The 44,275-nt window shown below is 33.7% G+C and carries 38 protein-coding genes; 19 read left to right on the top strand and 19 right to left on the bottom strand.

Annotated features, from left to right (window positions below; translation table 11 throughout):
- Window positions 1-1,592 (bottom strand): bifunctional protein-serine/threonine kinase/phosphatase (locus tag HOG88_RS02605; protein WP_295002836.1); only part of this gene is annotated, 1,592 nt, incomplete at its 3' end.
- Between the two features lie 205 nt (window positions 1,593-1,797).
- Between HOG88_RS02605 and HOG88_RS02600 the strand changes: the two genes are divergently transcribed.
- A complete protein-coding gene (locus tag HOG88_RS02600; RefSeq protein ID WP_295002834.1) occupies window positions 1,798-4,182 on the top strand; it encodes an Ig-like domain-containing protein in 2,385 nt (794 codons plus the stop codon).
- A 65-nt stretch (window positions 4,183-4,247) separates the two neighbouring features.
- Here HOG88_RS02600 and HOG88_RS02595 read toward each other — a convergent pair whose 3' ends face one another.
- The 3 genes from HOG88_RS02595 to HOG88_RS02585 are packed head-to-tail and all read right to left on the bottom strand — an operon-like array spanning window position 4,248 to window position 6,996.
- Window positions 4,248-5,069: a phosphatidylserine decarboxylase gene (locus HOG88_RS02595; RefSeq protein ID WP_295002832.1), complete on the bottom strand. Its 822-nt coding sequence runs from the start codon at window positions 5,067-5,069 to the stop codon at window positions 4,248-4,250.
- Window positions 5,070-5,088: 19 nt separating this feature from the next.
- On the bottom strand, window positions 5,089-6,162 hold the full coding sequence (gene truD / locus HOG88_RS02590; protein WP_295002830.1) for a tRNA pseudouridine(13) synthase TruD: 1,074 nt from the start codon (window positions 6,160-6,162) through the stop codon (window positions 5,089-5,091).
- 15 nt (window positions 6,163-6,177) lie between these two features.
- Window positions 6,178-6,996, bottom strand: a complete 819-nt coding sequence (locus tag HOG88_RS02585; RefSeq protein WP_295002828.1) for a thiamine-phosphate kinase — start codon at window positions 6,994-6,996, stop codon at window positions 6,178-6,180.
- Window positions 6,997-7,076: 80 nt separating this feature from the next.
- Between HOG88_RS02585 and HOG88_RS02580 the strand changes: the two genes are divergently transcribed.
- From HOG88_RS02580 to HOG88_RS02495, 18 genes are all read left to right on the top strand, one after another.
- The gene (locus HOG88_RS02580; protein ID WP_295002825.1) at window positions 7,077-8,297 is read left to right on the top strand and encodes a diguanylate cyclase; all 1,221 of its coding nucleotides are present in this window, start codon (window positions 7,077-7,079) and stop codon (window positions 8,295-8,297) included.
- Window positions 8,298-8,427: 130 nt separating this feature from the next.
- Window positions 8,428-10,140 (top strand): succinate dehydrogenase flavoprotein subunit, encoded by a 1,713-nt coding sequence (gene sdhA, locus HOG88_RS02575; protein ID WP_295002823.1) that lies wholly within the window; start codon window positions 8,428-8,430, stop codon window positions 10,138-10,140.
- A 9-nt stretch (window positions 10,141-10,149) separates the two neighbouring features.
- Window positions 10,150-11,130 carry a succinate dehydrogenase/fumarate reductase iron-sulfur subunit gene (locus HOG88_RS02570; RefSeq protein WP_295002821.1) on the top strand — a complete coding sequence of 327 codons (981 nt, stop codon included), beginning with the start codon at window positions 10,150-10,152 and terminating at the stop codon, window positions 11,128-11,130.
- A 9-nt stretch (window positions 11,131-11,139) separates the two neighbouring features.
- On the top strand, window positions 11,140-12,021 hold the full coding sequence (locus HOG88_RS02565) for a CoB--CoM heterodisulfide reductase iron-sulfur subunit B family protein (protein WP_295002819.1): 882 nt from the start codon (window positions 11,140-11,142) through the stop codon (window positions 12,019-12,021).
- Window positions 12,022-12,098: 77 nt separating this feature from the next.
- The gene (locus HOG88_RS02560) at window positions 12,099-12,875 is read left to right on the top strand and encodes an exodeoxyribonuclease III (RefSeq protein WP_295002817.1); all 777 of its coding nucleotides are present in this window, start codon (window positions 12,099-12,101) and stop codon (window positions 12,873-12,875) included.
- 292 nt (window positions 12,876-13,167) lie between these two features.
- A complete protein-coding gene (locus HOG88_RS02555; RefSeq protein WP_295002815.1) occupies window positions 13,168-13,497 on the top strand; it encodes an NADH-quinone oxidoreductase subunit A in 330 nt (109 codons plus the stop codon).
- Complete coding sequence (locus HOG88_RS02550) at window positions 13,488-14,006, top strand: NADH-quinone oxidoreductase subunit B (RefSeq protein WP_295002813.1); 519 nt, start codon at window positions 13,488-13,490, stop codon at window positions 14,004-14,006. Before HOG88_RS02555 ends, HOG88_RS02550 begins: the two co-directional genes overlap by 10 nt.
- The gene (locus HOG88_RS02545; protein ID WP_295002811.1) at window positions 13,996-15,621 is read left to right on the top strand and encodes an NADH-quinone oxidoreductase subunit D; all 1,626 of its coding nucleotides are present in this window, start codon (window positions 13,996-13,998) and stop codon (window positions 15,619-15,621) included. The genes HOG88_RS02550 and HOG88_RS02545 overlap by 11 nt, the downstream gene beginning before the upstream one ends.
- Window positions 15,618-16,055: an NAD(P)H-dependent oxidoreductase subunit E gene (locus HOG88_RS02540; protein ID WP_295002809.1), complete on the top strand. Its 438-nt coding sequence runs from the start codon at window positions 15,618-15,620 to the stop codon at window positions 16,053-16,055. Before HOG88_RS02545 ends, HOG88_RS02540 begins: the two co-directional genes overlap by 4 nt.
- Window positions 16,052-17,275, top strand: a complete 1,224-nt coding sequence (gene nuoF, locus HOG88_RS02535) for an NADH-quinone oxidoreductase subunit NuoF (RefSeq protein ID WP_295002807.1) — start codon at window positions 16,052-16,054, stop codon at window positions 17,273-17,275. Before HOG88_RS02540 ends, nuoF begins: the two co-directional genes overlap by 4 nt.
- Window positions 17,272-18,645 carry a 2Fe-2S iron-sulfur cluster-binding protein gene (locus HOG88_RS02530; protein ID WP_295002805.1) on the top strand — a complete coding sequence of 458 codons (1,374 nt, stop codon included), beginning with the start codon at window positions 17,272-17,274 and terminating at the stop codon, window positions 18,643-18,645. The genes nuoF and HOG88_RS02530 overlap by 4 nt, the downstream gene beginning before the upstream one ends.
- Window positions 18,642-19,934, top strand: coding sequence for a complex I subunit 1 family protein (locus HOG88_RS02525; RefSeq protein ID WP_295002803.1), 1,293 nt, complete (start codon window positions 18,642-18,644; stop codon window positions 19,932-19,934). The genes HOG88_RS02530 and HOG88_RS02525 overlap by 4 nt, the downstream gene beginning before the upstream one ends.
- A complete protein-coding gene (locus tag HOG88_RS02520) occupies window positions 19,934-20,485 on the top strand; it encodes an NADH-quinone oxidoreductase subunit I (RefSeq protein WP_295002801.1) in 552 nt (183 codons plus the stop codon). The genes HOG88_RS02525 and HOG88_RS02520 overlap by 1 nt, the downstream gene beginning before the upstream one ends.
- Window positions 20,457-20,993 (top strand): NADH-quinone oxidoreductase subunit J, encoded by a 537-nt coding sequence (locus HOG88_RS02515; RefSeq protein WP_295002799.1) that lies wholly within the window; start codon window positions 20,457-20,459, stop codon window positions 20,991-20,993. The genes HOG88_RS02520 and HOG88_RS02515 overlap by 29 nt, the downstream gene beginning before the upstream one ends.
- A complete protein-coding gene (gene nuoK / locus HOG88_RS02510) occupies window positions 20,990-21,301 on the top strand; it encodes an NADH-quinone oxidoreductase subunit NuoK (RefSeq protein WP_295002797.1) in 312 nt (103 codons plus the stop codon). The genes HOG88_RS02515 and nuoK overlap by 4 nt, the downstream gene beginning before the upstream one ends.
- Complete coding sequence (gene nuoL, locus HOG88_RS02505; RefSeq protein ID WP_295002795.1) at window positions 21,295-23,169, top strand: NADH-quinone oxidoreductase subunit L; 1,875 nt, start codon at window positions 21,295-21,297, stop codon at window positions 23,167-23,169. The genes nuoK and nuoL overlap by 7 nt, the downstream gene beginning before the upstream one ends.
- Window positions 23,169-24,623, top strand: a complete 1,455-nt coding sequence (locus tag HOG88_RS02500) for a NuoM family protein (RefSeq protein ID WP_295002793.1) — start codon at window positions 23,169-23,171, stop codon at window positions 24,621-24,623. The genes nuoL and HOG88_RS02500 overlap by 1 nt, the downstream gene beginning before the upstream one ends.
- Entirely contained in the window at window positions 24,620-26,104 is a 1,485-nt protein-coding gene (locus HOG88_RS02495; RefSeq protein ID WP_295002791.1) for an NADH-quinone oxidoreductase subunit N, read from the top strand. The genes HOG88_RS02500 and HOG88_RS02495 overlap by 4 nt, the downstream gene beginning before the upstream one ends.
- A gap of 81 nt (window positions 26,105-26,185) precedes the next feature.
- On the opposite strand, the gene mog is transcribed toward HOG88_RS02495, so the two are convergent.
- From mog to HOG88_RS02420, 15 genes are all read right to left on the bottom strand, one after another.
- Complete coding sequence (mog, locus tag HOG88_RS02490; protein WP_295002788.1) at window positions 26,186-26,719, bottom strand: molybdopterin adenylyltransferase; 534 nt, start codon at window positions 26,717-26,719, stop codon at window positions 26,186-26,188.
- A 9-nt stretch (window positions 26,720-26,728) separates the two neighbouring features.
- Window positions 26,729-27,250, bottom strand: coding sequence for a pimelyl-ACP methyl ester esterase BioV (gene bioV / locus HOG88_RS02485; protein WP_295002786.1), 522 nt, complete (start codon window positions 27,248-27,250; stop codon window positions 26,729-26,731).
- Complete coding sequence (locus HOG88_RS02480) at window positions 27,237-28,883, bottom strand: AAA family ATPase (protein WP_295002784.1); 1,647 nt, start codon at window positions 28,881-28,883, stop codon at window positions 27,237-27,239. Before HOG88_RS02480 ends, bioV begins: the two co-directional genes overlap by 14 nt.
- Window positions 28,870-30,123: a tRNA (N(6)-L-threonylcarbamoyladenosine(37)-C(2))-methylthiotransferase MtaB gene (gene mtaB / locus HOG88_RS02475; RefSeq protein ID WP_295002782.1), complete on the bottom strand. Its 1,254-nt coding sequence runs from the start codon at window positions 30,121-30,123 to the stop codon at window positions 28,870-28,872. Before mtaB ends, HOG88_RS02480 begins: the two co-directional genes overlap by 14 nt.
- Window positions 30,120-31,748: a mechanosensitive ion channel domain-containing protein gene (locus tag HOG88_RS02470; RefSeq protein ID WP_295002780.1), complete on the bottom strand. Its 1,629-nt coding sequence runs from the start codon at window positions 31,746-31,748 to the stop codon at window positions 30,120-30,122. The genes mtaB and HOG88_RS02470 overlap by 4 nt, the downstream gene beginning before the upstream one ends.
- A gap of 1 nt (window position 31,749) precedes the next feature.
- The gene (gene aroB / locus HOG88_RS02465; RefSeq protein WP_295002777.1) at window positions 31,750-32,799 is read right to left on the bottom strand and encodes a 3-dehydroquinate synthase; all 1,050 of its coding nucleotides are present in this window, start codon (window positions 32,797-32,799) and stop codon (window positions 31,750-31,752) included.
- A 61-nt stretch (window positions 32,800-32,860) separates the two neighbouring features.
- A complete protein-coding gene (locus HOG88_RS02460; protein ID WP_295002774.1) occupies window positions 32,861-34,267 on the bottom strand; it encodes a COG3400 family protein in 1,407 nt (468 codons plus the stop codon).
- A gap of 9 nt (window positions 34,268-34,276) precedes the next feature.
- A complete protein-coding gene (locus HOG88_RS02455) occupies window positions 34,277-34,840 on the bottom strand; it encodes a hypothetical protein (RefSeq protein WP_295002772.1) in 564 nt (187 codons plus the stop codon).
- Window positions 34,837-35,952 carry a tRNA (uridine(54)-C5)-methyltransferase TrmA gene (trmA, locus tag HOG88_RS02450; RefSeq protein WP_295002770.1) on the bottom strand — a complete coding sequence of 372 codons (1,116 nt, stop codon included), beginning with the start codon at window positions 35,950-35,952 and terminating at the stop codon, window positions 34,837-34,839. The genes HOG88_RS02455 and trmA overlap by 4 nt, the downstream gene beginning before the upstream one ends.
- The gene (gene fliP / locus HOG88_RS02445) at window positions 35,949-36,686 is read right to left on the bottom strand and encodes a flagellar type III secretion system pore protein FliP (RefSeq protein ID WP_295002768.1); all 738 of its coding nucleotides are present in this window, start codon (window positions 36,684-36,686) and stop codon (window positions 35,949-35,951) included. Before fliP ends, trmA begins: the two co-directional genes overlap by 4 nt.
- Entirely contained in the window at window positions 36,686-37,462 is a 777-nt protein-coding gene (locus HOG88_RS02440) for an OmpA family protein (protein WP_295002766.1), read from the bottom strand. Before HOG88_RS02440 ends, fliP begins: the two co-directional genes overlap by 1 nt.
- Before the next feature lie 14 nt (window positions 37,463-37,476).
- Window positions 37,477-38,241, bottom strand: coding sequence for a MotA/TolQ/ExbB proton channel family protein (locus HOG88_RS02435; RefSeq protein ID WP_295002764.1), 765 nt, complete (start codon window positions 38,239-38,241; stop codon window positions 37,477-37,479).
- Window positions 38,242-38,301: 60 nt separating this feature from the next.
- Window positions 38,302-40,158 carry an LTA synthase family protein gene (locus HOG88_RS02430; protein WP_295002762.1) on the bottom strand — a complete coding sequence of 619 codons (1,857 nt, stop codon included), beginning with the start codon at window positions 40,156-40,158 and terminating at the stop codon, window positions 38,302-38,304.
- A gap of 110 nt (window positions 40,159-40,268) precedes the next feature.
- A complete protein-coding gene (locus HOG88_RS02425; RefSeq protein ID WP_295002760.1) occupies window positions 40,269-42,257 on the bottom strand; it encodes an EAL domain-containing protein in 1,989 nt (662 codons plus the stop codon).
- A gap of 1 nt (window position 42,258) precedes the next feature.
- Entirely contained in the window at window positions 42,259-43,971 is a 1,713-nt protein-coding gene (locus HOG88_RS02420) for an ATP-binding protein (protein WP_295002758.1), read from the bottom strand.
- Window positions 43,972-44,275 lie beyond the last annotated feature (304 nt).

Below are 44,275 nucleotides of genomic sequence, written 5' to 3'. Positions count from 1 at the left end.
GCCACAAAACCAACCCTGTAAAATGTAAGTGGTTCTCTTTGTATGTAAGAACTATTTTTTGTGAAAAAAGGTTTCACTTTCTGTGGATATTTCAGTTCAAAGTTCATCTCGGAGTAGTGAGTATATCGTTGCTCTTTATCTATGCTAATTGAACGTAAAATAACACTATCTAGCCAATCCGGAATATTATTGTTATAAAGACTTGGTTTTTTTGGAGTTTTAAAAGTAGGCGTTTGGAATGGTTCTATCTCTCCATAAGGGTATTTACCAGTTAAACAAAGATAGAGAGTAACACCTATAGAAAATATTTCACTACTTTCACTTATAGCTTCCCCTTGAAATCTCTCAGGAGATAAAAAGCTTGGAGTGCCTGCTCTAGTATCATTTGAGAATATCTCTGTCATACTTCCAAAATCTATTATCTTAAACTCTAGATCCTGATAATCATTTTTAGAAATCATAAGATTTTGTGGTTTAATATCCCCATGAACTAAGTCAGATTTTAACAGAAACTGTGACATATTTAGTAAGGTATTTGCTAAAGATACACTATCATCTATACTAACTTGTTTATGAGACATATATTTGTTTAGGTCTTCGCCCTTTAAAAGTTGCATTACATAGTAACGAGTAGAGCGTATTTTTGGTATGACAGCTTTAGGAAAAAAGTCAGCTTTTAAGCGTTTCGCATTCCATGCCTCTTTAATAAATAAGTCTAAAATTTTCTCATCATCTATCGCTTCTAATGGTGCAAATTTAAGAACATAATCTTTTGTTTTTTTAGAGCAAAGCCATGTTCTATCATTTTGTATTAAAGCTTTTTTTAGTTTGTAACCATCTACTTCTTGACCGACTTTCAGGCTCTCTATAATCGGTAAATTTAGCTGTTTGAGAGTTTGAACTCCGCTTATCTCAAATACTTCTAATACAACAGCAGTTGTGTCATCTGGAAGGTTATGTTCCATAAGGGAGCTTGCTTTTTTAACTAAGGCATGAGCTCCTAAGTTTATGCCCTGCTCTAATCTATCTTCACTCATAAGATTATAAAGCCCATCACTACAAAGAAGAATCTTATCATTTTTTTGAACTATATTCTCAAAATAAAACAATTCAACACTACTATCTATTCCAATTGCTTGAGTTAAAACATTTTCATATCCACTCTCTTGCATTACATGCTCATTTGAAAGTTGTGTAAGTTCACTATCACGATGAAGGTAAACACGACTATCGCCAACATTTGCACCGTAAAGACGACCTCCCTCAATAACCACTATTGTAAGGGTTGTAACAAGTTCACTTCTTTCATAGTTTATTTGAGATTCTTGATAGAGAATAGAGTTAATAGATTTTATAAAAGTTTTTATGGATTTTTCAATACTCCAAGTCTTTGGACGTATTTTAAAGTTGTTTATTAAGTAGTTCGTGGTTCTTTTTGCAGCCTGGGCACCTTCATCAGCACTTCCCACTCCATCACAGACTACGGCTATAGTTAGATTCCCTATTGTTTTTACATCATAAAAATCATCACCTTTAAGCTCTTTTTTCTTTGCAAGAGTAAAACCTGAATGTTTAATATTTTCTGATTTCATAGTAGAATCCTGTATATTTACTTCATTGAGAATAATAAAATCTATTATTAATTTTTATTAATTATATCACTCAAAATATAGTTTGCAGTCTCATTTATGACTAAACTTTAATCATCTGATAAATAATATGGTCTGAGATTCATAATAAAAGGAGGTTTTTACAATAAACATTGTATAAGTATAAGAAATACATTAGGTGCCCTTAATGAAAAAAATATCAACTCTTCTCCTTTTACTAGTTGTTTTAGTCAATGCAAAGACTCATGAAGGCTCTGGTAAGACTAAACAAGCCGCTTTAATTGACCTCAGTGGTGTTATTAACTCCTCCGTTTCTTCTTCTCTGTCAACAACAATCGAAGAGACTCAAGACAAGTTAAGTGAAGAAGTCACTTCTCAGAGCAACATTACAACAAACCTTGATCTTGTTAATATCAGTTACCGTCTTAATCATAAAGCTTCAATGGGTAAATACTCTGCAATAATTGATGATAAAGACCAAATCAAACATGTAAAAACATCTCTTAAAGTAATCGCTAGTTATAAACTCGAGGTGCTCCCTAAAAATGATAAAGACCGTGTTAAAACTTTAGGTGAGTGGATTAGTAAAATAGATAAAACCATAAATCTTCTTAATGTCTATTCAGATGCTATATCAACTGTTAAAAAAAACGAAATACTCAAGAAAAGTAAAACATTTACAGATTTACGAACAGATACACTCTTAAAACTTAGCGATGCAATATGGAAAGGCTGTGGAGAGGATAAATCTAGTGCATATGAGATGCTAAATAATAAAATATTTGCAAAAAAAGAACAATCAAATGGATTTTTCAATATGCTTGGTTTGACAAAAGAAGATGTCAGAGAAGTTAACTCTGGAGATATTAAATATATTAAAGAGAATAATAAAGAATGTGCAGTTTTAGAAAAAGAAAAACTTTTAAAGATGGTGAATTATTTTTTTACAAGTGTAAAAAACTTTAACCATACGAAACTTCTTAATGATGATATACATAAGTATGATCAAGTGGATATATGGTTAAAAGACCTTGCACGGACAAAAGAACTAGCGAAGCTCTTTACAAAAGAATTTACACCAAAACATCATAAACTACTTCTAGATAAAAAAGAATCTTTAAAAAAATTCCAATCAACATTAAAACCTCAATATGTAGTTTTCAAAGTTGCAGGTCATGCACTAAAAGTTCTTATTGATGGCAAACAAAAATTCGAAGTTAATAAAGCTATTTATTTACCAGTGGGTCCTCACTCTTATGTAATTAGCAGCAAAGGGAAATGTGATATTACGGGAGAATTTACACTAGATAAAAAAGAGACTAAAGAGCTAGAAGAAAGTTTTGAAGGACTGGAATTTCCTAAAGTTACATTTACTTCAAATAAGTTCAAAGCCCAAGCTTCCATTAACGGTCAAAGTATAAAAATTAATATAAAATCTGAGATTGAAAAATGTGGTGTAGCTATTCCTTACATTATTACATTTGAAGATCAATCATTTCAAGGGAATATAGTTTTAGAAGCAGGGAAAGATATTTCGAAAAATTTCAACTTTTTAAGTCAAAAAGAGATTCATCTTTTCAACGACATGACTAAAAAACTTTTTAAAAGTAAAGCAGGAGAAAAGCTATCTGGTACACTATCTCAAAAAGATATTCTATTAACGAAACTAGAGTTTGAAATAGAAGACAAACCAGAGAGTGGCAATATTGACATCTCCACTAATGGAGGCTTCATCTATACACCAAAAGAAGCTTTTTACGGTAAAGAAAGTTTTTCATACTATATTGTCAACAATGGAAAGAAAAGTTCTTTAAAGCTTGCTCAAATAGATGTAGTTGGTTTAAATCATACACCAACTCTTCTTTCTGACTCATTTAATGTTGATCAAGGTGAAAGTTTAAGTGCAAGCCTAAAGGCAGAAGACAAAGATGGTGATACACTAACATATTCACTAGCTACTAAAACAACTAAGGGTGATATTAAAATTGATGTAGACGGAGATTTTGTTTATACACCTTTTGCATCATTTAATGGTATTGACAGTTTTTCTTATCAGGTACGTGATGTTAAGGGAGCCACCGCTACTAAAAGTGTGAAAATAAATGTCCTCTCAAGTAATAGTGCACCTGTAACAACCCCTCAAGAGTTTAATACAGTAGCTGGAGAAAAGAAACAATTCAAACTTGCAGCTTCTGACAAAGATGGTGATTCATTAAACTATAAGCTTGTTGTAGATGTAAAGCATGGTAGTTTAACCTTAGCAAAAAATGGAATTATCAATTATACTGCACTTGATTCTTATGCAGGAGAAGATAGCTTTTCATATATTGTTAGCGACGGGAAAAAACAAAGTAACACTCAAGTTGTAACTATTTCTGTAATGCTAGGAGCACCTATTGTAATAGCTGAAAGTAAAGAAGAAATAATGGAGCCCACTACTTCTGAAAATGTCGATTATGAAAAACTCAAGGCATTCCTTTTGAAAAATAAAAGTAACCCTGATATAATAAAAAAAGTACAAGCTAAATATCCAAAGACTTTTCAAAAATTTATTAATGAAATGACACATTAAGTAGCCCGTAAAGTCTACTTGATTTCTATTATATGAGGTCTTTGAGTCAGAACTACAGAGACTCTTTATTTTATCTTTGCTATGGTTTGAGAAAATTTGACATCATCACCAGCATGCACATCAAGATCTAACATCTCTTTTTGGGAGAGTATCACAATCGTAGAGCCCATTTCAAAACATCCAAAGTCATCACCTTTCTCTAAAAAGAGATTATCAAATTCATAAACTTGTTCCTCTGTTGCACTCGCGTTTGTTTGAATTTTTGGTTCAAAGGACACCTGCATTACACCAACATTTAAAGCACTTACCAACACCATATAAAATCTTTTTTTAGCTGGAGTTTGACACAACATAACTACTCTTTCATTTTCAATAAAAAGATTTATTCGTTTTTCTAGTGAAGGTACATTTACAGGATAAAACTTACCTGGAATATGAACTGCCTTTAAAACTTGTAAATCTGTAGGTATATGATAACGATGGTAATCTTTAGGAGAAAGATAAAAGTTTATGAAGGTTCCATTCGTAACTATACTTTTTTCTTCATTACTAAAGTTATTTCCCAGAAGTTCGCCCGCCTTATAAGACATACCTTTAATCTGAAGTGCATAATCTTCATCAAGAACTCCACACTCTGATATAAGTGAATCACAAGGAGAGATAAACATCTCTTTCTCTGGGGAAAACTCTCTTACAACTTGAAGTCTACGCGTAAACAGAGCATTCAAACTTTTATATGTATCTGCCTCATTAAAGTCACTCATGTCAAGTCCCATAAGATTTACATATGAGCTATTTACAATTTTTTGAAACCATTTTGGAAACTCTTTAGATGCAAATTTTCCAAAATTTTGTGATATTAACGATGTTATATGTCTTTTATTCATTTATATAAATTTTCCTTGATTATCTTATCTTCTTCTTTGCTATTTCTTCTATGAGTACAGTTGCATAAGAGCCTTTTGGCAATGTAAAGTTCATCTCATACTGTGCTTCAATTTGATTAAATCGACCTTCGACATCTGTAGGATAAATCCAGGCATATCGACGAGCACCATCTGCGTTTATCTCATCATCAAATTCTTTTTCTAACTCACCAGCAAGAGAGGTAGAAAGAGAAACTTTTGTACCACATAAAAGACCAGTTGCACTTATTTCGTGTTTATTAAATCTCTCTATGTCTTCTGCATCACCATTAAAGGTAAAAAGTTTACCATATGGATAGTGTTCCATAACATCACCGTCCATTAATTTAAAAGGATGTGTTTGTGCTTTCATCTTCTTTACTTCATTATTAGGCATATTTAAAAGGTTCTCTAACTCATTTGTATCAAAACTAGATACAAGTGAATTAATTTCTAAACGCCGACTTAACCATAGGTTAAAAAGATGACTTTGATAAGCATTTATTAGAAGTTTTTTTACTCTTGGATTGCGTTCTTTTGCTTCACCTTTTGCTAGTTTTTCTCCAAGTATATGATTATCTCCATCATTTCCAAAACGCTGATAACCGAAATAATTTGGCATTCCTGAAGTTGAGATATTTTTAAGAACTTGGTCTATCTTTTGAGCAGAAGTAGGATTTACTTTCTTAACTTTTATGTAAAACCTATTTCCTTTTAAATGTCCTATTTTTATTTTATTGTTATGGTAAGTTTTAGAGATGATTTTTATACCCTCAAAATCAAAACTCTCTAAAGCCTCTTCATATTTTTTATGTATAGAAATATACTGTTTTGTCATGGCATGCTTATCTTTAAGACCTGCATATCCAATCTCTTTATTTTTAATTCCTAAGTAGCGAGCTATCTGACCTACCAACTCATTTGTAGTCATGTTCTTTTTTCTTATAAAAAGAATGAGGTGTTCACCCTCTCCTGAAAATTCGTATAGGGGTAACTCTTCGACAACAAAGTCGCGAGGAGACTGTTTAAAATGAAAATCAATGCTTGCATGTGCAAGTGAATAAAATCTATCCATTATTATATATATTCCTTAAAAATGATGTGCTTTACATCTGTTTGTAAATTTTTTTCTTGTCGCATAGCCAAAAATAGTCAAAGGTGTACGAGACACTTTAGCTAGCCTATAAAGTGTTTTTCTATCGCGCTTATCAAATGCAACGAGCATTTCGTACTCTTCACCACTACAAGCTGTCTTTTTATCTATTTTTTTAGTAAAAGTAAAACCTATAGCATTTGCTTTAGCTAGCTTGTCTAAGTCACTAAAAAGACCATCTGATATGTCCATGCCAGCTTTTAAATATCTTGATGTGTTTTTTATAAAATTTCTTCGGAGCTTTATATCTATAAACTTTGATTGTTTATGAATTTCACCCAAATTAAATAATTTTTTTAATTCTTTAGCTGATTTACCGAGTTCTCCAGTATAGGCAAGAAGATAGCCTTTTCGCACACCTAAACGCAAAAGCGGTTTTTTAGTTTTAGAAATAATTGTCACCGTGATATCTAACTTAGTGTTTGATATCGTGTCACCACCAATAATCTCTACATCATATTCTTTAGCAACTTCTAAAAAACCTACTGCTAATTCTGTACTTTCTTGTTTGCTGATTGTAGATGGCATTGCCACACTTAGAAGTGCATACTTTGGCACGGCATTCATAGCTATAGCATCCGAGAGATTTACTAACATAGCTTTTCTTGCTATCTGCTTGTATGTAAGCCATTTCTTCTTAAAATGTACATTTTGGAAAAAAGCATCCTTTGAATAGACGTAACCATCTATGACAGCCCCATCGTCACCGATGTATTTGTTGTTAAAATGGGATATAAAATGGCTTTCTTTGTTCAATTAAACTTCTTTAAGCATATATTAATTTCTCTCAATATAGAATGACAAGTTATTATAACATTAATTAGGAAAACACTTATATGAAACACTCTATCAAAAAAATATTCTTAAACTTGAACACTTATCTGTTTTTTATACTATTTACATCATTTGTAACTTTAGCTCTTATTTTTGAACATCAATTAGAGTATGAAAAAATCAACAATTTAAAACAACAACAAAATATTATTTTAGAACTCACGAAACTTAAGCAGAGTGATATTAGTATTGCACTTATTCAGTTTAACGGTAAAAGTACTCAACTTCTACAGGAAATTGATAAACTAAGAACTCTATATAAATATAACTATACGGATAGATATATTTTCAATAATGAAGCAGCATATTTAGCAGATTTAAAAAAACTTTCTATACTAACAAAAGAGTTTAATGAAAATGCAAATATTCTTTACTCACAGAAGCTTAAAGAAGATAGTGAGGAACAAGACAAACTTGCTACACAAAATCTTAAAAAATCTTTTTATACTATTAGAACCCATATAGATTCAATACTACTAAAAAGCCTAACATCTAACCAGGACAAGTTTTCTATTCTTCTCAAAATTGCAACTGCTGTATTTATATTAATTTTCTTTCCTACACTTGTATTTAGAAGACACTTAAATCTTATATATAAAGATATTAATTACCTCTATCAAATAGAGAAAAATAAAATTAAACATGCTATGTTTACCATTGAGGGAGATGCACTATCACAAAGAATAAGCAGAAAGTCTACTCTCAGTGACAATCCAACAATGCTTGACCCTGTAACAAACATCAATAATTATAAAGGAATGATAAACTCATACTCCGAGAAAAAAGGTCTCAAAGATAGTAACTTCATATCTTTAACCATTTTAGAAATCGACAATTTTTCAAAATCTAAACGTACTTTTTCGCAAGAGTTCACACAAGTAATTCTCAAAAAAATTGCTTATACTATCTCACTATACGAACTTCCAGTGGATACTATCGCAAGAACAGATTACAATCAGTTTACAGTGATACTCTCAAGAACAACTAAAGAGTTAGCCTATAAAGATATAGAAATCATTAGGGAAAGTATTGCTGAACTTAAATTTAATTCTCCAGAAAAAGGCAATATACTTGTTACTGTAACTGGCGGATTTGTTATTAAACCAAATAACACAAATATCGAAGAGGCTACTAGAAAAGCGACAGAAATACTTGAATATGCAAAATCAACAGGAACAAATAAAATCTATCAGTTAAGAGACCTAGCACAAAAAGGTCTCTAAATACCTCAAGAAATGTCTCAAATAGTAACATACCTATAGGAAAGACATTCAAACTCATTTTTTAATCTGCACCAAGAATATTCACGATAGAATCAGTATTATTATTTAGTTTTATTATCAAGGAAATTTAATGAGTATTCCTATTTATACTTACGATGCTATTGTTGTTGGAGCTGGTCTTGCCGGATGTGCCGCAGCAAGAGAGTTACAAAGTGCAGGTAAAAAAGTTGCTGTTATCACAAAGCTACACCCTCTAAGAAGTCATTCTGGAGCTGCTCAAGGTGGTATTAATGCTGCATTTAGTGATGAGGACAGTGTAGAGCTTCATGAGTTTGATACTGTTAAGGGAAGTGACTATTTAGCTGACCAAGACGCTGTTGAGTACATGTGTAAAAATGCTCCTGGGACTATCCGCTGGATAGAAGGTATGGGAGCTGCGTTTAGTCGTACAGCTGATGGAAAAATAGCACAACGCCCTTTTGGTGGACAAAGCTCTCCTCGTGCTTGTTATGCTAAAGACAGAACTGGTTTAACACTTCTTCAAACGATTTATGAACAAGCTCACCGTGCTGGTGTTAAGTTTTACGATGAATGGTATGCAGCGGATATAATCTATAAAGATGGAAAAGTTTCAGGTGTTGTCGCTTTTAATATTCGTAACATGGAAACGGTTATCTTTAATGCTAAGAGTGTTATGTTTGCTTCGGGTGGATATGCTCGTGCTTATAAAATCAACTCAAATGCTCATGCAAACACAGGTGACGGTCTTAGTATCGTTGCTCGTCATGGTCTTCCTTTAGAAGATATGGAGTTTGTACAGTTTCACCCATCAGGTCTTTCAGGAAATGGTGTTCTTATTTCTGAAGCTGCACGTGGTGAAGGTGGTCAACTTTTTAACTCAGAGGGTGAGCGCTTTATGACAAAGTATGCTCCAAACGCGATGGAACTTGCATCTCGTGATGTTGTTGCTCGTGCTATTTTAAATGAGATTAGAGAAGGTCGTGGTTGTGGCCCAAGAAAAGATGCTGTTTATTTAGATGTAACACACTTAGGTAAAGATCTGATTATGGATAGACTTCCAGAGTTACGTGAACTTGCTATTACATTTCTTGGTCTTGACATGATTAAAGAGCCTATTTTGATTTCTGCAACTGCACACTACTCTATGGGTGGTATTCCAGTAAATATAGCTGGTAATGTGCGCAAAAACAATACTGAACTTGTAGAAGGCTTCTATGCAGCTGGTGAGTGTTCTTGTGTATCAGTTCATGGTGCAAACCGTTTAGGTGCTAACTCTGTACTTGAAGCACTTCTTTTTGGTCGTTATGTTGGTAAAAACATGGCAGCAGAATTAGATGGTATAGAACTACGTAAGGCAACTGAAGAAGATGCAAATTTAGCATTAACTGAACTAGACTTTTTACTTACAAACAATGGTGAAGAAACTGTTCCAACTTTAAGAGAAGAGCTTCAACAATCTATGACAGCAAATGCTGGTGCGTTTAGAACAAAAGAATCTTTAGAAATTTCTGTTAATAAAATAAAAGAACTTCGTCAAAGATTTAAAAATATTCGTATTAAAGACAAATCAAAAGTATTTAACACTGAGCTTCAAGAAGCTATGGAGTTTGGTCATATGATTGATTACTCTGCGTTTATCGTACAAAGTGCTGTTGCGAGAGAAGAGAGTCGTGGTGCTCACTTTAGAGAAGACTTTGACACACGTAATGATGAAAAATTTCTTAAGCATACAATGGCTTATATGGATGAAAATGGTGAAATTTCACTTGACTATATGGATGTCGTTCTTGGCAAACATGAGCTTAAAGCTAGAACATACTAAGGAGAATTTATGAGTACACATGCAATTACATCACAAAAAGTAAACTTCAAAGTATTTCGTTTTAATGCGGATGAAGATTATCTTCCATACTATGAAAACTATGAAATGGACGTAACTTCAGAAGAAGTTGTACTAGATATACTAAACAGAATTAAATGGGACAACGATGGTAGTTTTTCATACCGTCGTAGTTGTCGTCATGGTATTTGTGGAACTTGTGCTATTAAAGTAAATGGTCGTTCAACTCTTGCTTGTAAAGAGAGTATGACAAATATGATAGAGTATTTCGGAAACGAACTTACTCTTGAGCCGTTAAGTAAATCAAGAGCTGTTAAAGACCTTATTATAGACAAAGGTGATTTTTGGGCAAAGAATGATGCAATTCATCCTTACCTTGTTTCTCACATTGATGAGCACCCAGAAATGGAATGTGCTGTTACTCCAGAACAGGCCAATGCACTTAATGATGCAGACTTATGTATTCAGTGTGGTGCTTGTCACTATGCATGTCCAGTTGTAGAAGTTAATGAAGAGTTTTTTGGTCCTGCTGCGTTTGCTAAAGCATACCGTTTTGAAGCAGATGTTCGTGATGATGCACACACAACTAGGCTTATTGAACTTAATGCGGAAAATCAAGGTGTTTGGGATTGTGTTAAGTGCATGGAATGTGCTGAAGTATGTCCAAAAGACGTTGATCCAATTGCAAAAATCACTTCATTACATAACATGCTCTTTTCTGAAGGTGTTGCAAAATCAAATGTAGCAACTCGTCATGCTGTTGGGTTTAAACATTCTATTGCACGTAATGGTGTTCTTGATGAAGGTGGAATGGTTCTTTATTCCGAAGGACTTGGTGTTGTTAAACACTTACCACTCGCACTCAAAATGTTTAGAAAAGGTAAAATAGTCCCACCATGGGCTATTACAAAATCAGATAATCTTGATGAGATACAAAAACTTGTAAAATCTTCATCAACAGTAAAGTTCTAGGAGTTATAGATGGGAAAATTAAAATACGCACTTTTTACAGGATGTACTGCTAAACAAAGTACTCCTGAGCAAATGATTTCAACTATGGCAGTAGCTGATAAACTAGGAATTGAACTTGTAGAACTTACTGAGGCTTCATGCTGTGGTGCTTCTCACTTACAAGATTATGATGACTTTTTATCTCTTGTATTAAATGCAAGAAATATTGCTTATGCTGAAAAACATGACTTGACTATGGTGACTATTTGTAATACTTGTCAACTTAACACTGCTATGACTAAACATCGTTTAGACAATAATGCAGACCTTAAGACTCGTGTAAACGAGAAGCTTTTAGAAGTTGGACTTGAGTACAAGGGTACATCACTTGTAACACACTTTCTTTATGCAATCATTGATGACATTGGTCTTGATAAAATTGCTGAAATGGTAGTAACGCCACTCAGTCAGTTTAACATTGCACCTTTTTATGGTTGTCATAACATTCGCCCTTCTGAGCTTCAAAATGAAACTCATAAGACTCCAGAAAACCCTTATAATCCTCGTTCACTTGATGATTTAATTATCGCTTGTGGTGGTCAGACTGTAGATTATGAAGAAAAAAATAAATGTTGTGGTTTTCATGTTGAACTTCAGGCACCAAAAACATCAGCTATTCTTGCTGGTAAAGCGGTAGCCGGAGCAATGGATAACAATGCTGACTTCATAGTAACACCTTGTCCTCTCTGTCATCTAAAACTAGATACACAAACGGATCATCTTTCTACAGCGATTGGTCGTGAAGTTGCACTTCCTGTTCTACACATGCAACAAATGCTAGGACTTGCTCTTGGTTGTGATAGTGATAAACTTGGTCTACAGCACCATGTTGAAAAAGTAGACTTTATATAATTTAAAATCTCTAAAACTTTATGCCCTGCTTCGGGGTATAACCTCTACAAATAAAAAATCATCAAATTGGATATACAATGTCAGAATCAATCGAAATAATATCTTGGAATGTTAATGGAATCCGTGCTGTCGGTACAAAAGAAGCACTTAAATGGATAGATGAGAGACAAACTGACATTCTTTGCCTGCAAGAGATAAAAGCACTTGAAGAACAAATACCAGATGATTTATTTGATAAAGAGTACGCAGAGCGTAATGTAAACTCAGCAGAAAAAAAAGGCTATAGTGGAACAGCTACTTACAGTGTGCTAAAAGCTGACTTTACCTCTACTACTAGCCATGTAGATACTATGAATGAAGGTCGCATAGTTGAGACACACTATGATGATTTAGTCATCTTTAACATCTACTTTCCAAATGGTCAAAAGAATCAAGAAAGACTTGATTATAAGATGAAATTTTATGATGACTTATTAAAATATTGTGAGAAGCTTAGAAGTGAAGGTAAAAGTATAGTAATTTGTGGAGATGTTAACACTGCACATAAAGAGATTGATTTAAAAAATCCAAAAGCAAATTCTAAAACATCAGGTTTCTTGCCAAGTGAAAGAGCATGGATGGATAAACTTATAGACCATGGTTATGTCGATTCATTTAGATATGTCAATGGTGATGAAGTCGATAGATATAGTTGGTGGTCTTACCGTTCAAATGCGAGACTAAATAATGTTGGATGGAGAATTGATTACTTTTTCATTAGTGAAGATTTATGTGAAAGCCTTGAAGATGCTTTTATACTTGACTATATTACAGGCTCAGATCACTGTCCTGTAGGAATCAGACTCGCTATTTAATAATCCTATCTGATCTACTTATATCTCATAAAGCCTTCAACTAGGTACTTGTTTTAGAGCTTGATTAAGATATACTCTTTTTCATATAATTTCAAATATTATAATATTTATTTAAAGCAATTTTTTAACCTAAATCGTATCGGATCTACCTACTACAGATAAAGATATTACCATGTTTTATAAATTATTTTCAATTCAGTACAATAATTTATATTCAAATGCTATAATAGAAATAAATAAAATAAAATGAAGTGAGTCAATAGTGAATAGTTCCCTTTTTTTAGCCTCTTATATGATTGTAATTTTAGTAATACTACTGCCCCTTCTCTTTCATCTAAGTAAATTTTTTGGTGTTTCTAGTGATAATGTACGGAAAAATGAACCTATAGAGGGTGGTATTCGGTTAACTCACAAAGATGCTTTTCATGGTTTTAATGTAAAGTTTTTTCTTGTTGGAATCATCTTTCTCATCTTCGATGTAGAAGTTCTTTTTATGTTTCCTTGGGCACTAAACCTGAGAGAACTAGGTTTTTTTGCACTTATGGAAATGTTTACATTTTTAGGACTTCTTCTTGGTGGTCTAATCTATGTATATAAATCAGGAGTTTTAAAATGGATGTAAGTAATACTCATCTTTTAGATGAAGCTGTAGTCACTACAACAATCGATGCTGTCGTCGATTGGGGGAGAGAAGCTTCTTTATGGCCTTTTGTTTTTGGGACTGCTTGTTGTGCGATAGAATTTATGTCTACAGCAGCTTCGCGTTATGACATCTCGCGTTTTGGTGCTGAAGTACTACGTTTTTCGCCTCGTCATGCAGATCTGCTTATAGTAGCAGGAACGGTAAGTTACAAACAAGCTCCCATACTCAAACAGATTTACGACCAAATGCCGGAACCAAAATGGGTAATAGCCGTAGGTGCTTGTGCTTCAACCGGTGGTTTTTATGACAACTATACTACCCTTCAAGGTATAGATGAAATCATTCCTGTAGACATCTATGTCGCCGGTTGCCCTCCTCGTCCAGAAGCAATTTTAGACTCTGTGATGGACATCCAAAAACAACTCAAACACGAAGAAAAATTTGCTGTTCGAAACACTGACTTCAAAGGTAAACTTGATGATATCTAATATAATAACTCTCCAAGCATCACAACTTTTCGAGACTATTAAACATGATAAAGAAGAGCTTGGATTTACTTTTTTACTAGATATAACAGCTACAGATAACTTAGCAAAAACACACCCCTCTTCAAATCGTTTTGAACTTATATATATCCTCCGCCATCGTGAGTTTTTAGAGACACATATTTATAAAGTTTTTTTAGAAGAAGAAGAGATACAAAGCATCTCATCTCTTTATGAGTCAGCAGACTGGGCTGAACGTGAAGTTTACGACCAGTATGGTATAAATTTTTTAGGTCATTCTATGCTCAAACGCCTTTTAAATCATAATGAATTTGATGGGCATCCTTTACGTAAAGATTATGAAATTACACAAGGACAACTCTGTACAACTTCGCAAGACCTTATGGACGAAATGAGACCTCTGTTAAAGGAGAAAAAACTCGATATGAACAAGGATGATCTCATGGTTATAAATCTTGGTCCATCTCATCCTGCTTCACATGGAACCATCAGAACACTCGCTGCATTGGATGGAGAAAAAATAGTCGCAGCAGCCTGTGAAATAGGTTACCTGCATCGTGGATTTGAGAAGTCCTGTGAAAACCATAACTATAATCAAATCATTCCCTATACGGATAGGCTTAACTACTGTTCAGCACTCATGAATAACATCGCATTTGCAAAAACTGTTGAAGACATGCTTGATATTACACTTCCCGACAGAGGAATATTTATACGTGTTATGTTATCTGAACTCTCTCGTATCATAGACCATTTAGTCTGTCTCTCAGCTGGACTTTTAGATATGGGAGCACAAACAAACTACTGGTATCTTTTTAACCCACGAAATGATGCATATGACTTTCTCTCTAAACTTACAGGGGCAAGACTCACCAACTCTTTTATGCGTATAGGTGGTATGACCCATGATTTATATGATGGTTGGCAAAGTGACTTGGAGGATGTACTTACAAAAATAGACTTTGGAGTTACCGAGTCTCTTAAAATGATACAAACAAACAGAATTTATAATGACAGACTTACCGATATATCTCCGGTAAGTGCTGAGAGCGCTATGAGTTATGGTTTTACTGGACCAAATTTAAGAGCTAGCGGTGTCCCTTACGACTTGCGTTTCACAGAGCCGCACTACTTTTATGACACCTTTGACTTTAATATGGTAGTAGGAAGTGTTGGGGATACTTATGACAGAATGATGGTTCGTTTTGATGAGATAAATGAAAGTATGAAAATCATAAAACAAGCAATCTCACGTTTACCTGGTGGCGATGTCAATGTCTCTGATAAAAGTATTATAATGCCGAGTAAATCCTGTGTTTATGGAGGAATAGAAGGTATGATGAATCAATTCAAACTTGTGGTTGATGGTGTAAAAGTCCCAAAAGGCGAACACTATGGAGCTTTCGAGGCGGCAAATGGAGAACTTGGGTTTTACATAGTCAGTGATGGAAGTGGTACTCCTTACAAGGTCAAAGTAAGAGCTCCTAGTTTTTACCATATAGCAGCTTACCCGCAACTCATAGAAAATTATCAAGTAGCAGATGCCATTCTTACACTTGGAAGTCTCAATATTATAGCTGGAGAAATGGATAGATGAGTTTTACATTTAATCAAGACGATCTCAACAAAATAAAGGAACTCAAAACAAGATACCCAAGTCCAGATGCTCTATGTCTCCCTTGTTTATGGATGGCTCAAACTAAAGAAGGCTACATAAGTATAGATGCCATTGATGCCATAAGTGAGCAAATTGGTTTAGCTCCGATGCAGATTTATGGTGTGGTAACTTTTTACACTATGTTTCATTTGCAAAAGCCTGACAGACTTCAAGTAGATGTATGCAAAACACTCTCATGTAAACTTTGTGGAAGCGATGAAATACTCAAGCACTTAAAGTCAAAAGATGTTTATGTAAACCATGTTGAGTGCCTTGGTTCATGTGGAACTGCTCCAATGATGCAGATAAAAGATAAAAACTATGAAAACCTTACAAATGAAAAAGTGGATGCGATACTTGAGGAGTTACTATGAAAGAATGTAAAATAGTTTCTCGTAAGTTTTCAATAGAGGGAAGTCATACTCTTGAAGTGGCTAAACACCACAATGCATATAGAAGTCTAGAAAAACGGGGAGAGTTTACTCCAACACAGATGATAAAAATCATAAAAGATGCAAACCTTAGGGGAAAAGGTGGTGGAGGTGCAAGTGCTGGAGAAAAATGGGAACTTATGCCACAAGATGGAGACAAACCATCCTTTTTAGCTGTCAACTGCGATGAGAGTGAACCTGGAACTTTTAAAGATAGACAAATAATCACTTACGACCCCCATCTTCTTATTGAGGGGATTATTCTCACCTGTTATGCCATAAAATCTAAACATGCTTATATTTATATTCGTGGAGAGTATAAAGAGTACCAAGACATACTTCAAAATGCTATAGATGAAGCTTACGAGGATGGACTTTTAGAGAGTTGTGACATAACTATTCACCGTGGTGCTGGAGCTTACATCTGTGGTGAAAAATCAGCTTTATTAGAATCCATGGAGGGTAAACGCGGTCACCCTCGTCTCAAACCAAAACAAAAAGAACCTGAATGGTTTTTTGGGAACCCTACCCTTGTGAACAATGTAGAAACAATAGCTACCGTTCCATTTATAATACAAAATGGCTCAGATGCTTATAGAGAATATGGGACGCATTGCAGTCCTGGCACCCTACTCTTTGGAATGAGTGGACATGTAAATAAACCTGGTGTTTATGAGTCAGAGTTCGGTGTAAGTATGCTTGAATACATTGAACATTTTGGTGGTGGTGTAAAAAATGGTAAAAAACTAAAAGCTGTCATTCCAGGTGGCGTGTCATGTGGCGTTTTAACTGCACGAGAATGTAAGGACTTAACCCTAGACTACGAAGCTATGCGCACAGCTGGAAGTTCTCTTGGCACTGGTGGTATGATAATTATGGATGAAGATACTGACATGGTAGCAGTTCTTAAAAATATTTTAGAGTTTTATCATGAAGAGTCTTGTGGACAGTGTACCCCTTGTCGCGAGGGAACTGGTTGGAGTGACAAAATACTTCAAAAGATTGTAAATAAACGAGGAACAAAAAAGGACTTAGAGAAGCTTTTTGAACTTGCAGATGTTATGAATGGAAAAACTATCTGTGTTTTTGCACCTTCCGTTTCATCTGTTTTAATCTCTTTTATCACAAAATTTAGAGATGAATTTGAGAGGGCTGTATCATGAGTGAAATATGTGAAGTAATCGTTGATGGTGAAATTCATGAAGCCAAAGAAGGCTCACTTCTTATAGACCTTCTCATAGAAGAAGGTGTTAAAATTCCTTACTTTTGTTACCATGAGTCACTAGGTGCAGATGGAAATTGTCGTATGTGCATGGTTGGCATTAAAGGAGAAAAACGTCCTCAGATTGCTTGCGACACCCTCATAAAAAAAGATATGGAAGTTTTTTCAAACACAGATGTGATAAAAAAAGTTCGTACCGACATACTGGAACTAGAACTACTTAACCATCCTGTGGATTGCCCCATTTGCGATCAAGCTGGGGAATGTTCTCTCCAAGATTTTTATATGGACTATGGACTTCATGAGTCAAAAGTAGAAATTGAGGATAAGGTAAAGAACTCTAAACATGTAGACTTAGGTTCAAGTGTCGTTCTCGACCAAGAACGCTGCGTTTTATGTGCAAGATGTACTCGTTTTACCACCGAAATCACCCATACTAATGAGTTGGGAATTGTCGGTCGTGGTGATTCGGCTAAAGTTACAACCATGCCTGGACGTGAACTTTCAAATCCATATGCTATGAATGTAGTCGACCTTTGTCCTGTTGGAGCATTAACATCAAAAGACTTTAGATTTTCTCAACGTGTTTGGTTATTAGAGACCCATAATTCTATCTGTCATGGTTGTGCCAAAGGGTGCAACATTTACATAGATCATAATAAACTAAAATATAAAGATGATGTAATCTACAGATTCCGTCCACGAAAAAACCTAGAAGTAAACGGACATTTCATCTGTGATGAAGGACGTCTCAGTTATAAAGATGTTCAAGAAAATCGTCAAGAGTTTAGCACTTTTAACCATATAGAAGTAGAACAAGATATCGCTATTTCTAAGTTCAAAAATTTCCTAGAACAGCATCATAAAAATATACATATACTCATAGATGCAAACCTTTATACAGAGGAAATCGAAGCTATTTTAGAGTTCGCAAAAAGTATAAAAGCAGAAGTTTTTTCTCCTCTTGAGGTCTATACAGATGAAGGTTTTGCTGATGACATGCTTAAGTGTTCAAATAGAGCCTCAAACTATAAAACCATAGAAAATTTAAATATTAGTACTGAAAATCCAAATAACTCTGAACTAATAATCAATTTTAATCACCCCCAAAATTTTGAATCTCTGATGCAAATAGACTTTTGCACTCATAAAAGTGACACTAACTCTCTTGTCTTTGCTATCGCTGCGTTTACTGAAAACGAGGGAAGTTTAACAAATGTTGATGGCATCACTCAACAGACTCAAAAAGCAGTAAAAAAGAACAATCCTCAGCCTAGTATAATAGAGTGGCTCACTAGGATAGACCTATGAGTACAGCCTCTATAATAGTCGCTATTGCATCCTTTTCTTTAGGAACACTTTTAGCACTTTTAACCATTCCTGTTTTGGTTTGGTTGGAGCGTCGTATCGCTGGACTTATTCAAGATAGACTCGGTCCTAACCGAACAAATATTTTTGGTTTCAGACTTGGTGGACTTGTTCAATCTTTCGCAGATGTAGTAAAACTTTTACTCAAAGAAGAGTACTACCCATCTCACATAAAAAATGGAAGATGGCTTTTTATGTTCGCTCCCATCATTACTTTTGTGGCTGCACTTTTAGCATTTATGGCTATTCCCTTTGCTGATAGTATAGTTATAAATGGCGAGGTTTTACGAGTATCTCCTCTTCCTATAGACTTCGGTCTCTTTTGGTATATGGCTGTGAGTGCTATGGGTGTTTTAGGTGTTATCTTTGGAGGTTGGCTGTCTCATAACAAGTACTCTCTTTTAGGAGCGGCTCGTGCTGGGTCTATGGTTATAAGTTATGAGTTACCTCTTGGACTTAGCATACTTTCTTTGGTCATTACATACGACTCTATAGATTTTAATGCAATGGTCTCTTACCAGAGTGGGACTTTCTTTTCTTTTTTTCCCTCTTGGGGTATTTTGATGCAACCTCTTGCCTCAATCATTCTTATCATCACTCTTTTTGCTGAAACCAATCGCAACCCTTTTACCGTTGCAGAAGGAGAGAGTGAACTGGTTGCTGGATTTATGACTGAGTATACCGCTATGAAATTTGCCATGTATTTTATGGGTGAGTATATTGCTATGAATACGGCAAGTGCTGTCATCATAACTATGATTTTTGGAGGTTATAACCTTCCTTACCTATCAACAACTGAGCTTTTAGAAAGCTTCTCTATTTTTTCTTCAACACTTATGATTTCTATCCCTCTCATCGCGTTTATCTTTGTTAAGTGGATGAGAAAGAACAACAGAGTACGTTCAACTATAAAAAATGATGGAGGGAGAGCTTTTGAGACAAAGGTTTTAACTGCTGTTACTGTCATCATGGTTATACTCATTGAATCTATACTTTTTTACCTAACATATCTAAGTCATGATGCATTATTTCAGAATATTGCAGTTACTCTCTTTCAAATTATGATCTTTGTCATAAAACTTATGATGTTTAACATTTTCTTTATCATTATTCGCTGGACTCTGCCGCGGTTTCGTTACGACCAAATTCAGTATATTGGCTGGTACTATCTCATACCACTAGCCCTACTAAATCTTTTTATCACAGCTATTGTAGTTGTAGGAGTATCTTAATGAACATGAATACATGCGTGAGTGGCATAACTAGCCACTCTGTAAAAACAACCGCTAGACCAAGAAATTCTTTGATGGATAAACTCTATCTTCCCGCTATTACAGGTGGAGTAAAAGTAACCTTTAAACACTTTTTCACGAACCTCAAAGATATAAATGCCATGGATACAATGCAGTACCCACAAGAACAACCTACAGATATTTCATCTCGTTACCGAGGTCTGCATCGATTGACACATCGAGAAGATAACAGTATCGCTTGTGTTGCTTGTTTTATGTGTTCAACTGCCTGCCCTTCTAACTGTATATTTATTGAAGCAACAGAAAGACTTGATAACATAGATGAAAAAATGCCTCAAAGCTTTTTTATAGACACCTTAGAGTGTATCTTTTGTGGCTATTGTGTTGAGGCTTGTCCTTGTGATGCTATTCGTATGGATACTGGAATATTTTCACTAACAGGGAATAAACGCGAGGATTTTGTGATGGATAAAGACACCCTACTTAGTCACAAAGGTGCTTATGGCGAAGAGAGCAGTTGTGCAAAATAATATGCTAGAACTCATTATATTTTCTATATTAACCTTGTTTATGCTCAGTGGGGCCATAGTAATGATAACTAGTAAACAGACCCTTTTTTCTGCCTTTGGTTTTCTCATAACTATGGTAGGGCTTGCTGGAATGTTTGCTCTACTTGATAGTAGGTTTTTAGCTATTGCTCAGATTATGGTGAGTATTGGTGCGGTTGTAGTGCTTAGTTTACTTACTATTTTAACTATAAACGCGAGAGAAAGTAATCTTCCAGATGAACCAAATAAATACAAATGGATGGTCTTTTCAAGTTTGCTTATCGCACCCATTACATTTTTACTTTATAAATCACTGCTAACACTCAATAGTAACTTTTCAGATATGCCCACAAGTACTTCTAAAGTCGTAGGAGAACTTCTCTTTAGCCAGTGGGTCTTACCTTTTGAAATAGTCTCCATTTTACTTTTAACAGCGATGCTTGGTGCTATTATTATCGTTAAAGATCCCCGTAAAAAGGAAGAAGTATGAGTCCAGACCTTTTTTATCTTTTAGTCTCTCTTCTTTTTAGTATAGGTCTTGTTGGACTTCTGAGTAGAAAAAATCTTTTTGTCATCTATATGTCAATTGAGTTAATGTTAAGCTCCGTTAATCTTCTTTTAGCAACACTCTCAAAAGTTTTAGGTGATGCAAATGGTTCTGTAATGGCTCTTCTTATCATAGCCATTATTGCTGCAGAAGCAGCTCTTTTTCTTGCTATGATTATTCACCTTTATAAAGAAATCCGAACAATTGATGCTGATGAGTTCAATCAACTAAGTGAGGCGGAGCAATGCTAAATATCATAGTAATTTTACCTTTCTTATCAGCGTTTATAATGGCAGTTGTTTATCTTAGTAACACTAAACCCCAACGATATTTTTTTTATACCCTTATAGGAGTCGGTTCTCCTACGATTATCACTATTTTGTCTCTGTTGAGTGCTTATGAACTTCTAAACGGTGCACCTACTATCCATACCACTCTACTCACATGGATAAACATCGGTGAGTTTAACATCGACATCTCATTTATGGCAGATAAACTCTCTGTAGTCATGATAAGTTTTATAACATTTATAGCAACTTTTATACACATTTATGCAGCTGGATATATGAAAGATGATGAGGCTTATGGAAAGTTTTTTAGTTACTTTAACCTTTTTATAGGCAGTATGTTACTTCTTGTTTTAGCGGACAATCCCATTATGATGTTTATAGGATGGGAACTTGTAGGTCTCTCATCTTATCTTCTCATTGGTTTTTATCATACAGAATCGCAAAATATTACAGCTGCTAATAAGGCATTTATACTTAACCGTGTTGGAGATTTTGGTTTTATTATGGGGATTGCACTTTTATTTGTCTCTTTGGAAGGAACTGGTTTTACTTTTAGTTCCATTAAAGAGAACATTTCACTTATTCCTCTTGACACACTAAACCTCATCGGTATATTTCTCTTTGTAGGTGCCATGGGGAAATCTGCTCAGATTCCTCTTTATGTTTGGCTGCCAGATGCTATGGCTGGACCTACTCCTGTCTCAGCACTTATCCATGCAGCAACTATGGTGACAGCTGGCGTCTATATGGTTGCGAGATATAGTTTTATATATGAGGAACTTCCAGATGTTGGTCTATTTATAGCCTATATTGGTGCATTTTCAGCTCTTTTAGCTGCTATCATTGCCTCGTATCAAAGTGACATTAAAAAAATCCTCGCTTACTCTACTATGAGTCAGCTCGGCTACATGTTTATAGCCGTTGGCTTGGGAGCATACAGTAGTGGAATCTTTCATGTTTTTACTCATGCATTTTTTAAGGCACTTCTTTTTATGGGAGCGGGTGGCATCATTATTGCCCTACATCATGAACAAAATATTTTTAAAATGGGTGGATTAAAGAAGCAGCTAAAACTTGTATACATTACTATGTTCATCGCTACCTTAGCTATCAGTGGTATACCGCCATTTGCAGGTTTCTTCTCAAAAGATGCTATTCTCATGACTACATATGCATCTGAGCATTACCTCATCTGGATAATGGCAACTTTTACAGCTGGTTTGACCGCGTTTTATATGTTTCGACTTTTCTTTAGTGTTTTTCATGCTACACCAAAAGAACCACTTAGTGTTCATTCTCTAGACAAAAGTATAACCTACCCACTTATAGTCCTTGCATTTGGAAGTGCTACTGCTGGATTTTTAGGAGTAAATGCAGCCTATGGAGGTGATGCTCTTATAAACAACTTTTTAGCTCTTCCGGATAGACTCACTCATATCTCCCATTCTACTGAGTACCTATTAGGAGGGTTAAATGTCCTCTTAGCTCTTAGCGGAATGCTCTTAGCTTACAAGATGTTCGCCGCTACCGCTAATGAGCCTATTGAAAATACATTCTTCTCAAAGTTAATTATTAATAAATTTTATGTTGATGAATTCTATGTAATGTTAATAGTAAAACCTATACACTTAAGTAGTCATCTTATAGCCAATTTCATCGATCCAAAAATTATTGATGGATTTATAAGCATACAGATAAACACTTATACAAAAGTAGCTGTACTCTTCTCAAAACTTCAAAATGGACAAGTTCGTTACTATGCCCTCTACATTTTAACAGGACTTTCTCTTATGTCTTGCTATATGATTTATAAACTAGGAGTTATCTAATGAGTAACATCCTAACAAATATTATTTTTCTACCACTTTTTATTGCAGTTATATTAGGTGTCCTGAGAGCACCCCTTAAACTTCTAAAAGTTGGGGCTTTCTTCTCTTCCATCCTTGTTTTACTATTAGTCGTATTTGTAATAATAGACTTTGACCCTAAAGGAAATATGCAACTTATCACTTATCTCCCTTGGATTCAAAGTGCTGGAATTTTTTACTATATTGGGGTAGATGCCCTTTCTTTAGTTGTTCTTACTCTAATAGTGCTACTAATGCCTCCTTTATATCTCTACATGTATCATGAAAAAAGAAAAGGCTACTGGTACAACATGATGATTTTACAAACTGGAGTTACAGGGGCTGTTCTTTCACTTGACTTGATGCTCTTTTATCTCTTTTGGGAGACTATGTTACTTCCTATATTTATCATGATTGGTATGTATGGAAGTGGTATGCATCAGTACAACTCAATGAAAATAACACTGATGACCATTTTAGGCTCTATGAGTATGCTTTTCTCAATTTTATATATAGGTTATATCTACTTTGAAACCTATGGTATTTGGAGTTTTTCTCTTGATAAACTCTCTTTACTGAGTTTTAATCCACAGACATCACTATGGCTAACCGCAGGTTTCTTACTTGCCTTTGTTATTAAGATACCACTTGTTGGATTCCACACATGGATGGCACCAGCCTATGGTTCTGCACCAACACCAGCAGTTGTCATTATGTCTTCTATTATGGCAAAACTTGGTATTTATGGAATATGGCGTTTTGGTTTCACTCTTTTTGAAGAGACACTTCTTTTTTATACCCCTTTTATTATTACTATAGCTCTCATAGGTTTACTCTACTATGCCATTCGAGCAGTAAGTGAAAATAATCTTCGTCGAATGTTTGCATACTCCTCAGGTTCACATCTATCTCTTATTGCCCTTGGTCTCTTTGTAAATAATATCTATGCATGGGGTGGAAGTCTTTACTTTATAGCTACTCATGCTCTCGCCTCTGCAGGTATGTTTATTATGATAGGTTTAACATATCAACGTTTTAGAACCTTAGATATAAACTCTCTAGGTGGCATTGCCCAAAAGGCACCACTTTTTACTTTTTTCTTTGCTTTTTTTGCCTTGAGTATTGCTGGGATTCCAGGGACTGGCGGTTTTGTAGCAGAACTACTCATCATTATTGGTGCATTTAAAGAGAACTTCATCTTAGGATTTTTAACCTCCTTTACAATGTTAAGTGCTATGATATATATATTTTGGATGCTTCAGCGTGTTCTATTTGGTCAGCCGAATAATTCTACACCTTTTGCAGACTTAAATATAAAAGAAACACTAATGTTACTTCCCCTAGTCATTCTACTTATTCTTACTGGTGTAGTCCCTTCTTTGTTCACTCCCTACTTTGAGCCATATCTTACACAACTACTAGGAGTAGCCTCATGAATTCCCTAATTTATATTCTTCCTATGATTAGTGTTTTAGCTGGTGCATTTGTACTTATGCTTCTTGGTGCTAAAAGTATTACTAAAACTAAGACATTTAACCTTATTACAGTGGGTTTTCTCATTGTTGCATTTACTCTTGAGTACTCTACTCTATTTCTAGAGAGAGAAGGTTATCTTTATGAGAATATCTTTGCTCATGTTTTTATCATAGATAAATTTGCAACTATCTTTAATCTTATGTTTACATCAGGAGCAATTTTAACCCTTCTTATAAACAACGACTACTTTAAAAGCCGTCATTACTTTACGGGAGAATACTTTGCTCTCATACTCTTTAGCATTTTTGGGATGATGATGCTCGCTCATGCACATGAGCTCCTCACTGCGTTTATCGCACTTGAAACAGCATCACTGAGTGTTTATGCTCTTGTTGGATACCATCAAAATAAAAAAGTAAGTTCAGAAGCTATGTTGAAGTACATGATTTTAGGCTCACTTACGGGTGCATTTTTTATCTTAGGTACGGCTCTTATCTATGGAGCCACTGGTTCAACATCATTTGATATTATTGCACTTTATGTAGAGAATCACCAATTAAAGGACATGACCCTTCTTGTAGTTGGGGCGACTCTTCTCATGGTCACTATTCTTTTTAAAATTGGTGCTGTCCCTTTTCATGCTTGGGTTGTTGATGTTTACCACGGTGCGCCCTATCCTATAACTATGTTTATGGCTTCAACATTTAAAATAGCTATCTTTGCTATAGCGCTTCGTTTATATATTATAGATTTTAGTTCTATTAACTATTTTTGGACAGAGATGTTACAGGTTATTACAATTTTAACACTCATTGGTGGTTCACTCATTGCTATAAATCAAAAGGTCGTCAAACGAATGCTTGCCGGTTCTTCTATAGTTCATAGTGGATACCTGCTTATAGGTATATCTTCCATTGGTATAGGCTCGGACCTTGCTGCTCCTGCGATTATGTTCTACCTGATAGCTTATTTTTTAAGCTCTGCTGGTTCATTTGGTATTTTGAGTTTTATTGCATCTCAAAACAAACAAGAAATGACATATGAAGACTTTAAAGGCTTTGCTCATAGACGTCCATATCTCGCTCTTATAATGAGTGTATTTATGCTTTCTCTTGCTGGATTTCCTTCTACTATAGGTTTCTTAGGAAAGTTTTATATCTTTACTTCAGCAATAGATTCAGGTCAAATTCTACTTGCAGGGTTAGGAATACTCACTGCATTTATCTCTGTTTACTACTACTTCAAACTCATTGCAATGATGTACTTTTATCCATCAGATAAGGTAGTACAAAAATTTTCTATTGACATCAGTACTATAATGATTGCTTTTATTGCACTACTAATAATTTGGGGAGGAATAGGAACATCTCTTCTTTCATTTCTACCAGGTGCTAATGGTTTTATTGAAATTGCTAAAGAAGCGATAGTCTCTTTAAAGTGAGTTTATTTAGACACAATTATAAAGGGGCATAATGGAATTTTTTATTAGAAGAAGGTTTTATCCAAGACTATGCACTTGCAATTACTTTGCCTTTGGTCTGAATGCTTTTATTACTGATTCGTTAGTCTTTATAAATGGTCCTTCAATTAAATCAATGCAGTAAGGTACTGCTGGAAAAACTGCATCTAAGCATTCTCTTATAGACTTTGGTTTTCCTGGAAGATTTATAATAAGTGAGTTACCTCGTATACCTGCTGTTTGACGAGAGAGTATAGCTGTTGGAACATACTGTAAGCTCACTTGACGCATAAGTTCACCAAAACCAGGCATCATTTTCTCACATACATTTTCAGTTGCTTCTGGAGTTACATCACGAAGTGCAGGACCTGTTCCACCCGTAGTCACAACTAGGCAACATCCTTCTTTATCACAAAGTTCTTTCATGGTGTTTTCAAGTATATCTTGCTCATCAGGAATACATCTATACACTATTTCAAACTCACTCTCAAGGTAGTCTTTCATAGTGTCTTGAATTGCAACACCAGAGATATCTTCATATATACCTTTGCTCGCTCTATCACTTGCTGTTATTACACCTATTTTTATATCACTCATATTTTTTCCTTAACTGATTTGCAAAAAATGATTTGCGTTATTTATATATGTCACAGTAGCAACTTCTAAAAATAATTCTTTAGCTGCGTTTACATCGATAATACTATCTTTTCCACCAAGGTAAACTTCTATTTTTACACCACTGTTTTGGATCTCTTTTAAAGACTCCATAGACCACTCATATCCTAATAGTTCTTCTAGTTCAGATATATCAGTATCTATAGTCTCTACATCTTTTTGCTCATGTGGTTTGAAACAAGCTGCTAAGAATTGTTGCATATAGTTTTCTTTGTTCTTCTTGTAACTCATCAATTGGAGTCGGTGAAATTTAACATCCCTACTCTGAAAAAAAGTTGGAGAAAAAAGTTGGAGTCTATCTACTCTTTTAAAAGATTTAAGCATTTCTACTGTTGTGTTCAGAGCATGTATTCCACCATAACTAAAACCACATACAGTATACTCACTGCTATCTATATACTCTGTAAAAAGATACTGTTCATTTTGCAAAGAAAAGCCACTATAAAATTTCATTTATTAACTTTATTACTTCTGCTTTACTGATACTCTCGCGTTCCACTAATATTTCTTCTACTCTGTCTACTAGTTTAGGCATAGAACCAAGTAACTCGCTTGTCTCTGCGAAAAGTCTCTCTAGTACTCTCTTTTCTTCATGAGTATCACCTAAAAGAGTTTCACCCATTCCATACTCTTGACACATTTTTTGCACTATTTCTTTTGCTTCACCTAGGTCACCCTTTGCACTACTTGAGTGTTCATCATATTTTATATTACACGCAACCATACCAGCTAAAAGCATTCTCACTTGTGACTCTAATTCATGTTTTATAAATTGTTCGTCTCCCACAGGAGTTAATTTTTCATTTGAAAGCATTAGTTTTTCAAATGTAAAATTAAAATATGTAGCTAGAATAACTTTAGCAGCTTGATATGTAACACGATACTCTTTTTGTTTATCACTAAGTATCTGAAGTTTTTTCTTTCCAAAAATAACCTTATCTTTTACCTGATAAAAATGCTCTTCTGTAACTTGAAAATCATTTTGACGAAGTGATAAAAGGGCAGCTTCATTTACAAGTGCAGCTAAGGATGCACCATTGAAGCCAATTGTCATATTTGCTATAGTTTTCACATCAAGGTCATGAGGAACTTTAACTAAGTACTTCTCTAAAATGGATTCGCGTTCGCGTTTAGTTGGAAGTTCAACAAAGACTCGCCTATCAAATCTTCCAGCACGTAGTAAAGCTGAGTCAAGAACATCTATCTTGTTTGTTGCTGCTATAACTATAACACCGCTAGAACCCTCAAAACCATCCATTTCTGTAAGTAGTTGATTCAGAGTAGATTCTCTTTCATCACTTCTCTCGCCACCGCGTTTTTTACCAACAGCATCAATTTCATCTATAAAAATAATACTTGGTGCATTCTTTTTAGCTGCAGCAAAAAGTTCATGGACTCGTTTTGCACCCATTCCAACATATATCTGAACAAAAGATGCACCACTTTGATAGTAAAATGGTACACCAGCCTCATAAGCCACAGCCTTAGCTATCATAGTTTTTCCAACACCTGGAGGACCAACTAAAAGAACACCTCGTGGCATACGTGCTCCAAAGTTTTTATAGCGTTTAGGATTTTTCATAAAGTCTATTATCTCTTCAAGCTCTATTTTGACATCACTTATTCCACCAATATCACTAAAACTTACATCACTTTTTGTAGCTTCTATTACAGATGTATTCGTATCAGAGTTATCAGTAGTAGTTTGACTCAGTCCAGTAAAAAAAGTCAATCCCTCATTCTTTTGTAAAAAACGTAGGATTAGTGTTCCTAAACCTAAAAGGAGGATTAATGATAAGATATAAAGTAAAATATTTGATTCACTTTTCATTTCTACATTATAATCTACAAACATTTCAGGGGTTACTTGAGAAGAGGCTATTTTAAAGTATTTATGCTGGGTACTTAAATAAACATAGTCTTTTGAATAGACTACTTTTTCAACACTTTTATCATTTAAAATGCTATTAGCTTGAGCAAGTGTAATAGACTCAGAGTTATCTCTAAGAAGTGCAAAAAGTACCAACAATGTAATAATAATTGCCGAAATATATAAAGATATACGGTTTGTTTTAGATGTTAGCATAGTTACAATCCTCTTTTACTTTATAGTTCTGTACACTGACCCAGTTACCAACTAAATCTTCTTTTGAGTCAATAATAATTTTGTTAAAGTGCTGGTCTATTCCATGATAGAGTCCATCTTTTTTAGACTCGACAAGTATATCAAGTTCTCCACTAAAAGCTCTTCTAAATGCTAGATTTTTTTCATTCACTATATCTTGAATTTCATGAAGTCTCTCTTTCGCCAGTTTACCATTTACCTCTGGCTTCATAGTAGCCGAAGGTGTACCATCGCGTTTAGAGTATGTAAAGGCATGAAGGTGAGTTAGAGGTAACTCTCTTGCGTTGTTAATAGCCTCTTTCCATATATCTTCACTCTCACCAGGATGCCCTGTAATAAAGTCTGTCCCTACTGCAAAACCTTTATCTGCTAAAAGTTCAAAGAGTTCTTTATCTTGTTTATAAACATTTCTTCTATTCATAACTTTGAGCATTGTAGGAGATGTGTGTTGGAGTGCTATATGCATATGTCTTTCTAACCATGGTTCACCCAGTATCTCTTTAAACTCATCACTTATCTGAATAGGTTCAACACTCCCAAGTCGAATACGACGCACACCACGAATTAGCGATATTTTTTTCATAAGTGTTGCTAATGACGTTTTAGTATCTTGTCCATAAGAACCAACATTAGTTCCGGTAAGTATAAACTCACCAAAACCATTAATCGCCAAGGTCGAGATTTGTTCTAAAATTCTACTCTCGCTCATACTTCTAGCATCACCACGAACAAAAGGAATAATACAGTAAGAACAACGAAAGTTACAACCCTCTTGAATTTTAATAAATGCCCTACTCTTTCCAACAAACTCATTAACGATTACATCATCAATGTAGTTTAGATCTCCAATCTCATAAAATGGTTTTTCCTCTGCTAAAAGGGTATCTATCTTTTGCTTTTCACTCTGTCCAAAAACACCATGTATTCGCTTTTCCTTTAAGAGGGATTCTCCTTTAGTGTGAGCACCACATCCCGTTAAAAAAAGCTTCGCTTCATTACCACTTTTTTCTACACCTGAGATATATGAGCGAACATGTGTATCGGCTCCATTAGTAACAGTACAAGAGTTTATGACTATTGCATCCGCCTCACTCTCATTTTCAGTAATCTCATACTCTTTCATAGAACGCATCATTACCTGAGAGTCATAGATGTTTGTACGACATCCAAAAGTTTTAAAGTAAACCTTTTTTTTTATCATTTTACTAACTCTGTTTCATTAAAAGGAGGTGTTAGCTTTTCTTTGTTTTGCATAAAAAGTCTCTGTGTTGGATATGCTATTGTAATATCATCCTCTTTGTTAAAAGCAGCAACAATTTCAAGTGAAATAACACTTCGTAAAGTCAATGTTGCATAAGCATTCGTTAAGTACCATGCTTCTACTTCAATTCCATTTTCCTTAATGAAAGAGTAAATTCTAGGTTCAACATTAGTATTTTTAAGACTGTAATGTTCTCTTAGTTTATTTAACTGTTTTCTTGTAATGTCTGTATAACCTTTTGAAAACTTCTTAGCGGCTTCCTTAGCTATGTGCATCGCTTTTTTATGGTTAGAATCAAAAGTGATAGTGATACTCACTCCATCCCATACGGTTTTAAGTGAGCCGTGTGAATAGTTGGCTATCATCTTAGTAAAAACATAATTATTTGGCACCATTATGATTCTGCCAGCTCGTCTGTTATCTAAAATAGAAGTAAGTGTTATATCTTCAAATAGTGTCATACGAAGAAGTGAAATATCCATGATATCTCCAACATACTTCATACCATCCATATCTACACGAATTCTATCACCAACATGAAAACTTCCACCTATAACGATAACGAGCCATCCAAGCATACTCATAAATAGGTCTTTCATGGCAATGGCGATACCAGCCGATGCAAAACCTAAAATAGTCACAAGATAACTTGCATTCTCAATATAGTTAAAAAAGAGAATTAATATAATAATGATAAAGTTTGTAAATGTAATGATTTTATTCGCCATATAAAAACGTTCATTATCTGTAATATATCTCTTAATTACAAGTTTAATAAGAAAAAAGAAAACAAAGACAAATAGTATGACTATTCCAATTTTAGCAAGTCTATATACTTGTTTTTCTATCCCTTTATTTATACCAACTTCAACAAGTTCTAGTCTTTTTTCATATACATCCAATGTTACATTAATCGTATCAAGTGCTGTTTCAAATCTTTCTAACTGTACCTGTTTATATTTTCTAATTTCTGTATAATCATTAGCTGTATCTAACTCTTGTAGTTTTTTATATATATCATTTTCTTTTATTAAAAGGACTATGATAGTATCTAGGTGGTCACGTTTTAGCTTATACTCTTCAAAGTTAATATCCATTGTTTTTATAACTGAGAAACCTGTAAAAATGTCAAAAGGATTTGTGATTTTTTCCATTTCTTCTATCACTGGAGGGGTAATCAGCTCTGAAAATGGTGCACTACTTGTACCTTTAAGTTTTTGAACCTGGGATGAGAGGATACTTTCTTTTGCTATAAGTGCATTGAGTTCATCCTTATCACTTGTCGTCTTTGCATATCGTTTTAAATAATTTTTTCGTTTTCTAATCTTTATAAGGTTGTTTTTTACATCTACTGATGTTAGGTATGATGCATAACTTTTAATCCATGTATTTTCAGAAGATATATCTTTTTCAAATCCGGCAAGTTGTTCTTTATAATCTCCAATAATTTGCATTGTCTCTAGTTTTGTGTCTGATGCAGATATAGCTTCCATCTCATTTTTTTCTACACCAAAAAGAGTAGTGTTTAGCAGTAAGACAAAAAGAAATACAAATAAAATTTTCATATTAACATTCTCCAAAAGAGTCTAAAACAGACATAACTAAAGATTTCTTACATTCATTTGTTATTTTAACACCACCAATTCCAACAGGAATAATAAAAGTAACTGTGCTATCTGAACTTTTTTTATCTAAGAAAAATGTCTCGTAAAAACTTTCACTATTTTGGATTTGATAAGCTGTTGGGAGATTATACTTTTGTAATAGTTCTTTAATACTATTTGCTTCTGCCTCGCTCATTAAACCCATCTTCACAGATGTCTCATTTGCCATAACCATACCTATAGCAACGGCCTCTCCATGAAGATACTTTTTATACTTTGTTTCGTTTTCTACAACATGCCCAAAAGTATGTCCGTAGTTTAGCGCTGCACGAATGCCATTTTCTTTTTCATCTTGAGCTACAACATCTGCTTTAGTTCTAACAGCTTTTTTAATAACCTCATGAAGTACTTGAGTATCTTTAAGATCAGCCGTAAGTAAAAAGTCAAAGAATTCTTTATTAAAAGTTACTGCCATTTTCACTATTTCAGCAACTCCTGCTCCAAACTCACGAGAAGGAAGTGTTGTTAAAAAACGAGGGTCTATTTTTACGGCTACTGGTTGGTGAAATGCACCAATAAGATTTTTTCCATACGAGTTATTCATACCTGTCTTTCCACCAACACTAGCATCAACTTGAGAAAGAAGTGTCGTTGGAACTTGAACAAAATCAATTCCACGCTGATAAATACTTGCAGCATACCCTGTCATATCACCTATAACACCACCACCCAAAGCGATGAGTAATGATTTACGGTTAAATTTATGGTTAAAAAGAGATTCCAAAATAGTATTGATAGAGTCTTGGTTTTTGTACTCTTCTCCATCGGGAACTGTAATAATGTAAAGTTCTTTAGCACTTACCTTTGAAAGCAAATATGAAAGATGGAGTCCTGCAACTTTTGGGTTGGTTATTATCGCAACTTTTGTATCGTAATATACTTCATGTAAAGTATCAATTGTTATGTTGTATGAATTGTCTACTACTTGTTTGAGGGAAATGTGTACTTGCATAATTTATCCAAAATTTATAATATCTTAGATAATACTTTATTTTTACTAAAAAACTGCTAAATCACACTTGTACAGGTATAAATATTTGATGATAATCGTCAAGTTTATAGTAAAGTCTTTCACTATCTGTAGAGAAAAAGGAGTATATTTTTCTTCCTGTTAGCTTCTTTGTAAAAGGTAAAATATGCACAAAATTCTCTTTTTCTTTAAGAATACGTAGAGGATTTTCATTCTCTTTATGTACTTTAATAGTCTTAGAGAAGATAGTTGAAAGAGTATAGTAATGTTCAATAACTTGTTCTTTGTCATCTTGAAATTCATGCATATAATTATATAATTCAATATTAAAATTCATCTGTGCGGAGATATCAAAAACAGTAGCAGAGACTTTTTCTAAGTCTTTGTTTCCAGAAAGAATCAATGAAGCATCTTTGATTGTTGAAAACCTACGATTAGCAAGTTTCATCACAGGAACATGGGCTTCATAGAGTGCTTTTCTAACATAATAATCACTAAACATTTCACATGAGACTATAACTAATCCAACATGATAATATTTAATATCATTATGAAATTTATTTTTTAAATCACCATAATCATACTCTATTTTTACAATAATATTCACACTTCTCTGCTCTTTAATATACTGCAAAAGCTCTAAGCAAGAAGGATTAGTTACTTTAATTACTAAGTCATGGTTAAACTGTTTATGTGCATAAATTGAACGACGAACTAGTTCTTTAATACTTGAGTGTTTCACTATATTCATATCTATATAAAGAAGAAGGTTTGTTCCAAAAGGTTCAGGAAATTGTCCAATTTCGCGTTTTATGGATTTGTAAACAGACTTTAAAACAGCAGCTTCTCCAATGAGAACAAGTAAGTCATTGGGTTGTATCATACGTCTGCGAGATGGCATTATTAATTTTCTGTTTCTATAAACAGCAACTATCCGCCAATTTTTCTGTTCAATCGCACCTATATGTCTATAAACAAAAGAACTTCCAAAGGGAACAAGAACTTCCATTATTTCGCCCTCGCCTAGACCAACATTTTGGGCAATTACGGGTACATTTGGCATATAGTCTAAAAAACGGGAAGATACTATTTCCTTTGAATTTATAAGTACTACATTAGCATCTTCATTTTCTATGTTCCACTGATTTAAGACAATGATGCGTATCTGTTTTTTAATAGAACGAATATTTTTAATACTATTTTCAACATCAACTTGATTATCCATTACAATAAAAACTTGAATAAACTCCATCTTTAAAAGATTTGCTAGTTTATACAAACTTGTTGGATCAAACTCATAAAACTTAAAACGGGCAGGGTTAACATCCGCATATTTTTTTGCTTTTAACTGGACTATATAGTATATATTTTCACTTGTGTAAGTATCTATTACTCTTTTTATAAAATGTTCGCCTACACTACCATTACTTATTATTAAAATTTTTTTCATAAAATCGAGTTACTTCTTATCTTTTTTAATAATATTTTCTTTCTCTATCCACATCTCTTCAACAGCTTTAGCCCAGACTTTTTTTGTAAAGTAACCAGTTACCTTAATCCATTTCTTTGTCTGTTGGTTTGATGTAAATGATGTTTTAGCTACCCATTTATAAATCTCGTTTCCAGCAATCGCATCATAGACGAGAGCCTCATTTTTCAAGCGAAATGTACTTGCTTTAAAAGTCTCTATATTTTCATCACTCTTCATTTGAAGTTTTGGGAATTTATTATCTTCTACTATTGTTTTAGTAACAACCTTTGTAACAATAATCTTTTCGGGAACACACTTTAGTACATTTTTGGTTTTAGTTTGTGCCTTATTATGTTTGAGTTTTAATTTGAGACTATGAATTTCTTTATTGAGACTTTTATTTTTATTTTTTTCTATTAAAAGTTCTTTTTGAGAAGCTGTATATTCAGCTCTAAGTTCACTAATATCTTTCACTATAGATTCTATTCTCTGTATTTCATCCGCATTTAAGTAGTTTATAACTACAAATATCAATATTAGTAAAAACCTCATAAGTTTCCTTTTTTTATTAATTTTACACCAACTTCTACATGGTGAGTATATGGAAACTGATCAAAAAGTGCCATATCTTCAACTTCATGAGTTTCACTCAGTATATCTAAATCTCTCACTAAAGTTTCAGGGTTACAAGATATATAAAGTATGTGCTCATACCTTGAAGCAAACTTGCAAGATATTTCATCCATACCACTGCGAGGGGGATCTACAAAGATACTATTAATGTGATAGCTTTTTATATCTATATCTTTCATTCGTCTAAACTCTCGCACCCCATCAAGTGCACCAACAAATTCTTCAACACTCATTCGTATAAATTCTATATTTGTTACATCATTTAAGAGCATATTTTCTTTAGCAGCACTTATAGACGATTTTGCTATTTCTGTAGCTAAAACTTTATCAAAATATTTTGCAAATGGTATAGTGAAATTTCCTGCACCACAGTATAGTTCAAGTAAATCGCCTTTTGTAGTTGAAAACTTATCTATGGCCCATGAAAGCATTTTCTCATTTACTCTTGGGTTTGGTTGTGTAAAACTATTTTCTATATAATTAAATTTATAGCTACTATCGTCTATTTTAAGAGTCTCAGTTATATAATCTTGACCTATAGTTAGTTTTTGTTTACGAGAGCGTCCAATAATATAAATACCAAGTTCATTAGATATTTGAGTAGCAAGAAGCTGCCACTCATCATCTAATCTTCTATGATATAAAAGGGAAATAACAATTTCCCCACTGCTTGAACTCAAAAAATCAACTCCAAAGAGTTTAAAACCTATCTTTTTTTCTTCTATACTTTTAAGGAGCTTTGGCATTAATACTGCTATATGCTCATTTACTTGAGGACATTCTTCGATGAAAACAACATTTGTTTTATCTACATGGTTCATTGCATAACGAATATCATCACCATCATGCCAAAGTTTAAACTCACTACGAGAACGGTAGTGATCCTCTGGTGAAGTAAAGAGTGTTATATCACCCTTATAAAAAGGTGAAAAGCGCTCTTGGTTAAGTAAGAGTTTCTCATTTAATTGCCCATCATATCCCGTTTCATAAAGGCGACAAGCACCACACTCTCCAAAATGTTTACATATCATTTTATACTCGCTATAAGGTTACCAATAAGAAGAGTCCACCCATCAATGAGGACAAAAACAAGTATTTTAAATGGAAGAGATATCATTACAGGAGGGAGCATCATCATACCCATAGACATAAGAATAGAGGCAACAACCATATCTATCACTAAGAATGGTAAGAAAATCAAAAAACCTATTTCAAATGCGGTTTTCATCTCACTTATTACAAAGGCAGGAATAATTATAGAAAGAGGAACATCTGCAACAGTTCCTGGATTTTCCATCTTTCTAATACGGAAAAAAAGTGCTAAATCTTTTTCTCTAGTATTTCTAATCATAAAGTTTTTAAAAGGTAAGACACTTTTAGCAAATGCTTCTTCATAGCCTATTTCTTCTGCTATATATGGCTTAATTCCACTTTCATAAGCTTTTGTGCCAATAGGCTCCATCACAAAAAATGTCAAAATCATTGCTAGCATAACAAGAAGTTGTGTAGGAGGGACCTGCTGTGTTCCCATAGCCTGACGTAAAAACCCTAACACTATAACAAAACGTGTAAAAGTAGTCATAACCAATATCATAGAAGGCGCTAGAAAAAGAAGTGTTAAAAGGACTAAAACATTCAGGGACGATACTAACTGTTGTGGCGAATTTGGAGCAGACAGCTCAAAATTCATGGTAGGTATCGTAACACTTTCTGCTCCACCAAGAAGTGAAGCTAAAGATAGAAGAAGTAAAATTACTTTAATCATTATTTAGCAATATTCTTATCAAGAACTGAAGTGTCAATCTTTACATCATTTTCATTCTTTTTAGCAAAGAAATGAAGCTCAACTCGACGATTTTTTTCGCGTCCACTCTCTGTTACATTTGTTGAAATTGGTTGATGCTCAGCATATCCAGAAGCACTTATTCTTTTAGGTTCCACACCGTCTAAAAGTAGTTCATGTAAAACAGAGATAGCTCGAGCAGTTGAAAGTTCCCAGTTATCTTTAAATGGACTATTTGCTCCTGGTCCAGAGTTATCAGTATGACCTTGAACACTCACTTGCATCACATTAGGTAATTCTTCTATAATTAAAGCTATACGTTTTAAAAAAAGAAGTGAATCTTGGTTTTCAATAGTTGCACTGCCAGGTTTAAATAAAAGTGCTGAGGGAAGTTCTATAACAAAACCTTCTTGGGCTTCTTCTACTGAAATAGCAGGGTTTTGTGACTGTTCCATCAGTTCATTCGCATCAGCAGCAGCCTGCTGTACACGGTTCACAACTTCAACTGTCTCATCTTGAACCTCAATTGGTGTCGATTCTTGGATACGCCTTCTTGAAACTTCAGTTTTAATTCCACCCTCTAAAACACTCATCGCACCAGAAAGTGAACCGATTGCTTCAGAGATTTTTTTTGTATCCATACTACTCATTGAAAGGAGTAAAACAAAGAAACATAAGAGAAGAGACATCAAGTCCCCAAATGCAGCAAGCCACCCTGGTAGACATTCTGGACAGTCCGGACATTTATTTTTAGCCATCTATTATCTTCTTTTTAATCAAACTGACTAACACGGTCATTTGGTGCTAAGTAAGCAAGAAGTTTTGCCTCAAGCACACGTGGAGCATCGCCCGATTGGATAGACATAATTCCAGAGATAATCATCTCTCGTATCATACTCTCTTCATTATTTCTAATTGATAAAATATTATAGATTGGTGTTCCCAACACATTTCCAATAATAGCACCATACATCGTAGTAAGTAAGGCAACTGCCATTGATGGACCAATTGCTGAAGGATCAGCCATGTTTAGTAGCATTGCAACAAGTCCAATAAGTGTACCAACCATACCCATTGCTCCAGCAAGTCCTGCCCACTCCTTAAAAATACCACTATGCACGTTATGTCTTGCACTTGTCTGTTCTAGTTCTATCTCTAAAAGTTCACGGATAGTATCAGGTTCACTTCCATCTATAGCCATCGAAAGGCCTTTTTTCAAAAACTCATTTTCTTCATTATTAACATCGCCTTCAAGAGAAAGAATACCATCTTTTCTTGCTTTTGTTGCAAATTCTACTAGCTTTTTAATAAGTTCTCCAGTGTCTTCTTCACCTGGCTTAATTGCCTTCATAAAGATCTTTGCAAAAGACTTCATTTGTGATGGCTTAAACGAAACCATTAATGCCCCGATACTACCACCAACAACGATGAGAACTGATGGAATATCTATATATGCTCCAACACCAACACCCATGGTCATAGCTCCCATCAAAAGAACTACAATTAAAACTATACCAATGACCGTACCTAAATCCATTTACAAAACCTTATACAAAATTATAATTTCCTTATAATACCACAATAAATATTATACCTTTTAATAGTCTAAGTATGTTTGAAGTAGTTTTTCCATGTAAACATTACCCTTTAACCTTAAGCCTGAGCTATTCATATCTTCATAAATAACTCGACTTTCTTTTAAGTCATAAGTCAAACTACCTTTATTCGTTATGAGCCCAAAACCATTCTTATTCATAATATAGGCATTTTCTTTATACCCTTTACAAAGAATATCTCTGCTCCACTCAAACTTACTGTGATCTATATCTAATTGAGAAAGCAGTGTTGCGGGAATATCTCGCTGAGAAACTATTTTATCAATAGAAACACCTCTATACTTTTCTTTTATAACATCCCCATAAAAGAGCATTGGTATATGATGCCAATGTTTATCTGCCCTACTCCAAGCCATAGGGGTATGGTGCGCATGATCAGCCACAAAAATAAAAAGTGTGTTTTTATACCAAGATTCTTTCTTAACACTTTTTATAAACTCACCTATGGACTTATCTGTATAATAGATTGAGTTTAAGTAGCCTTTATCTGAAACACCCCATTCTATTACATCTTCCATGGGTTGATCATATGGAGAGTGAGAACTCACTGTAAATATAGAACTTAAAAATGGTTCTTTAAGTTTAGAAGTTTTTTGCTTAAGATATTCAAGCATATATCCATCATGAAAGCCGAGTACTCCTTCTTTGTCATTACTCATCTGTATATCTGAGTTTTCTTCTATAATATCAAAACCATTTCCATACATGTATGATGTCAAGTTTCCATAACGAAGCTGTCCACCAAAAAGAAACATGCTTGCATAACCTTCAGATTTAAGACTTTGTGTAATAAATGGAAGCTTATAAAATTTCGAAGGAAGGTTTGTTATATATGTTCCAGCAAGTGCTGGCCACCCTGAAAATATCGATGGTAACCCTTCATGTGAAAGAGTCGCAGACGAGTATGCTTTTGTAAATAAAATACCCTCTTTTGACATACTCATAATATTTGGAATAACTTCTTGGTATTTCTCATTTTTAATAAAATCACCAGCGAGACTCTCCCAAATTACTAAAACGATGTTTGGACGTGATATAGTAAGTATTTTCTCACTTTCACAGGCTTGTGGCGTTGCCATTAGTTCATCTAAAATAATCTTTTTAATCTTTTCATCAAGTTCTATTTTATAAGAATTTTTTCCATCAATAATTGATTGGTTTTCGGTGATACTGTGCAAAAAATTATATACAGTACTTATTGCAACATCGTTATAAACCTTGTGTTTGGAGAAATAGACACTGCTTTGTGAGATTGGTATCTCTTTCGTACCGCCACGAGCCCCCAAAAATATAACTATTGGTAAGACTAGAATAAAAAAAGCTGTTACTTTATAGTTTATTTTCACATTTAAGTTATAAGTACTGTAAACACGACGAGTCAATTTATAAAAAGCCCAAAGTGAAATGATTAAAATAGCACTCAGCATAAGTGTATAAACTAAAGGATTTGAAGCTATTGCTTCATCTGGATGCTTGAGGTAAGTGAAAATTTTAAAAGTAGGTTTTTCTTCCCATTCATTATATATTCCAAGTTCTGCAATATATATAAATGTAGAAAAAATGATAATACTAAATGTATATATAAATAAAAGTACTTTAATCAAACACGAGTAAAAAAGAGTGTTTATACTCAGTAGTAACCATGGAATGACGACTAAAATCGAGGCAGTTGCTATATCTAAACTCATCGCATTTACATAAGAAAGAAGTGTCTCTGTTAAAGGAGAACTAGCTACTTGAAGTTTATCCCAATAGTAAACTATAAAGATGGTTCTAAATGTCTCAATAAGAAGAAGAAACAGTAAAAAAAGTTTAACGAGAAAGCTAATGCTATTCATAAATAAAATACCTTTATAAAAATTTCATCTGTATTATATTATAAATACTATTTTATCGTGTTAGAATCAGCTCTATATCTGTCATTTTATAGCCAAAAGGACTACTTGATTTACTTACTTATGGATTCTAGTGGTTCTGGTTTCGCAAAATAGTAACCTTGCGAGAAGTCGATACCAAGGGCATTTATAATGTTAAATATTTCTTCATTTTCAACAAATTCGGCAATGACTTGTAGTTTTTCTTTTTTTGCAAATGTGATGATAGTTTCAAGTACATTAAGAGAATAAGGGTCAGTAACTATGTTTTTTACAAGTGATCCATCAATTTTTAATATATCTGGTTGATAATCAAGAAGTCGTTCGAAGTTTGAGTAACCAGTTCCAAAGTCATCTATAGCTATCTTTACTCCAAACTTTTTTACATCCCTGATGAACTCTTTCATAGTTTGCATATTTTTAACACTTTCATCTTCTAGTAACTCAAAAACTACTCTATGACTTTTCTCACTATTTTGTGACAACAAGTTAAATATAGTTACTCTTGTAGATTCTTTTTCAATATCTATCGCCGATAAATTTATTGAAATATCGGTATCTGTGTACTTGAGTGCGTTAAAAGAGTTTATTAAAACGATATCTGTGATTTGAGAGTAGTATTTACCTCTTTTTGCTACATCTAAAAAGAAATAAGGTGATAAAACTTCTCCATCGTCTTTTATCAGTCTTACAAGTGACTCATACTTGACAGCTTTTTGAGTTTTGTTATCTATAATGGCTTGGTAGTATGAAACTATTCTATTATTATCTATAGCCTCTTTTACCATTGAAATAGTTTGCATATTTTTTTCTGCTTTATCGTGTTCTTTCCGAGCATAATCGTTGGCTATGATAAAGTTTTGTTTACTCTTTAGGAGTTCATTGATTCCTAGTTTAGCACTTTGAAAAATATTATCATTTTCAAAGGCAACACTAATGATGATTGATATGTCGTAATCAACTACACCGATATTTACCTTATTATTTCGTGTTAATGCTTGAAATTCTTTAAGTTTTGATATGAAAGCTTTCTTCTGAGGCATACACAAGGCTTTTTCACTTGTCATTGCATACTCTCCATTCCCAAGTTTATATACTTTGCTAATATTGCAATAGCCTTTTATAGCATCTTGTAAATATTTTTTAGTTTTATCTTGAATTTTTTCTACAGTTTCATGATCATAAAATTCTTCTATGGTATGAAATTCTTCTATCTTTATATATACAACCACAGGCTCTTTTAAGTTTTTAATGGCATCAAGTAGTTGTTTTTTTGGATTCATTATTTCAGTGATATTATCTCTCAATACAATAAATTCTACAATACTATTCTCTTTATCAGTTATTGGTTTTATTGTAGTCTTTAAGTAATTAACTTTACCATTCTTAGAAGTAAATTGAAGTATACCTTGCCATATTTCTTTTTGAACGAGTAAAGTGTTAAAAATAGTTTCACCAACTACTTTACCTCCACTGTAATTCTCAATAGAGTTATAAGGCGTACCAATAACTTCTTCTTTTGTATACTCAGACATGGCATAAAAAGCATCATTTGCATATTTGATTTTACCATCTACTCCAATAATAGAGACAATAGAACTTTTATCAGTTATTTCTTTATATTGTTTTAATATATTTTCATTTTTTCTAGACTCTTCGACTAGCATTAGCCTTGAAACAACCTTGTTTAAAATATTCATAAATTGTGCTAGTTCTATAGGTTTTAGAAGATACCCTTCTACTCCAATTCGAATACTTTGTAAAAAATAATCTGTTTCATTAAAAGCAGAAAGTACAATTACTGGTATTTTTGTATTAGTAGTAGTAGTACTTCTTATTTTTTCTACCATAAGAAGACCGTCCATTTTTGGCATATTTACATCTGTTATAATTAGATCAATCTTATTAGATTGAAATTTGTCCAAACCATCCTCGCCATCAAATGCAATTGTTATGTCATCAAAAAATTCATTAAGCACTTGCAGCATAGCGTCTCTAGCTTCTCTATGATCTTCGACATACAAAAGCTTAAGTGTTTTAGAAAATTTAATTATATCGGACATATTACTCATGGCTTCCCTTTAGTTGTATTTTAAAAATGGCACCTTGGGCATTATTTGACACTGACAATAAGCCATCACAATGCTCATTTATAATCGTTTTTGACATATAAAGGCCAATACCTGTCCCATCTTTATTAGTTTTTGTTGAAAAATAAGGGTCAAAAATCTTAGCTAAAAGTTCTTCTGGTACTCCTCCTCCATTATCTCCAATCTCTAAAACAAGATTATCATCCTCTTGATAAGTTGTTATTGTGATGCAGGGTTCTTCTATCTTTTTTTCTACTAACATATCTTCAGCATTTTTGATGAGATTTAAGATTACTTGCTTTATCTCGTTGGGATAAGCATAAAACTTAGCTTCACAGTTTTGATTTTGAATTATTTTAATATTAAAGCTATTTAAAGAAGGATCTACAATTCTTAAAACATTTTCAATGAGCTCACTGTAAGTACTCATACTTTTCTCTTTATTTGGTTTGAAAAAATTTCTAAAATCATCTATCGTACTGCTTAGGTGCTGTACATAGGTCGAGATTTTACCCGAGAGATCTTTAGCTGTTTCTGTATCCAGTTTATCTAGGTCAGCTTTTAAACTTATGGTCATAGAAGTTGCACTTATTGCTGAGAGAGGTTGTCTCCATTGATGAGCTATCATACTAATCATCTCACCCATTTGAGCCAAGCGAGACTGTTTTACAAGGTGCTCATACTGTATTTTATTTTTTTCAACTTCTTCATGAACCCTATCTTCTAAATTAGTATTCAAATCAGATACTTTAGCAGTTTCTATTGCAAGATTTTTATTAGAATCTTTGAGTTTTTCAAGAAGAATATCTTTAGATTTTTCAGCTTGTATAGCTATATTTCTTGCTTGAATAAGTTCTGTTACATTATTTGCTACAGATAAATACTCTTTTACATTTTTATCAATATCATAAAGTGGAAGAATAGTTATATCAACATAATATACTGTTCCATCTTTCGTCTTATTTTTGATATTTCCACTAAATACATTACCCGTCGTTATGGTTTCCCACAATTCACTAAAGGAATCATCTTTCATATCGGGATGTCTAATCAGATTATGATTACTGCCAATTAGCTCTTCTTCACTATAGCCACTAGTTTCTATAAACTTCTGATTCGTATAAGAAACAATTCCGTGTATATCAGTCTTGGATACTAAAGCACTTTTATCAAGGGCAGTATTATACTGATTAAAAATCTCTTTATGCTCTTTCAGTTCTTCCTCAACCTGCAGGCTAGTTCTTGTATAAAGTCTGAGCATTCTCTCAAAATTTTCATCAAATATATAACACACATCCTTGTATAATTCAAATTTATTTAAATTATTTAAATTATTTAAAAATAAGACACTAATAATTGATTCTCGTAAACCAGCGAACAATATATACAGGTCTGCGGACTCAATATTTTTTGAATTATAAAATTTTAAAAAATTTACTATTGGAAGACAAACTCCCATCTCTGCTTGCTTATTGACAACATCAATAAAATGATCAAATATTTTACAGGCATATGAAGTCTCAAAATCATCAATATCAATTGAAAAAAATTGAAGAACACTTAGAACATTTTTATTTTTAAGCCAATCACCTAAAATAGCATCTTTCTCTAGTTCTATTAAATTAATATTTTCATTTAGTGCTTCAATATTCTCTGCATATATAGAAACTTTTTTGATTAAGGCCATTCATTCTCCTAGAGTTTATATAATAATAACATATATAGGTAAAATAACAGCAAGATTATAAACTTTACTTAACTTTCGCACCTAATATTAATCAACAAATAGCATAAAAGAACCAAAACCACATACTACAGAGGTGTTAGTAATGAGGATTATATTTATGAAACAGGTTCGTGATATTGTGAAACTCCATAGTGGTATGGGGTTGTCAATGCAACAATAAAAAGAAAGACTAAATCTAAAGGCTCTTTTCCTACTGAAGACTCAGCTTTTAAGGTTATGTATCTTGCTACACAGGAGCAACAAG

Origin of the sequence: Sulfurimonas sp. (genome assembly GCF_018698455.1) — a bacterium.
Classification (GTDB): Bacteria; Campylobacterota; Campylobacteria; order Campylobacterales; family Sulfurimonadaceae; genus Sulfurimonas.
This window is presented reverse-complemented; position numbering and strand designations above follow the sequence as displayed.

What these genes read in the sequence shown, in the direction of transcription:
- HOG88_RS02555 (WP_295002815.1), top strand. Translation starts at nt 13,168, where the DNA reads ATGATTGTAATTTTAGTAATACTACTGCCCCTTCTCTTTCATCTAAGT.
- HOG88_RS02520 (WP_295002801.1), top strand. Translation starts at nt 19,934, where the DNA reads ATGAACATGAATACATGCGTGAGTGGCATAACTAGCCACTCTGTAAAA.
- HOG88_RS02470 (WP_295002780.1), bottom strand. Translation starts at nt 31,748, where the DNA reads ATGAAAATTTTATTTGTATTTCTTTTTGTCTTACTGCTAAACACTACT.
- HOG88_RS02500 (WP_295002793.1), top strand. Translation starts at nt 23,169, where the DNA reads ATGAGTAACATCCTAACAAATATTATTTTTCTACCACTTTTTATTGCA.
- bioV (WP_295002786.1), bottom strand. Translation starts at nt 27,250, where the DNA reads ATGAAATTTTATAGTGGCTTTTCTTTGCAAAATGAACAGTATCTTTTT.
- HOG88_RS02570 (WP_295002821.1), top strand. Translation starts at nt 10,150, where the DNA reads ATGAGTACACATGCAATTACATCACAAAAAGTAAACTTCAAAGTATTT.
- HOG88_RS02515 (WP_295002799.1), top strand. Translation starts at nt 20,457, where the DNA reads ATGGCGAAGAGAGCAGTTGTGCAAAATAATATGCTAGAACTCATTATA.
- HOG88_RS02455 (WP_295002772.1), bottom strand. Translation starts at nt 34,840, where the DNA reads ATGAGGTTTTTACTAATATTGATATTTGTAGTTATAAACTACTTAAAT.
- sdhA (WP_295002823.1), top strand. Translation starts at nt 8,428, where the DNA reads ATGAGTATTCCTATTTATACTTACGATGCTATTGTTGTTGGAGCTGGT.
- HOG88_RS02560 (WP_295002817.1), top strand. Translation starts at nt 12,099, where the DNA reads ATGTCAGAATCAATCGAAATAATATCTTGGAATGTTAATGGAATCCGT.
- mtaB (WP_295002782.1), bottom strand. Translation starts at nt 30,123, where the DNA reads ATGATAAAAAAAAAGGTTTACTTTAAAACTTTTGGATGTCGTACAAAC.
- HOG88_RS02580 (WP_295002825.1), top strand. Translation starts at nt 7,077, where the DNA reads ATGAAACACTCTATCAAAAAAATATTCTTAAACTTGAACACTTATCTG.
- fliP (WP_295002768.1), bottom strand. Translation starts at nt 36,686, where the DNA reads ATGATTAAAGTAATTTTACTTCTTCTATCTTTAGCTTCACTTCTTGGT.
- HOG88_RS02595 (WP_295002832.1), bottom strand. Translation starts at nt 5,069, where the DNA reads ATGAATAAAAGACATATAACATCGTTAATATCACAAAATTTTGGAAAA.
- nuoF (WP_295002807.1), top strand. Translation starts at nt 16,052, where the DNA reads ATGAAAGAATGTAAAATAGTTTCTCGTAAGTTTTCAATAGAGGGAAGT.
- HOG88_RS02430 (WP_295002762.1), bottom strand. Translation starts at nt 40,158, where the DNA reads ATGAATAGCATTAGCTTTCTCGTTAAACTTTTTTTACTGTTTCTTCTT.
- mog (WP_295002788.1), bottom strand. Translation starts at nt 26,719, where the DNA reads ATGAGTGATATAAAAATAGGTGTAATAACAGCAAGTGATAGAGCGAGC.
- nuoK (WP_295002797.1), top strand. Translation starts at nt 20,990, where the DNA reads ATGAGTCCAGACCTTTTTTATCTTTTAGTCTCTCTTCTTTTTAGTATA.
- HOG88_RS02565 (WP_295002819.1), top strand. Translation starts at nt 11,140, where the DNA reads ATGGGAAAATTAAAATACGCACTTTTTACAGGATGTACTGCTAAACAA.
- HOG88_RS02440 (WP_295002766.1), bottom strand. Translation starts at nt 37,462, where the DNA reads ATGGCTAAAAATAAATGTCCGGACTGTCCAGAATGTCTACCAGGGTGG.
- HOG88_RS02550 (WP_295002813.1), top strand. Translation starts at nt 13,488, where the DNA reads ATGGATGTAAGTAATACTCATCTTTTAGATGAAGCTGTAGTCACTACA.
- HOG88_RS02600 (WP_295002834.1), top strand. Translation starts at nt 1,798, where the DNA reads ATGAAAAAAATATCAACTCTTCTCCTTTTACTAGTTGTTTTAGTCAAT.
- aroB (WP_295002777.1), bottom strand. Translation starts at nt 32,799, where the DNA reads ATGCAAGTACACATTTCCCTCAAACAAGTAGTAGACAATTCATACAAC.
- HOG88_RS02530 (WP_295002805.1), top strand. Translation starts at nt 17,272, where the DNA reads ATGAGTGAAATATGTGAAGTAATCGTTGATGGTGAAATTCATGAAGCC.
- HOG88_RS02545 (WP_295002811.1), top strand. Translation starts at nt 13,996, where the DNA reads ATGATATCTAATATAATAACTCTCCAAGCATCACAACTTTTCGAGACT.
- nuoL (WP_295002795.1), top strand. Translation starts at nt 21,295, where the DNA reads ATGCTAAATATCATAGTAATTTTACCTTTCTTATCAGCGTTTATAATG.
- truD (WP_295002830.1), bottom strand. Translation starts at nt 6,162, where the DNA reads ATGGATAGATTTTATTCACTTGCACATGCAAGCATTGATTTTCATTTT.
- HOG88_RS02480 (WP_295002784.1), bottom strand. Translation starts at nt 28,883, where the DNA reads ATGCTAACATCTAAAACAAACCGTATATCTTTATATATTTCGGCAATT.
- HOG88_RS02525 (WP_295002803.1), top strand. Translation starts at nt 18,642, where the DNA reads ATGAGTACAGCCTCTATAATAGTCGCTATTGCATCCTTTTCTTTAGGA.
- HOG88_RS02460 (WP_295002774.1), bottom strand. Translation starts at nt 34,267, where the DNA reads ATGAAAAAAATTTTAATAATAAGTAATGGTAGTGTAGGCGAACATTTT.
- HOG88_RS02495 (WP_295002791.1), top strand. Translation starts at nt 24,620, where the DNA reads ATGAATTCCCTAATTTATATTCTTCCTATGATTAGTGTTTTAGCTGGT.
- trmA (WP_295002770.1), bottom strand. Translation starts at nt 35,952, where the DNA reads ATGATATGTAAACATTTTGGAGAGTGTGGTGCTTGTCGCCTTTATGAA.
- HOG88_RS02420 (WP_295002758.1), bottom strand. Translation starts at nt 43,971, where the DNA reads ATGGCCTTAATCAAAAAAGTTTCTATATATGCAGAGAATATTGAAGCA.
- HOG88_RS02425 (WP_295002760.1), bottom strand. Translation starts at nt 42,257, where the DNA reads ATGTCCGATATAATTAAATTTTCTAAAACACTTAAGCTTTTGTATGTC.
- HOG88_RS02435 (WP_295002764.1), bottom strand. Translation starts at nt 38,241, where the DNA reads ATGGATTTAGGTACGGTCATTGGTATAGTTTTAATTGTAGTTCTTTTG.
- HOG88_RS02540 (WP_295002809.1), top strand. Translation starts at nt 15,618, where the DNA reads ATGAGTTTTACATTTAATCAAGACGATCTCAACAAAATAAAGGAACTC.